This window comes from Nocardia sp. NPDC051832, from assembly GCF_040681285.1.
Taxonomy (GTDB): Bacteria; Actinomycetota; Actinomycetes; order Mycobacteriales; family Mycobacteriaceae; genus Nocardia.
This window is the reverse complement of record NZ_JBFAYL010000001.1, coordinates 863,425-918,581: the sequence shown is the minus strand read 5'-3', so window position 1 is coordinate 918,581 and position 55,157 is coordinate 863,425. Positions and strand designations below refer to the sequence as shown.

At 68.0% G+C, this 55,157-nt stretch carries 61 protein-coding genes and 1 riboswitch (1 of these 62 running past the window's edge); of the genes, 39 read left to right on the top strand and 22 right to left on the bottom strand.

Annotation, left to right across the window (positions count from 1 at the left end):
- Nucleotides 1-107 precede the first annotated feature (107 nt).
- Entirely contained in the window at nt 108-908 is an 801-nt protein-coding gene (locus AB0M14_RS03960; RefSeq protein WP_364988506.1) for a DUF1266 domain-containing protein, read from the top strand.
- A gap of 64 nt (nt 909-972) precedes the next feature.
- On the opposite strand, the gene AB0M14_RS03955 is transcribed toward AB0M14_RS03960, so the two are convergent.
- A complete protein-coding gene (locus AB0M14_RS03955; protein ID WP_364988503.1) occupies nt 973-1,827 on the bottom strand; it encodes a hypothetical protein in 855 nt (284 codons plus the stop codon).
- 422 nt (nt 1,828-2,249) lie between these two features.
- Here AB0M14_RS03955 and ftsH point away from each other — a divergent pair, with 422 nt between their 5' ends.
- The 19 genes from ftsH to AB0M14_RS03860 all read left to right on the top strand — a co-directional run bounded on the left by ftsH (nt 2,250) and on the right by AB0M14_RS03860 (nt 20,978).
- Nucleotides 2,250-4,595, top strand: coding sequence for an ATP-dependent zinc metalloprotease FtsH (ftsH, locus tag AB0M14_RS03950; RefSeq protein ID WP_364988501.1), 2,346 nt, complete (start codon nt 2,250-2,252; stop codon nt 4,593-4,595).
- A 249-nt stretch (nt 4,596-4,844) separates the two neighbouring features.
- Nucleotides 4,845-5,453, top strand: a complete 609-nt coding sequence (folE, locus tag AB0M14_RS03945) for a GTP cyclohydrolase I FolE (RefSeq protein ID WP_364991277.1) — start codon at nt 4,845-4,847, stop codon at nt 5,451-5,453.
- Nucleotides 5,454-5,624: 171 nt separating this feature from the next.
- Entirely contained in the window at nt 5,625-6,560 is a 936-nt protein-coding gene (folP, locus tag AB0M14_RS03940; protein ID WP_364988499.1) for a dihydropteroate synthase, read from the top strand.
- Entirely contained in the window at nt 6,557-6,922 is a 366-nt protein-coding gene (folB, locus tag AB0M14_RS03935) for a dihydroneopterin aldolase (protein WP_364988497.1), read from the top strand. The genes folP and folB overlap by 4 nt, the downstream gene beginning before the upstream one ends.
- The gene (folK, locus tag AB0M14_RS03930; RefSeq protein WP_364988494.1) at nt 6,919-7,464 is read left to right on the top strand and encodes a 2-amino-4-hydroxy-6-hydroxymethyldihydropteridine diphosphokinase; all 546 of its coding nucleotides are present in this window, start codon (nt 6,919-6,921) and stop codon (nt 7,462-7,464) included. The genes folB and folK overlap by 4 nt, the downstream gene beginning before the upstream one ends.
- Complete coding sequence (locus tag AB0M14_RS03925; protein ID WP_364991275.1) at nt 7,461-7,931, top strand: DUF3180 domain-containing protein; 471 nt, start codon at nt 7,461-7,463, stop codon at nt 7,929-7,931. Before folK ends, AB0M14_RS03925 begins: the two co-directional genes overlap by 4 nt.
- A 70-nt stretch (nt 7,932-8,001) precedes the next feature.
- Complete coding sequence (locus AB0M14_RS03920; protein WP_364988492.1) at nt 8,002-9,012, top strand: DUF6779 domain-containing protein; 1,011 nt, start codon at nt 8,002-8,004, stop codon at nt 9,010-9,012.
- Nucleotides 9,013-9,148: 136 nt separating this feature from the next.
- A complete protein-coding gene (locus tag AB0M14_RS03915) occupies nt 9,149-10,084 on the top strand; it encodes a DUF2520 domain-containing protein (RefSeq protein WP_364988490.1) in 936 nt (311 codons plus the stop codon).
- A 12-nt stretch (nt 10,085-10,096) separates the two neighbouring features.
- Nucleotides 10,097-11,026 carry a pantoate--beta-alanine ligase gene (panC, locus tag AB0M14_RS03910; protein WP_364991272.1) on the top strand — a complete coding sequence of 310 codons (930 nt, stop codon included), beginning with the start codon at nt 10,097-10,099 and terminating at the stop codon, nt 11,024-11,026.
- Between the two features lie 11 nt (nt 11,027-11,037).
- Nucleotides 11,038-11,457: an aspartate 1-decarboxylase gene (gene panD, locus AB0M14_RS03905; protein WP_364988488.1), complete on the top strand. Its 420-nt coding sequence runs from the start codon at nt 11,038-11,040 to the stop codon at nt 11,455-11,457.
- A 31-nt stretch (nt 11,458-11,488) separates the two neighbouring features.
- Entirely contained in the window at nt 11,489-12,283 is a 795-nt protein-coding gene (locus tag AB0M14_RS03900; RefSeq protein WP_364988485.1) for a type III pantothenate kinase, read from the top strand.
- 130 nt (nt 12,284-12,413) lie between these two features.
- Entirely contained in the window at nt 12,414-12,977 is a 564-nt protein-coding gene (locus AB0M14_RS03895; protein WP_364988483.1) for a cysteine dioxygenase family protein, read from the top strand.
- Complete coding sequence (locus AB0M14_RS03890; protein ID WP_364988481.1) at nt 12,974-13,405, top strand: rhodanese-like domain-containing protein; 432 nt, start codon at nt 12,974-12,976, stop codon at nt 13,403-13,405. The genes AB0M14_RS03895 and AB0M14_RS03890 overlap by 4 nt, the downstream gene beginning before the upstream one ends.
- A 200-nt stretch (nt 13,406-13,605) precedes the next feature.
- The gene (gene lysS / locus AB0M14_RS03885; RefSeq protein ID WP_364988478.1) at nt 13,606-15,072 is read left to right on the top strand and encodes a lysine--tRNA ligase; all 1,467 of its coding nucleotides are present in this window, start codon (nt 13,606-13,608) and stop codon (nt 15,070-15,072) included.
- Between the two features lie 151 nt (nt 15,073-15,223).
- A complete protein-coding gene (locus tag AB0M14_RS03880; protein WP_364988476.1) occupies nt 15,224-15,583 on the top strand; it encodes an Lsr2 family protein in 360 nt (119 codons plus the stop codon).
- A gap of 223 nt (nt 15,584-15,806) precedes the next feature.
- On the top strand, nt 15,807-16,397 hold the full coding sequence (locus AB0M14_RS03875; protein ID WP_364988474.1) for an FHA domain-containing protein: 591 nt from the start codon (nt 15,807-15,809) through the stop codon (nt 16,395-16,397).
- Between the two features lie 141 nt (nt 16,398-16,538).
- Nucleotides 16,539-17,195: an anthrone oxygenase family protein gene (locus AB0M14_RS03870; protein ID WP_364988471.1), complete on the top strand. Its 657-nt coding sequence runs from the start codon at nt 16,539-16,541 to the stop codon at nt 17,193-17,195.
- Between the two features lie 347 nt (nt 17,196-17,542).
- Nucleotides 17,543-20,101: an ATP-dependent Clp protease ATP-binding subunit gene (locus AB0M14_RS03865; protein WP_364988469.1), complete on the top strand. Its 2,559-nt coding sequence runs from the start codon at nt 17,543-17,545 to the stop codon at nt 20,099-20,101.
- Between the two features lie 205 nt (nt 20,102-20,306).
- Nucleotides 20,307-20,978, top strand: a complete 672-nt coding sequence (locus AB0M14_RS03860) for a hypothetical protein (RefSeq protein WP_364988467.1) — start codon at nt 20,307-20,309, stop codon at nt 20,976-20,978.
- Nucleotides 20,979-21,044: 66 nt separating this feature from the next.
- On the opposite strand, the gene AB0M14_RS03855 is transcribed toward AB0M14_RS03860, so the two are convergent.
- From AB0M14_RS03855 to AB0M14_RS03845, 3 genes are all read right to left on the bottom strand, one after another.
- Nucleotides 21,045-21,863 (bottom strand): LLM class flavin-dependent oxidoreductase, encoded by an 819-nt coding sequence (locus AB0M14_RS03855; protein ID WP_364988464.1) that lies wholly within the window; start codon nt 21,861-21,863, stop codon nt 21,045-21,047.
- A gap of 77 nt (nt 21,864-21,940) precedes the next feature.
- A complete protein-coding gene (locus tag AB0M14_RS03850) occupies nt 21,941-22,603 on the bottom strand; it encodes a response regulator transcription factor (RefSeq protein ID WP_364988461.1) in 663 nt (220 codons plus the stop codon).
- A gap of 18 nt (nt 22,604-22,621) precedes the next feature.
- Complete coding sequence (locus AB0M14_RS03845; protein WP_364988459.1) at nt 22,622-23,998, bottom strand: histidine kinase; 1,377 nt, start codon at nt 23,996-23,998, stop codon at nt 22,622-22,624.
- Between the two features lie 108 nt (nt 23,999-24,106).
- Here AB0M14_RS03845 and AB0M14_RS03840 point away from each other — a divergent pair, with 108 nt between their 5' ends.
- A complete protein-coding gene (locus AB0M14_RS03840) occupies nt 24,107-25,006 on the top strand; it encodes an ABC transporter ATP-binding protein (RefSeq protein ID WP_364988457.1) in 900 nt (299 codons plus the stop codon).
- Nucleotides 25,003-25,851 (top strand): ABC transporter permease, encoded by an 849-nt coding sequence (locus AB0M14_RS03835; protein ID WP_364988454.1) that lies wholly within the window; start codon nt 25,003-25,005, stop codon nt 25,849-25,851. The genes AB0M14_RS03840 and AB0M14_RS03835 overlap by 4 nt, the downstream gene beginning before the upstream one ends.
- Before the next feature lie 31 nt (nt 25,852-25,882).
- Here the strand turns inward: AB0M14_RS03835 and AB0M14_RS03830 are convergent, their stop codons facing one another.
- Nucleotides 25,883-26,491: a helix-turn-helix domain-containing protein gene (locus AB0M14_RS03830; protein ID WP_364988452.1), complete on the bottom strand. Its 609-nt coding sequence runs from the start codon at nt 26,489-26,491 to the stop codon at nt 25,883-25,885.
- Nucleotides 26,492-26,588: 97 nt separating this feature from the next.
- Between AB0M14_RS03830 and AB0M14_RS03825 the strand changes: the two genes are divergently transcribed.
- From AB0M14_RS03825 to AB0M14_RS03810, 4 genes are read left to right on the top strand one after another with little or no spacing between them, the layout of a single operon-like run.
- Complete coding sequence (locus AB0M14_RS03825) at nt 26,589-27,236, top strand: NAD(P)H-dependent oxidoreductase (protein ID WP_364988449.1); 648 nt, start codon at nt 26,589-26,591, stop codon at nt 27,234-27,236.
- Between the two features lies 1 nt (nt 27,237).
- Nucleotides 27,238-27,558 carry a multidrug efflux SMR transporter gene (locus AB0M14_RS03820; RefSeq protein WP_364988447.1) on the top strand — a complete coding sequence of 107 codons (321 nt, stop codon included), beginning with the start codon at nt 27,238-27,240 and terminating at the stop codon, nt 27,556-27,558.
- Between the two features lie 17 nt (nt 27,559-27,575).
- The gene (locus tag AB0M14_RS03815) at nt 27,576-28,022 is read left to right on the top strand and encodes an SRPBCC domain-containing protein (RefSeq protein ID WP_364988445.1); all 447 of its coding nucleotides are present in this window, start codon (nt 27,576-27,578) and stop codon (nt 28,020-28,022) included.
- 57 nt (nt 28,023-28,079) lie between these two features.
- Nucleotides 28,080-28,520: an OsmC family peroxiredoxin gene (locus AB0M14_RS03810; protein ID WP_364988443.1), complete on the top strand. Its 441-nt coding sequence runs from the start codon at nt 28,080-28,082 to the stop codon at nt 28,518-28,520.
- Between the two features lie 66 nt (nt 28,521-28,586).
- Here AB0M14_RS03810 and AB0M14_RS03805 read toward each other — a convergent pair whose 3' ends face one another.
- From AB0M14_RS03805 to AB0M14_RS03790, 4 genes are all read right to left on the bottom strand, one after another.
- A complete protein-coding gene (locus tag AB0M14_RS03805) occupies nt 28,587-29,084 on the bottom strand; it encodes a hypothetical protein (protein ID WP_364988441.1) in 498 nt (165 codons plus the stop codon).
- Between the two features lie 35 nt (nt 29,085-29,119).
- Nucleotides 29,120-29,896, bottom strand: coding sequence for a CbtA family protein (locus AB0M14_RS03800; protein ID WP_364988439.1), 777 nt, complete (start codon nt 29,894-29,896; stop codon nt 29,120-29,122).
- Entirely contained in the window at nt 29,887-30,081 is a 195-nt protein-coding gene (locus AB0M14_RS03795; protein WP_364988437.1) for a CbtB-domain containing protein, read from the bottom strand. The genes AB0M14_RS03800 and AB0M14_RS03795 overlap by 10 nt, the downstream gene beginning before the upstream one ends.
- A 33-nt stretch (nt 30,082-30,114) precedes the next feature.
- Nucleotides 30,115-30,272: riboswitch (cobalamin riboswitch) on the bottom strand.
- A 31-nt stretch (nt 30,273-30,303) separates the two neighbouring features.
- A complete protein-coding gene (locus AB0M14_RS03790; RefSeq protein WP_364988435.1) occupies nt 30,304-30,615 on the bottom strand; it encodes an antibiotic biosynthesis monooxygenase in 312 nt (103 codons plus the stop codon).
- 110 nt (nt 30,616-30,725) lie between these two features.
- Here AB0M14_RS03790 and AB0M14_RS03785 point away from each other — a divergent pair, with 110 nt between their 5' ends.
- On the top strand, nt 30,726-31,466 hold the full coding sequence (locus AB0M14_RS03785; protein WP_364988433.1) for an alpha/beta hydrolase: 741 nt from the start codon (nt 30,726-30,728) through the stop codon (nt 31,464-31,466).
- A gap of 28 nt (nt 31,467-31,494) precedes the next feature.
- Here the strand turns inward: AB0M14_RS03785 and AB0M14_RS03780 are convergent, their stop codons facing one another.
- Entirely contained in the window at nt 31,495-32,373 is an 879-nt protein-coding gene (locus AB0M14_RS03780; RefSeq protein WP_364988431.1) for an A/G-specific adenine glycosylase, read from the bottom strand.
- 96 nt (nt 32,374-32,469) lie between these two features.
- On the opposite strand from AB0M14_RS03780, the gene AB0M14_RS03775 reads away from it, so the two are divergent.
- Nucleotides 32,470-33,093, top strand: a complete 624-nt coding sequence (locus AB0M14_RS03775; protein WP_364988429.1) for a carbonic anhydrase — start codon at nt 32,470-32,472, stop codon at nt 33,091-33,093.
- 115 nt (nt 33,094-33,208) lie between these two features.
- Complete coding sequence (locus tag AB0M14_RS03770; RefSeq protein WP_364988427.1) at nt 33,209-33,883, top strand: hypothetical protein; 675 nt, start codon at nt 33,209-33,211, stop codon at nt 33,881-33,883.
- A 4-nt stretch (nt 33,884-33,887) separates the two neighbouring features.
- Here AB0M14_RS03770 and radA read toward each other — a convergent pair whose 3' ends face one another.
- Both radA and AB0M14_RS03760 read right to left on the bottom strand, forming a co-directional pair.
- Nucleotides 33,888-35,375: a DNA repair protein RadA gene (gene radA, locus AB0M14_RS03765; protein WP_364988424.1), complete on the bottom strand. Its 1,488-nt coding sequence runs from the start codon at nt 35,373-35,375 to the stop codon at nt 33,888-33,890.
- 89 nt (nt 35,376-35,464) lie between these two features.
- Nucleotides 35,465-36,139 carry a hypothetical protein gene (locus AB0M14_RS03760; protein WP_364988423.1) on the bottom strand — a complete coding sequence of 225 codons (675 nt, stop codon included), beginning with the start codon at nt 36,137-36,139 and terminating at the stop codon, nt 35,465-35,467.
- 388 nt (nt 36,140-36,527) lie between these two features.
- Between AB0M14_RS03760 and carD the strand changes: the two genes are divergently transcribed.
- The 6 genes from carD to AB0M14_RS03730 all read left to right on the top strand — a co-directional run bounded on the left by carD (nt 36,528) and on the right by AB0M14_RS03730 (nt 41,039).
- Nucleotides 36,528-37,016: an RNA polymerase-binding transcription factor CarD gene (carD, locus tag AB0M14_RS03755; RefSeq protein ID WP_040686206.1), complete on the top strand. Its 489-nt coding sequence runs from the start codon at nt 36,528-36,530 to the stop codon at nt 37,014-37,016.
- Between the two features lie 5 nt (nt 37,017-37,021).
- Nucleotides 37,022-37,786, top strand: a complete 765-nt coding sequence (ispD, locus tag AB0M14_RS03750) for a 2-C-methyl-D-erythritol 4-phosphate cytidylyltransferase (RefSeq protein WP_364988422.1) — start codon at nt 37,022-37,024, stop codon at nt 37,784-37,786.
- Between the two features lie 2 nt (nt 37,787-37,788).
- Complete coding sequence (gene ispF / locus AB0M14_RS03745) at nt 37,789-38,253, top strand: 2-C-methyl-D-erythritol 2,4-cyclodiphosphate synthase (protein WP_364988420.1); 465 nt, start codon at nt 37,789-37,791, stop codon at nt 38,251-38,253.
- Between the two features lie 66 nt (nt 38,254-38,319).
- Nucleotides 38,320-39,720 carry a cysteine--tRNA ligase gene (gene cysS, locus AB0M14_RS03740; protein WP_364988418.1) on the top strand — a complete coding sequence of 467 codons (1,401 nt, stop codon included), beginning with the start codon at nt 38,320-38,322 and terminating at the stop codon, nt 39,718-39,720.
- Nucleotides 39,721-40,701: a 23S rRNA (guanosine(2251)-2'-O)-methyltransferase RlmB gene (gene rlmB / locus AB0M14_RS03735; protein ID WP_364988415.1), complete on the top strand. Its 981-nt coding sequence runs from the start codon at nt 39,721-39,723 to the stop codon at nt 40,699-40,701.
- A 59-nt stretch (nt 40,702-40,760) separates the two neighbouring features.
- Nucleotides 40,761-41,039 carry a DUF4190 domain-containing protein gene (locus AB0M14_RS03730; RefSeq protein WP_364988413.1) on the top strand — a complete coding sequence of 93 codons (279 nt, stop codon included), beginning with the start codon at nt 40,761-40,763 and terminating at the stop codon, nt 41,037-41,039.
- Nucleotides 41,040-41,042: 3 nt separating this feature from the next.
- On the opposite strand, the gene AB0M14_RS03725 is transcribed toward AB0M14_RS03730, so the two are convergent.
- Entirely contained in the window at nt 41,043-41,852 is an 810-nt protein-coding gene (locus AB0M14_RS03725) for an enoyl-CoA hydratase-related protein (protein ID WP_364988411.1), read from the bottom strand.
- Between the two features lie 56 nt (nt 41,853-41,908).
- Complete coding sequence (locus AB0M14_RS03720) at nt 41,909-43,078, bottom strand: acyl-CoA dehydrogenase family protein (protein ID WP_364988408.1); 1,170 nt, start codon at nt 43,076-43,078, stop codon at nt 41,909-41,911.
- A 235-nt stretch (nt 43,079-43,313) separates the two neighbouring features.
- Between AB0M14_RS03720 and AB0M14_RS03715 the strand changes: the two genes are divergently transcribed.
- Nucleotides 43,314-43,835, top strand: a complete 522-nt coding sequence (locus AB0M14_RS03715) for a hypothetical protein (RefSeq protein WP_364988406.1) — start codon at nt 43,314-43,316, stop codon at nt 43,833-43,835.
- 54 nt (nt 43,836-43,889) lie between these two features.
- Here AB0M14_RS03715 and AB0M14_RS03710 read toward each other — a convergent pair whose 3' ends face one another.
- Nucleotides 43,890-44,297 carry a hypothetical protein gene (locus AB0M14_RS03710; RefSeq protein WP_364988404.1) on the bottom strand — a complete coding sequence of 136 codons (408 nt, stop codon included), beginning with the start codon at nt 44,295-44,297 and terminating at the stop codon, nt 43,890-43,892.
- Between the two features lie 45 nt (nt 44,298-44,342).
- Entirely contained in the window at nt 44,343-44,651 is a 309-nt protein-coding gene (locus AB0M14_RS03705; RefSeq protein ID WP_364988402.1) for a hypothetical protein, read from the bottom strand.
- 180 nt (nt 44,652-44,831) lie between these two features.
- Between AB0M14_RS03705 and AB0M14_RS03700 the strand changes: the two genes are divergently transcribed.
- Entirely contained in the window at nt 44,832-47,990 is a 3,159-nt protein-coding gene (locus tag AB0M14_RS03700) for a BTAD domain-containing putative transcriptional regulator (protein ID WP_364988400.1), read from the top strand.
- A gap of 9 nt (nt 47,991-47,999) precedes the next feature.
- Here the strand turns inward: AB0M14_RS03700 and AB0M14_RS03695 are convergent, their stop codons facing one another.
- Nucleotides 48,000-48,380 carry a hypothetical protein gene (locus AB0M14_RS03695; RefSeq protein ID WP_364988398.1) on the bottom strand — a complete coding sequence of 127 codons (381 nt, stop codon included), beginning with the start codon at nt 48,378-48,380 and terminating at the stop codon, nt 48,000-48,002.
- 14 nt (nt 48,381-48,394) lie between these two features.
- A complete protein-coding gene (locus AB0M14_RS03690; protein ID WP_364988396.1) occupies nt 48,395-48,604 on the bottom strand; it encodes a hypothetical protein in 210 nt (69 codons plus the stop codon).
- Between the two features lie 247 nt (nt 48,605-48,851).
- On the opposite strand from AB0M14_RS03690, the gene AB0M14_RS03685 reads away from it, so the two are divergent.
- Nucleotides 48,852-49,589 (top strand): GNAT family N-acetyltransferase, encoded by a 738-nt coding sequence (locus AB0M14_RS03685; protein ID WP_364988393.1) that lies wholly within the window; start codon nt 48,852-48,854, stop codon nt 49,587-49,589.
- A complete protein-coding gene (infA, locus tag AB0M14_RS03680; protein ID WP_364988391.1) occupies nt 49,586-49,804 on the top strand; it encodes a translation initiation factor IF-1 in 219 nt (72 codons plus the stop codon). Before AB0M14_RS03685 ends, infA begins: the two co-directional genes overlap by 4 nt.
- A 39-nt stretch (nt 49,805-49,843) precedes the next feature.
- Here infA and AB0M14_RS03675 read toward each other — a convergent pair whose 3' ends face one another.
- The 4 genes from AB0M14_RS03675 to otsB form a co-directional block, all read right to left on the bottom strand.
- Nucleotides 49,844-50,710: a metal ABC transporter permease gene (locus tag AB0M14_RS03675; RefSeq protein ID WP_364988388.1), complete on the bottom strand. Its 867-nt coding sequence runs from the start codon at nt 50,708-50,710 to the stop codon at nt 49,844-49,846.
- On the bottom strand, nt 50,710-51,597 hold the full coding sequence (locus AB0M14_RS03670) for a metal ABC transporter ATP-binding protein (protein ID WP_364988387.1): 888 nt from the start codon (nt 51,595-51,597) through the stop codon (nt 50,710-50,712). Before AB0M14_RS03670 ends, AB0M14_RS03675 begins: the two co-directional genes overlap by 1 nt.
- 5 nt (nt 51,598-51,602) lie before the next feature.
- Nucleotides 51,603-52,469, bottom strand: coding sequence for a zinc ABC transporter substrate-binding protein (locus AB0M14_RS03665; protein ID WP_364991267.1), 867 nt, complete (start codon nt 52,467-52,469; stop codon nt 51,603-51,605).
- A 215-nt stretch (nt 52,470-52,684) separates the two neighbouring features.
- Nucleotides 52,685-55,157, bottom strand: the 3' portion of a protein-coding gene (gene otsB, locus AB0M14_RS03660; protein WP_364988384.1) for a trehalose-phosphatase. It continues 98 nt past the right edge of the window; the window shows 2,473 of its 2,571 coding nt (coding positions 99-2,571); its start codon lies off the right edge, out of view — the gene reads right to left on this strand; the stop codon is at nt 52,685-52,687.

Below are 55,157 nucleotides of genomic sequence, written 5' to 3'. Positions count from 1 at the left end.
GGGCCGGGATTGCCCGGCAAACACGCGCAACGCGTTCGCGATAAGACGAGCTCTGACGGCGATCTTCGGGAACAATCGGAGACATGCCTGCCCGCGGGATACCAACCTTGACAACCTTCCCCTACGAAGAGCTCGACAAGCGGGAAGAAGACCATTGGTCCGGGGCCGCAGTATCGGATGACGAACTGCGCGCCCTCGCCCTCGGCGGCTTCTACTCGGCTCGCTGGGATGCCTTCCACGATGCGCTGCTGCTGGGCCCGGAGCGCGAGCATCCGCTCGGCGACCGCCGCGAGCTGGCCATCGATACCCTCACCGGCGCCTGGGGCATCACCGACGGCACCGAGGCGCAGGCCTCGATGGAGCAGTTGCTCGACGGCATGCACGGCCCGCTCTACGCGCTGGTGCATCCGCTGGTGATGGCCTCGATCAACGCCAGCGAGCGGGATCGCTTCGGCGAGCGCGCCGATCGGCACCGGGCCTTCCTGCGGCAGGTCGGATCGTTCCGCGGCATGGACAATCCCGAGGCGCTGGTGCGCGATTACGACATCTGGTCCCAGGCCATCAAGATCGGCTTCACCGACCACCTGTCCAAGCCGCTGCCCACCGATATCCACGCCTGGGATCTGGCGCGCGTGGTGGCGGTGGCCCGGATGGCGTTCACCGCCGGTTATCTGGAAGCCGATGTGGCGTGGGCCTATCTGATGCGCGCGCTGCCCATCGCACAACGCAAATACAAGAACTGGCGCCAGTTCGGCGATGCCTACCTGACCGGCTGGACCTACTGGCAGGCCTGTGAGGATCTGGCCGAGCTCAAGAACGGCGGCGTCGATCGCCGAATGGAGCTGCTACGCCTGTGGACTCGTTCGACCAGCCCGTGGCGCCGCGTTCAGCTCAACGACCCGGCCTGACCCGGAACCCGGCATAAGAAACGCCGCGCGGAAATCCGCGCGGCGGTTCTGTCGGCAGTCTTTGTCAGAGTCCGTCCGGCAGCGAGCGCAGGATGCCGCGGCCGTAGCGCTGGAACTGGGTATCGTCGACCATGCCCAGTGAGTGCCGCTCGACCAGCAGCTCCCACTCCGAATACAGCTGCGACACACTGGGATCCGCCGGACCCATCGCGCCGTCGGTGGCGGCGCGGCGGACCGCGAAATTCAGGGCCAGGCTGACCCGCTCGGTGTCGGCGCGATCGGTGCCGGTGAACCGCAGCGTCAGCTTGCCGTCGTTGACCTCGAGCGCGGGTTCGTGCCGGGTGGTGCCGATTTCGCCGGGGGAGGCCTTGGTGCCGTCGGTGCTGTGCGCCCACAGGACGGCCGCGATCGGCAGCTCGTGCGCGTAGCGGGCGCCGCCGCCGATCGAGATGAACAGCAGGCGTTCGGTGGTGGCGGCCAGCAAACCGGGGCCGTTGCCGGCCGGCGGATGTGCCACGGCCACCGCGGTTTCCAGCACGTATTCCTCGGGAGTGACGAAGCGATGCAGCGCTGCCACGGCGGATTTGGCTTCGCGCTTGGCGGCCATGCGGTGCACGGCGCGGTCCACGTCGGCGCGGATGGGGCCGCTCTTGTCCCAGGTGGGGTCCGGCGGATGCAGATCGGGGGCGGCGACATCGATGCGCTGAGTCGCCAGGATCTGCGCGTTGATCTTGTCTACGATCTCGCTCGCCTGCGGCACATCGTGCTCGGCGATCAGAACGGGTAGTGGGGTGCGGTCCGCGGGCACGCCGGTGAGGACCGGAGTCGGGTAGCGCAGGTAGATCTCGATGACGACCGCGTCGTCGGCTCGCCGGTTCAGCCGGACCTTCAGTAGATCGGTGACCGGAACGTCCAGCACGCGTTCGCCATCGCTACCGGGTCTCAGGACGATCAAACGTCCGCGGCCGTGGCGCACAATCGCTGTGGGTGTCCGTAGCTCGACTATGTCCATACCCCCTGCGTTCGGTTCGGCATGATCGGGGCCCTCCACGGTTACACCTACGCCTTCTCCGGGCCGGACCTCTCATGTCGTGCTCTTGTTGTGTCGTCGCCCACGATAGGCCGAACATGCCATGATTGTGAGCACTTGAGTTAACCCGGACCGGTGAGATCGGGAACCGACGAGGTCCTCCGGCCGTTTAACCCTCGAACTGCACCAAGTGCCGAGCTGCGCGATGTATCGAGTAGAACCGTACGCGGTAACGTGGCATGTCCGCATCCGAACCCCGCCCGAGCGGGGCCGGAGACCACGGAAAGGACTGGCCGACCGGCCGACGCTCTATGAACCGCAAGACAGTGTTTCGCACCCTGGCCATAATCGCGGGCATCTTGCTCGTGGTCTATGCGTTCAGCTATTTCGGCAACGACACGCGCGGGTGGAAGAACGTCGACACCTCCGTGGCGCTGCAACAGCTGAACGACAAGGCCAACGTCAAGAACGTTCAGATCGATGACCGTGAGCAGCAGCTCCGGATCGAGCTGAACAACGGCAACGACGCCACCAAAGGCTCGAACAAGATCATCGCGAAGTATCCGAGCGGGAGCGAAACCTCCAATCAGATCTTCGACGCGGTGCAGAAGACCGGCGCCGAATACAACACGGTGGTCAAACAGGAGAGCTGGCTCACCCAGATCCTGCTGTTCGTGCTGCCGATGATCATCCTGCTGGGCCTGTTCGTCTTCGTGATGGGACGCATGCAGGGCGGCGGCCGCGGCGGCATGATGGGCTTCGGTAAGTCCAAGGCCAAGCAGCTGTCCAAGGACATGCCCAAGACCACCTTCGCGGACGTGGCCGGCGCCGACGAGGCCGTCGAAGAGCTCTACGAAATCAAGGACTTCCTGCAGAACCCGGTGCGCTACCAGGCGCTGGGCGCGAAGATCCCGAAGGGCGTGCTGCTCTACGGCCCGCCCGGCACCGGTAAGACGCTGCTGGCGCGCGCCGTCGCCGGCGAGGCCGGGGTCCCGTTCTTCACCATCTCCGGTTCCGACTTCGTCGAAATGTTCGTCGGCGTCGGCGCCTCCCGGGTGCGCGACCTGTTCGATCAGGCCAAGCAGAACAGCCCCTGCATCATCTTCGTCGACGAGATCGACGCGGTCGGCCGCCAGCGCGGCGCCGGCCTCGGCGGCGGTCACGACGAGCGCGAGCAGACGCTGAACCAGTTGCTCGTCGAGATGGACGGCTTCGGCGACCGCACCGGCGTCATCCTGATCGCCGCGACCAACCGGCCCGACATCCTGGACCCGGCGCTGCTGCGCCCGGGCCGCTTCGACCGCCAGATCCCGGTCAGCAACCCGGATCTGGCCGGCCGCCGCGCCATCCTGCGGGTGCACTCCTCCGGCAAGCCGATCTCGCCCGACGCCGACCTCGAGGGTCTGGCCAAGCGCACGGTCGGCATGTCCGGCGCCGACCTGGCCAACGTCATCAACGAGGCCGCGCTGCTCACCGCCCGCGAGAACGGCTCGGTCATCACCGGCGCCAACCTCGAGGAATCGGTGGACCGCGTGATCGGCGGCCCACGCCGCAAGAGCCGCATCATCAGCGAGCACGAGAAGAAGATCACCGCTTACCACGAGGGCGGCCACACGCTGGCGGCCTGGGCGATGCCCGATATCGAGCCCGTTTACAAGGTCACCATCCTGGCCCGCGGCCGCACCGGCGGCCATGCCATGACGGTGCCCGAGGACGACAAGGGCCTGATGACCCGCTCGGAGATGATCGCCCGCCTGGTCATGGCCATGGGCGGTCGCGCGGCCGAGGAACTGGTGTTCCACGAGCCGACCACCGGCGCGTCCTCCGACATCGACCAGGCCACCAAGATCGCCCGCGCGATGGTCACCGAATACGGCATGAGCGCCCGCCTGGGCGCGGTGCGCTACGGCCAGGAGGGCGGGGATCCGTTCCTCGGCCGCTCGATGGGCCAGCATTCGGACTACTCGCACGAGGTCGCCGGCGCCATCGACGAGGAGGTGCGCAACCTGATCGAGGCCGCGCACACCGAGGCCTGGGCCATCCTGAACGAGTACCGCGATGTGCTGGACGTGCTGGCCACCGCGCTGCTGGAGAAGGAAACCCTGCACCGCCGCGAGCTCGAGGAACTGCTCGCCACGGTCGAAAAGCGTCCGCGCATCACGGCTTTCAACGATTTCGGGGATCGCCTGCCCTCGGACAAGCCGCCGGTGAAGACGCCGCGCGAACTGGCCACCGAACGCGGTGAGCCGTGGCCGCCCGCCGAGTCGTTGCCCGCCCCGGCGGCCGCCCAGCGCGAGCCCGCCCCGGCCAACGGATATCCGCCGGAGGGGTACACGGGTCAGCCGCAGTACGGCTACCCGCCCGCGGCGGACCCGGCCTACCGTCCGCAGCCGACCCAGGGCTTCCCGCGGCCCAGCGGTGGACCCACCCACGGTTCGCGCCCGGATTACGGCGCTCCGGCAGGTTGGTCCGCGCCGGGCTGGCCGCCGCGCGAGGAACCGCAGCAGCAGTCCGGTCAGCCCTACAAGCCGTGGCCGAACCCTCAGCCAGGGCAAGGTCAAGGGCAGGATCGTGGCTATGAACGCGGCGGTTACGACGACCCGTCGTCCGGTGCGGGCGAGAACCGCGATTGGGATGGCCCGAACAGCCGGCACTGAGCGGATCGAAGCGGAGCCCGGACCCGTTGTGATCAGCGGGATCGGGCGCCATTTACGCTCGTACCCCGGGATGGTGAGCAGGCGGAGCCTGCGCAGCCGGCGGGGTGGGTAGATACAGGGTGCCGAGAGATTGCCGGTGCCTGAGAGTTGGAGGTGTCTCGATTGTCGGCAAACCAGAACGGTGACAGCCACACGCTCGGCGTCGCGAACGGTGCTGTCGACCAGGCGCCCGGCAACGGATCCAACGGTGTGGCGCCGGTGGCGGAACTGGTCGCACTCGAGACCGGGCGCACCTTCGATCAGCCGCGCGCCGAGGCCGCGATCCGTGAGTTGCTGCTCGCGGTGGGGGAGAACCCGGATCGTCCCGGTCTGGTCGATACCCCGGCCCGCGTCGCGCGCGCCTACCGCGAAATGTTCGCCGGGCTCTATCAGGAGCCGGACGCGGTGCTCAACACCACCTTCGACGAAGGGCACCAGGAATTGGTGCTGGTCCGCGACATCCCGATGTACTCGACCTGCGAACACCACTTGGTGTCCTTCCACGGTGTCGCGCACGTCGGCTACATCCCCGGCACGCACGGCCGGGTGACGGGTCTGTCCAAGCTGGCCCGGCTGGTCGACCTGTACTCCAAGCGCCCGCAGGTGCAGGAGCGGCTGACCAGCCAGATCGCCGACGCCGTCATGCGCAAGCTGGATCCGCGCGGCGCCATCGTGGTGGTCGAGGCCGAGCACCTGTGCATGGCCATGCGCGGCATTCGCAAGCCCGGCGCGAGCACCACCACCTCGGCGGTGCGCGGCATGCTGCAGTCCAACGCCGCCTCGCGTGCCGAGGCGCTGGACCTCATCCTCCGGAAATAACGTGACCGTGATCGCCATGCAGCAGCTGGAGGTGGCTGTGGAAGCGGCGGGGATACCGCGCTTTGCGGATGGCGCGCGGGTCGGGCTGTGTGTGGCTGGGCTGGGGAGGCCGAGCTGCCCTGGTGGCGCGCGGGCCAGGGTGTGTGTTGCGCGGCTGGTTGGGGCTTTGTGATGTCGGGGATGGTGGCTCCGCGTGGGGGGCGGTCGTGTCTGGTGATGGGTGTTGTCAATGTCACCAGCGATTCGTTTTCCGACGGGGGGCGCTATCTGGATCCTGATGTGGCTGTGGCGCATGGGATTTCGCTGTATCAGCTGGGGGCCGACATCGTGGATGTCGGGGGTGAGTCCACCCGGCCCGGCGCGGCTCGAATCGATGCGGAGACCGAGGCTGCGCGGGTGGTTCCGGTGATTCGCGGGCTCGCGGCGGCTGGCGTGCCGACCAGCGTGGACACCATGCGAGCGGTGGTGGCCGCGGCCGCGATCGAGGCCGGCGTCGCCATGGTGAACGATGTATCCGGCGGTCGGGCCGACACTGAGATGGTGAAAGTCGTTGCTGCGGCAAAGGTTCCGTGGATTCTTATGCACTGGCGCGCCGACGCGAACTATCAGCACACCGGTCCTGCCGAACACTACGACGACGTGGTCGCCGAGGTGTCGCGGGAACTGCGCCAGCAGATCGAGGTGGCGGTGGCGGGCGGCGTCGACTACGACAAGCTGATCCTGGATCCCGGCATCGGATTCGCCAAGAACGCCGACCACAACTGGGAGTTGCTGGGCGCGCTGGCGGCCGGGTCCGAGCTGACCGACATGGGGCTGCCGATCCTGATCGGGGCTTCACGGAAACGCTTCCTCGGTTCGCTGCTGGCCGACGCCGGCGGGCCGCGCCCGCCGGACGGCCGCGAGATCGCGACCGCCACCATTTCCGCGCTGGCCGCCGAACACGGTGCATGGGGTGTACGTGTGCACGACGTGCGCGCCTCCCTGGACGCCATCGCGGTCACCGATGCCTGTACCCGGGCCGCCGCCCGGGTACGCGAAAAGCACCGGCGCGAGCGCGAATCCGCGCTCGGCCCAGGTCAGTGGCCCCGGAGGGAAGTACGGCATTGAGCACCGACCGCATCGAATTGCGCGGCCTGCGCGTCTTCGCCCATCACGGAGTTTTCGATTTCGAGCGCCGCGACGGGCAGGAATTCATCGTCGATCTGACGCTGTGGACCGATTTCGCGGCCGCCGCGAAGTCCGACGACATCGCCGACACCGTGCATTACGGCGAACTGGCCGAGCGGGCGGTGCGGATCGTGCAGGGCACGCCGCGCAATCTGATCGAGACGGTGGCCGCCGAACTCGCCGACGAGGTCATGACCGATCCGCGTGTGCAGGCCTGTGAGGTGGTGCTGCACAAGCCGTCCGCGCCGATCCCGCACACCTTCGCCGACGTGCGCGTCGTCACCAAGCGAGCGCGCGAGTGACCCGCGCGGTGTTGTCGATCGGCTCCAACCTGGGGGATCGGCTCGCGCACCTGCGCAGCGTCGTGGACGGGCTGGGGGAGTATCGGGTACGCGCGGTGTCCCCGGTGTACCGGACCGCGCCCTGGGGTGGGGTCGATCAGGCGGACTTCCTCAATGCCATTGTCCTGGTCGAGGATCCGGAGTTCGACTGTATGGACTGGCTGCGCGCAGGCCAGCGGCTGGAGCAGGCGGCCGAACGGGTGCGCACGGTGCGCTGGGGCGCGCGCACTCTGGATGTCGATGTGGTCTGGTGTGCCGAGGGCGATCGACCTGTCCGCAGCGCCGACCCGGAATTGACGCTGCCGCATCCGCAGGCGCACAACCGGGCTTTCGTGCTGGTGCCGTGGCTGGAGGTGGATCCGGCCGCCGAACTCGAGGTGGGCGGCGTCCTGCGGCCGGTGCGCGAGCTGCTGGAGCAGCTGGAACCGGCCGAGCGCGACGGTGTGCACCGGACCGATCACATCCTGGCCGTCACGACCAGCAAGGGTGAGCCGTGCAGCTGAAGCCGACCCGAATTCTGGATCTCGTCGCGAATCTGCTGATCGCGGCGGTGGTCGCCTGGGCCGCCACCCGGATGGCGTACGCCAATTTCCCGTCGATCTCGATCTTCGCCGGGGCCTCGCTGTTTCCGGTGGCGGTGATCGAGGCGGTGCTGGCGTTCATGATCCGGGCCAAGGTCGGCAACGACGAGATCGGGGACGGCAGCCACCGGCTGCATCCGATCACGGCGGCCCGTGCTGTGGCATTGGCCAAGGCGTCGGTGCACGTCGGCTCGATCGCGGCGGGCGTCTGGCTGGGCTTCCTGTGCTGGGTCTTCCCGCAGCGCGGGACGCTGCGCGCGGCCGCCGCCGACTCGCCCGGCGCCATCGTCGGCTTGCTCGCGGGCTTGGCCCTGGTGGCGGCGGCATTGTGGCTCGAGTATTGCTGCCGGGCGCCGGACGACCCCTCCGACGACGCCGCAACTACCTAGCAAGCAGGGCGGTCGGAATAATTCCGATAGTCCCTGTGCCTGCCGCGTCATCCGAGCTACCCTGGCGGGCATGGTTTCACCCTCCCGTACCAGCACTTCCCGGTCACGACGGGACCAAGCGGGAAAATTGTTCATCGGTTCGCTGATTCTGCTCGGTCTGGTTGCCAGCGTTTTCCTGGTCTTCAGCAACAGCTTGCAATTTGTCAGAATCGGCTTGGTCGCGGCGCTCTGGGCGGCCGTGATCGGCGCATTGGCCGCGACCCGGTACCGCAAGGAAGCCACGATCGATAAGGCCAAGGCACGTGACCTGCAGAAGGTCTACGAGTTGCAGCTGGAGCGCGAGGTGACCGCGCGGCGCGAATACGAGCTCGGCCTGGAGGCGCGGGTGCGCCAGGAGGTCGGCGCCGACGCCGCCGAAATGGCCGCTCTCCGAGCCGAACTCAGTGTGCTGCGGCACAGTCTGCAACGACTCTTCGACGGCGAGCTACCCGTGGAGCGGCCCGCGCTGCGCGCCGACGCCACCAGAATCCAGGAATTGCCGGGCGGTTCGGCCAACCCGGCGAACAATAGCTCCGCGAATGCCGACCCGTGGGTCATGGGCCTACCGGGCCCCGGCAGCGAGCAAATGCGCAGCAGTGTGACCCCCGTCTTCTCCCCGGATCATCCGGAGGCCCCGCAGTTCGCGAGTCCGTTCGACGAGCCGGTGACCGCCGAAACCCAGGCCGTCCCACGCGAATACGACAACATCGAAGACGCCGAGATCACCGACGAGCGCCGCTATCCCGATCCGGCCGCTGCGACGTGGGCCGACGCCTTCACCGAAGCCAAGGCCACCGAGCCCAGGGCCGCCGAGCCCAAGCCGGCGCCGCTGCGCCTGCCCCCGCCGGAGCAGCAGCCCGAGCCGCGTCCGGCCCCGCGTCCGCGCCCCACCACCACGGCCGCGCCCGCCCCGCACGTCGGCACGCCCTCCTCGCGCCGGCGCCGCCGGGTCGACGCGGACGCCGAATCCGGCAGTGCGCGCAAGCTCTCGGTCGCCGAGATCATGGCCAACCTCCAATCCGAGGAGAACGGCCGCGGCTAGAACGCCGTGAGTATCCCCACATCGAATCGGCCGAGACGCGGAGCGGCGGGCCAGCTATTCTCGTGACGTAACGTCTGGTACCCGCACGCCGGGACTGGAACGACATCTCGAGAGGACAATGTTGACCTCTAGAAGCATGACTTCTGACGGTGCTGGAGCCGACAGCTTCGACCCCGCGCCCGCACGCCTGACGGTGGGAATCGTCTCGGCGGGACGCGTCGGCTCGGCGCTCGGCGTCGCCCTGGAACGTGCCGGGCACGTGGTGTTCGGCGTCTCCGCCATTTCCGACGCGTCCGTGCACCGGGCCCGCACCCGGCTGCCCGATTCGGAGATCCTCCCGGTCGAGGACGTGGTGGCGCGCAGCGAACTGCTGCTGCTAGCCGTTCCCGACGCCGAGCTGGCCGGGCTGGTCCGCGGCATGGCCGCCGCCGGGGTGCTGCGCCCGGGCACGATCGTCGCGCACACCTCCGGCGCCAATGGCGTCGGCGTGCTCGCCCCGCTCGCGGCCCTCGGCGCGCTGCCGCTGGCCATCCACCCCGCCATGACCTTCACCGGTCACGACGAGGACGTGGCCCGGCTCGGCAACGCCTGCTTCGGCATCACCGCCGCCGACGACATCGGCTATGCCATCGCGCAGTCGCTGGTGATCGAGATGGGCGGCGAGCCGGTCCGCGTCGCGGAGGAGAACCGCACGCTGTACCACGCCGCGCTCGCGCACGGCAGCAATCACCTGGTCACCGTGATCGTGGATGCGGTGGCCGCGCTGCGTCAGGCCCTGGCCGGTCCCGGCCTGCTCGGTCAGCAGCTCGTCGACGAGCAGCCCAACGGGCTGGCCGAACGCCTGCTGGCGCCGCTCGCCTCGGCCGCGCTGGACAACGCGCTGCGCCGTGGCCAGGCCGCATTGACCGGTCCCGTGGCCCGCGGCGATACCGAGGCAGTCGCCGCGCACCTGCACGCGCTGCAAGCCGTCGACAGCCGGCTGGCCGCGGGCTACCGCGCCATGTCGCTGCGTACGGCCGAGCGGGCGCGGACCAATCCCGCTTTGATCGAGTTGCTGGAAGGACGTCCCTAGATGGATCCGAAATTGCGTGGCGCTTACCGTCCCGGCGAGCTGACCGTGCACCACGATCCCGCTGTGGTGTCCGCGATCAGCAAGGCCCTGCGCACCGTCGGCCGCACGGTCGGCTTCGTGCCCACCATGGGCGCGTTGCACGAGGGCCACCTCGCCATCGTGCGGGAGGCCAAGCGCCGCAACCGCGTCGTCATCGTCTCGATCTTCGTCAATCCGCTGCAGTTCGGCGCCGGTGAGGACCTCGACAAATACCCGCGCACCCTGGACGCCGACGTCGAGCTGCTGCGCGCCGAGGGTGTGGACGTGGTCTTCGCGCCGAGCGCCCTCGACATGTACCCCGACGGTCCGCGCACCACCGTGCAGCCCGGCCCCGTCGGCGCCGAACTGGAGGGCGCGAGCCGCCCCACGCATTTCGCGGGCATGCTGACCGTGGTCGCGAAGCTGCTGCAGATCGTGCGCCCGACCGAGGCGTTCTTCGGCGAGAAGGACTACCAGCAGCTCACCCTGATCCGGCAGCTGGTTCGGGACCTGAACTTCGACGCGACGATCGTGCCGGTGCCGACCGTGCGCGAGGCCGACGGGCTGGCGATGTCCTCGCGCAACCGCTTTCTCGATGCGGCGCAACGCGAATCGGCGCTGGCGCTGTCCGCGGCGCTGCTCGCGGGCAAGCTGGCCGGCGGGCTCGGGGCGGACGGCGTGCTGGCGGCTGCCCGTCAGGTGCTCGACGCCGCATCCGGCGTCGAGGTCGACTACCTGGAGCTGCGGTCCACCACCCTCGAACCCGCCCCGGTCACCGGCAACGCCCGTCTCCTGGTCGCGGCCCGGGTGGGCGCCACCCGCCTGATCGACAACGTCCCCGTTGTGCTCACGCCGACCAGCGCCGCTCTCGAAGCCGTTGCCGGCCAACCGAACTCGAATTCCCAGCCTGCCCAGGCGTCCTGAAAGGCATACCGATGCTGCGCACCATGATGAAGTCCAAGATCCACCGGGCCACCGTCACCCACGCCGACCTGCACTACGTCGGTTCGGTGACCGTCGACCAGGACCTGCTCGACGCCGCCGACCTGCTCGAGGGTGAACAGGTCGCCATCGTCGACATCACCAACGGCGCCCGCCTGGAGACCTACGTGATCGCCGGCGAGCGCGGCTCCGGCGTCATCGGGATCAACGGCGCCGCAGCGCATCTCGTGCACCCGGGCGACCTGGTCATCCTGATCGCCTACGCCCAGATGGACGAGCGCGAAGTCCGCGAGTACGACCCGAAGGTGGTCTTCGTCGACGACCGCAACCGCCAGGTCGAGCTGGGTTCGGACCCGGCGCACGCTCCGGAGGGCTCGGATCTGATCTCCCCGCGCGCACTGAGCTTCAACTGACAGAATTCCAATACTCGGGATCGGGTGAGCAATGCTGCTGACCATCGACGTCCGGAACACCCACGTCGAATTGGGATTGTTCTCGGGCTCCGGTAACCACGCGAAACTGGTGCGGCACTGGCGGTTACACACCAATCCGCTGCTGACCGCCGACGAATTCGCCATGCAGGTGCGCGGGCTGGTCGGCGAGCAGGTGGACCAGGTGATGGGCGTGGCCGCACTGTCCACCGTGCCGCCGGTGCTGCGCGAGATCCGGCTCATGCTGGAGCGGTACTGGCACCATGTGCCCAACATCGTGGTGGAACCCGGTGTGCGCACCGGCATTCCGCTACTGGTCGACAATCCGAAAGAAATCGGCGCCGACCGCATCGTGAATACCCTTGCGGCACATCATCAATTCGGCACGGCCGCCATTGTCGTCGATTTCGGAACCGCGACCACCGTGGATCTGGTCTCGGCCAAAGGCGAATTCCTGGGCGGGGTGATCGCGCCCGGCGTGGAGATCTCCAGCGAGGCGCTGATCGAGCGGGCCGCGCTGCGCCGGGTGGAGCTGGCCCGGCCGCGATCGGTGGTCGGCAAGAACACCGTCGAGGCCATCCAGTCGGGCGCGATCTACGGTTTCGCCGGCCTGGTGGACGGATTGATCGACCGGATCCGCGACGAATTCGACGCCTTCTCCGGTGACGACGTCGCGGTGGTCGCGACCGGCATCAGCGCGCCGCTCATCGTCCCGGAATCGGAGACCATCGAGCACCACGAGCCGCACCTGACCTCCGCCGGCCTGCGCCTGGTCTACGAGCGCAACCAGCAGCGTCGCAAGGTTTGACCAGCCCTGCTATAGTGCTGGCATGTCTTTCCGCGTGCGCACCCAGGAGTGTTGTCGAGGCTGATCCAGCCTCGACCGATCGAGGCTGACTTCAAGTCCCTCGACCGATCAAACTCCTGGAGATTCGCTCATGCGTTCTTCTGTTCTTTCCCTACCTGTCGCTGGCCGAACGTCCCCGGCGCCCGCGCTGGCCACCCGGCTGCGCCCGGCCGATCTGCTCCGGCTGACCGACGAAGGCGCCAACGACGTGCTCGCGGGGAAGTTCGACCAGCTGCTGCCCGCCGATGGTGTCTGGCCGGTCGAGGAGCGCTGGGCCACCCGCCTGGCCGCCGATGACGAGGTCGATATCTGGCTGATCAGCTGGACCCCCGGTAAGTCCACCGAATTGCACGACCACGCCGGCTCGCTCGGCGCACTCACCGTATTGAGCGGCGCGCTCGCGGAATTCCGCTGGGATGGCACGCAATTGCGGCGGCGCGTCTTGTCCGCCGGTGATCAGGCCGCTTTCCCGATCGGCTGGGTGCACGACGTCGAGCACACCCCCGATCCCGCGGGACTGGGCGACCCGACGCTGAGCGTGCACGCCTATTCCCCGCCGTTGACCGCCATGTCCTATTACGAGGTGACCGATCACGGCACTTTGCGGCGCACCCACACCGTCCTCACCGACCAGCCCGAAGGCGATATCCGATGACGCATTCGACCATTGACCAGATGCTCGACAAGGCCCGCACCCGGCTGCGCCGGCGCTACGTATTCGAATTGCCCGAGGCCCTGGGTCGCGGCGCGATTCTGGTCGACATCCGGCCGCAGGCGCAGCGTGATCGCGAGGGCACGCTGCCCGGCGCCCTGGTGATCGAACGGAATGTCCTGGAATGGCGCCTCGATCCCACCAGTTCCGCCCGGCTCGCCCTGGCCGCAGACCACGACGTGGAATGGATCATCGTCTGCTCGGAGGGCTATACCTCCAGCCTGGCCGCGGCCTCGCTGCAAGAACTCGGCCTGCACCGTGCTACCGACTTGATCGGCGGCTATCAGGCGCTCAAAGCCGCCGGGCTGATCAGCATCGCCGTGACCGCGCCGCACTTCGCCCGTGAGGTCCAGTCGCTGGCCTCGTTGTAATCCGATGGCGGCACAACGGGTTTCGTTAAGAGACGGCTAATTCTGGCAAACTGCCCGGGCACCTTAAAAACGATTTCCGGTGCCCGCTAGTGTTAGCGGACGTGAGCACCGAGAACCCGCCTTCGTCCGGTCGCTCCGCAGGTAAGGGTCCTGCGGGGCAATCCAGTCGTCCCGCTCCGGAAGCAGATGTTCCGGAGCAGATGCGGATTCGCCAGGACAAGCGCGCGCGCCTGCTCGCCGCGGGTACCGAGGCTTATCCGGTGGTGGTCGCGCGCACGCATACCCTCGCCGAAATCCGGGCCGCCCATCCGGAACTGGAGCCGGGCGCCGAGACCGGTGTGCAGGTCGGCGTCGTCGGCCGCGTCATTTTCGTGCGCAATACCGGAAAGCTATGTTTCGCGACGCTGCAGGAAGGTGACGGCACCAAGCTGCAGGCGATGATCAGCTTGAACGGTGTCGGTGCGGAAGCGCTCGCGGCCTGGAAGTCCGATGTCGATCTCGGCGACTTCGTGTTCGTGCACGGTGAGGTCATCTCCTCGCGAACCGGCGAATTGAGCGTCATGGCCGATTCCTGGTCCATGTCCGCCAAGTCGCTGCGGCCGCTGCCGGTGGCGCACAAGGAGCTGAACGAGGAGTCGCGGGTCCGGCAGCGCTATGTCGACCTGATCGTCCGCCCCGAGGCCCGGGAAATGGCCCGGACCAGGGTCGCTGTCGTGCGGGCGCTGCGTACCGCGCTGGAGCGGCGGGGCTTCCTCGAGGTCGAGACGCCGATGCTGCAGACGCTGCACGGCGGCGCCGCGGCCCGGCCGTTCGTCACCCATTCCAATGCCCTGGATATGGATCTGTTCCTGCGTATCGCCCCCGAGCTGTTCCTCAAGCGCTGTGTCGTCGGCGGCCTGGAGAAGGTCTTCGAGATCAACCGGAACTTCCGTAACGAGGGCGCCGACTCCACGCATTCGCCGGAGTTCGCGATGCTGGAAACCTACGAGGCGTACGGCACGTACGACACCTCCGCGGTGATGATCCGGGAATTGGTCCAGGAAGTCGCTCAGGAGGCGTTCGGCACCCAGGTCCTGACCCTCGCCGACGGCACCGAATACGATCTCAGCGGCGAGTGGGCAACCGTCGAGATGTACCCCTCGCTGTCCGATTCGATCGGTGTTTCGGTCACTCCGGAAACAACTGTCGAGGAATTACTGAAGCTCGCCGATCGAGTCGGCTTGGAAATTCCGGAAGGCAAAGGCTACGGTCACGGCAAACTTGTCGAGGAACTGTGGGAACACGTCTACGGCGACAAACTGTATGCGCCGACTTTCGTGCGTGACTTCCCGGTCGAGACCTCGCCGCTCACTCGTCAGCACCGCAGCAAACCTGGAGTTACCGAAAAATGGGACCTCTATGTACGCGGCTTCGAGTTGGCAACGGGCTATTCGGAGTTGGTGGATCCGGTCATCCAGCGCGAGCGGTTCGTGGACCAGGCCAGGCTCGCCGCACAGGGTGACGACGAAGCCATGGTCCTCGACGAAGACTTCCTTGCCGCGATGGAGTACGGTATGCCACCGACGACGGGAACCGGTATGGGAATCGATCGCTTGTTGATGGCACTGACGGGATTGGGAATCCGCGAAACGATACTGTTCCCAATTGTGCGTCCGGTCACCCGCTGAGCACGCTGTAGCGACTGCTTGTCAGGTCGCTCGAAAAGGTCGGATTCAAAAGTTCAGATCCCGTCTTGGAATTTTCCGAATTCGAGGTATTCTTGCCTCGGGTAATCGGCCTAGTATGCGGGTCGCACGATTTCGAGAGGACGTTCATCTCATGGCAAAGAAGGTCACCGTTAGCCTGATCGACGATGTCGATGGTGAGTCCATCGCGGACGAGACCATCGAGTTCGCGATCGACGGTGTGTCGTACGAGATCGATCTGTCGACGGCAAATGCGGCGAAGCTGCGCGACGGACTGGATCAGTGGGTTTCCAGTGCTCGCCGGGTGAGCGGGCGTCGCCGGGTGAAGGCTGCCGCGGGCGCTACCGCCGCCCCGAAGAGCCGGGTTTCCATCGATCGTGAACAAAGCGCGGCAATTCGCGAGTGGGCGCGCCGGAATGGACACAAGGTGTCCGCGCGCGGCCGCATCTCAGCCGACATCACCGATGCTTACAACAAGGCATCGAAGGGCTGAAGTTCTTTTCTTCAACTGCCGCCCAGGCAAATCGTGCGACGCCGGGGCGGCAGTGTTGTATCTATAGGCCGCCGGCATGGCCGCCGGATCCGGGTTCGCTGCGATCTTGCTAGTGGGTACCTCTAGGCGGCACCATGGGTACTGTGTCGTGGTCACTGATCGTATGGAGAGTTGAGGTACCTGCGCAGTGACGGGTTCTTTCGTCGGGTCTTTGCTCCGCTTCATGGATGAGACGGGTGCGTGGCAGGAGTTCATGCTCGCCCCCGAGCAGCAGCGGATCACCATCGGCCGTTCCGTCCATGCCGACCTGTCCATGCCCTGGGACGCCGAGGTGTCCCGATTGCACGCTGCCGTGGAATACCTGGGCGCGCACTGGACCATCGTCGACGACGGCCTCTCCCGCAACGGCACCTTCGTCAACGGTGACCGGCTGGCCGGCCGGCGCCGGCTGATGGCCGGCGACAAGATTCGCGTCGGCAGTTCCATGGTGGAATTCCGGCACTACGGCGCCGTCGCCGACGATCCCACCCGCACCGCCACCGCGACAATGCCGACCCTGCGCTCGCTCACCGATACCCAGCGCTCGGTGCTGGTCGCGCTGTGTCGTCCGTACAAGAACGGCGCCGGTTTCGCGACGCCCGCCTCCAATCAGCAGATCGCCGAGGAATTGTTTCTCAGCGTCGACGCGATCAAGACCCATCTGCGGGTGCTGTTCGCCAAGTTCGGGGTGGAGAACCTGCCGCAGAACCAGAAGCGGGTGCGCCTGGCGGCGTTGGCGATGCAGAGCGGCCTCATCTCTGATAGAGATCTCTGAGCCACGCCACCCCGCGTGGACGATGACGTAAGTAGCCGAGCGCCTGAACCATGGCTGCTCCCGCCGGAAAACGGTTGACTTATCTCATCGCCGGACCGAACGAAACGGCCAGGTCCGGGCTTCTCAGGCAGGAGATTTTCTATGAACGCGCTTCGTATCGCCGCGCTCGTTGCGGCCGCGCTGGCTTCGGGCTTGATCGGTGGTGTCTTCTACGCCTACGCGATCTCGGTGATGCCCGCGCTGAACCAGAGCGACGACCGCACCATCGTCGGGGTCATGCAGAAGATCAACGTGGTGATCATCAACCCGTGGTTCATGATCGGCTTCATGGGCACCGTCGGCTTCAGCATTCTCGCGGCGGCGCTGCACCTGGGTAAGGACCACCGCGCCACGCTGGTTTGGATCGGAATCGCGTTGCTGCTCAACGTGATCGCCTTCGCGGTCACCGCCGGCCTGAACGTGCCGCTCAACGAGCAGCTGGCCGCCGCCGGCGATGTCGGCCAGATCCAGAATCTGGCCCAGGTCCGCGCCGATTTCGAATCGTCTTGGGTGCGTTGGAATATCGTCCGCGCGGTGCTGCACACGCTGGCGTTCCTGGTGCTGTGCGGCGCGCTGTTCGCCGCGGGCATCCAGCACGGCAAGAACGCCGCCGCGGCGGCCCCGGCCGCGGGTGCGGTGCCCGGTCAGTTCTCGGCGCCGTCGAACCCGCCGACCCGTCCGTTCAGCGCTCAGCAGAACACCGCGCAGTACGGCGGCGGGCAGTACCAGGCGGCGCACCCGGTCCAGGGCCGGATCTAGCCGGAAAACTATCCCCTCCGATTGCTCCCCGCGCTGTGGACGGCGCGGGGAGCTCGGTGTATGCAGGATATGTCCGGGTCGGCTCCGTGCTGCGGGATCCCCAGGTCGATGTTCGCTGTCGGCAAAACCTGGTCGGAAACGAAACTCGCAACGCTCACGTTATGAGTGAATGACCGTGCTGTCGCTGGTCACCAATAGGGTGGACTGGAGGCGGCCTGTACCCCTGCCAACTAGAGTGGGAGGCAGGGGCCGCAACCCCCGGGCTTCATGGCAGGCTGACGACCACAGGTTGAATGCACTGAAGCGTCGGACGCCAGTGAAGGCTTGAGCAGGAGAGTGAGGGAGCGATGTTCGAGAGGTTCACCGACCGCGCGAGGCGTGTCGTTGTCCTGGCCCAAGAAGAGGCCCGGATGCTCAACCACAACTACATCGGCACCGAGCACATCCTGCTTGGGTTGATTCACGAGGGCGAGGGCGTCGCGGCGAAGTCGCTGGAATCGCTCGGCATTTCGCTCGAGGGTGTACGTAGCCAGGTGGAAGAGATCATCGGCCAGGGCCAGCAGGCCCCGTCCGGGCACATTCCGTTCACCCCGCGGGCGAAGAAGGTCCTCGAGCTGTCGCTGCGGGAAGCGCTGCAGCTCGGCCACAACTACATCGGCACCGAGCACATCCTGCTCGGCCTCATCCGCGAGGGTGAGGGCGTGGCGGCGCAGGTGCTGGTCAAGCTGGGCGCCGACCTGAATCGCGTGCGCCAGCAGGTTATTCAGCTGCTGTCCGGGTACCAGGGCAAGGAGCCGGTCGAGTCCGGCCCGCGCGGTGAGACGGGTACGCCGTCCACCTCGCTGGTGCTCGATCAGTTCGGCCGCAATCTGACCCAGGCCGCGCTGGAAGGCAAGCTCGACCCGGTCATCGGCCGCTCGAAGGAAATCGAGCGGGTCATGCAGGTGTTGAGCCGTCGTACCAAGAACAACCCCGTCCTGATCGGCGAGCCCGGTGTCGGTAAGACCGCGGTCGTCGAGGGCCTGGCCCAGGCTATCGTCAACGGCGAGGTCCCGGAGACCCTGAAGGACAAGCAGCTCTACACCCTCGACCTGGGTTCCCTGGTCGCGGGCAGCCGCTACCGCGGTGACTTCGAAGAGCGCCTGAAGAAGGTGCTCAAGGAGATCAACACCCGCGGCGACATCATCCTGTTCATCGACGAGCTGCACACGCTCGTCGGCGCGGGTGCCGCCGAAGGCGCCATCGACGCGGCCTCGATCCTGAAGCCGAAGCTGGCCCGTGGCGAGCTGCAGACCATCGGCGCGACCACCCTCGACGAGTACCGCAAGTACATCGAGAAGGACGCCGCCCTGGAACGCCGCTTCCAGCCGGTGCAGGTCGGCGAGCCGACCGTCGAGCACACCATCAACATCCTGAAGGGCCTGCGCGACCGCTACGAGGCCCACCACCGGGTTTCCATCACCGATGGCGCGCTGGTGGCCGCGGCGACCTTGGCCGACCGCTACATCAACGACCGGTTCCTCCCGGACAAGGCGATCGACCTGATCGACGAGGCGGGCGCGCGCATGCGCATCCGCCGGATGACCGCTCCGCCGGACCTGCGCGAATTCGACGACAAGATCGCCGATGCGCGCCGGGAGAAGGAAAGCGCCATCGACGCGCAGGACTTCGAGAAGGCCGCGCGGCTGCGCGACAAGGAGAAACAGCTCGTCGCCAAGCGGGCCGAGCGCGAAAAGCAGTGGCGCTCCGGTGATCTGGACGTCGTGGCCGAGGTCGACGACGAGCAGATCGCGGAGGTGCTGGCCAACTGGACCGGCATCCCCGTCTTCAAGCTCACCGAGGAGGAGACCACCCGTCTGCTCCGCATGGAGGACGAGCTGCACAAGCGGATCATCGGCCAGGAAGACGCCGTCAAGGCCGTCTCCAAGGCGATCCGCCGCACGCGCGCCGGTCTGAAGGATCCCAAGCGCCCCTCGGGCTCGTTCATCTTCGCCGGTCCGTCCGGTGTCGGTAAGACCGAGCTGTCCAAGGCGCTGGCGAACTTCCTGTTCGGCGACGACGACGCGCTCATCCAGATCGACATGGGCGAGTTCCACGACCGCTTCACCGCGTCGCGGCTCTTCGGTGCCCCTCCGGGCTACGTGGGTTACGAAGAGGGCGGCCAGCTCACCGAGAAGGTGCGCCGCAAGCCGTTCTCCGTCGTGCTGTTCGACGAGATCGAAAAGGCGCATCAGGAGATCTACAACACCCTGTTGCAGGTCCTCGAGGACGGTCGCCTCACCGACGGCCAGGGTCGCACGGTCGACTTCAAGAACACCGTGCTGATCTTCACCTCGAACCTGGGCACCTCGGACATCTCCAAGGCGGTCGGCCTGGGCTTCACTCAGTCCAATGCCGAGGGCTCGAACTACGAGCGGATGAAGCTCAAGGTCAACGACGAGCTGAAGAAGCACTTCCGCCCCGAGTTCCTCAACCGCATCGACGACGTCATCGTCTTCCACCAGCTGACTCAGGATCAGATCATCCAGATGGTGGACCTGATGATCAGCCGCGTCGAGAAGCAGCTGAAGAACAAGGACATGGCGCTGGAGCTGTCCGCACAGGGCAAGGCCCTGCTGGCCAAGCGTGGCTTCGACCCCGTGCTCGGTGCCCGGCCGCTGCGCCGCACCATCCAGCGCGAGATCGAGGATCAGCTGTCGGAGAAGATCCTCTTCGGCGAGATCGGCCCCGGCCAGACCGTCATGGTCGACGTCGAGGGCTGGGACGGCGAAGGCACCGGTGACAAGGCGAAGTTCACCTTCACCTCCAAGCCGAAGCTGACCAAGGCCACCATCGAGGACAAAGCGTCGGATCTGGTTGTCCTGACCGGCGCCGGCGAAGGTGAGGCCGCCGCCGCGGGCGAGTAAGCACAGCTGAAAGGGCCCGCCCGCACTGGATTCCAGTGCGGGCGGGCCTTTTTTGGGCACTGTGCATTGTGTCGCCCATCACATTGTTGTCGATTCAAGACCGTTCTCGGCTATGAATATCCGTGTCGATCTAGTTATGAACAACTTCGATTCGACTGGGGCACAAAGCAATCCAGGGGGATCGTTGTCGGGAGGGAAATTCATCATGTTCCGTGAAACAGTCATGCGCGCAGGCCGTAAGGTCCTCACCGGCGTGCTGCCATTTGCCGTGGTGGCCACTTTCGCCGGTGCGGGCACCGCGTCCGCGACCGACTACGCCGCGCAGCAGGCGCGGTGGGCGGAAAACCTGGTGGCGTCGGGGATCGCCGACGGCATCGATTTCAAGACCACGGTTGCTCCGGACCTGAGCACCATTTCCACTGCGCTGACCAACGGCACGTTCAAGCTGACCGCCGACTCGTCGGCCGTGAACGTCGAGTCCACCACGGGCGCCAAGGTCACCGAGTTCCCGCTGTCGCTGAAGACGGTCGCCGGTAACACCATTCCGCTGACCCCGCAGATTTCGGCGGACGGCAAGACGCTGGCGGTTACCCCGCAGGTGTCTCCGGAATTCGCCGCGGAGCTGAAGGCCGCTGATCTGAAGAGCATCGCGACCAACCCGGGGGCGGGCAACTCGGATCCGGTGGCGAACGGCGCCGCCGCCGGCGCGGTGGTCGGTCTCGTCATCGGCGGCATCTTCTGCGTGCCCATGGTCCTGACCATCGTCGGTATCCCGCTGTGCGCGGTCAGCCTGATCGGCAACGCGTTCTGGGCCGCGGTGATCGGCGCGGTCGTGGGCGCGGTCGCTCCCCAGGTGATCCCGCAGATCCTACCCTGATGATCGGCGGCTGAGACCGGTTGAAACGGCCCGCTCCCCTTGGTTTCCAAGGGGAGCGGGCCTTTTTCATGCCGATTTCGCGAAAGCCGCGAGCGTCGGCTCGAAGGCCCGAGCTATTTCGCCGGGCACGATCAGCTCGTCGATGCCGTATTTCTCGCGCCGATAGTCGAGAACTTCGACCGCGGTGGCCGGATCCAGCAGACCCGCCGCCCCCGAGCCGCGCAAACCTTCGGCGGTGAGCCCGAGGTGCGCTCCGAGGTAGTGCGGCAACCGATCCCCGAAGCCGACGAGCTGATGGGTGAAGCGGATATCGCGATCGGTGTTGTCCCGGACGATTCGCACCATCTCGGCCAGCTCCGATTCGGTGGCCTGTGGTTGTGCGGCGAGCAGGATCCGGTCCGCGATTCCCGCCGCGTCGGCGAGCATCCGCGAACCATTCGCGGCCACAATGATTTCCGGTGACGGATCGATTTGGGTGCGGACCATGGCAGCGATCTCCAGCAGTTGGTTTCGCCGCCGTCCGGCCGAATCCCAAGGCATACCCAGTTTTTCGGCCTCGGCCGCCGCGTCGGGCCGCCCGACGCCGATGCCCAGCTCGAATCGGCCAGCCGAAAGCAATTGCAGCGCGGCGACTTCTCGCATCAGTGCACCCGGGTGGCGCAGCGGCACCGCCAGTACATTGGGCCGCAGCCGCACGGTACTGGTCACCGCGGCAGCGGCAGCCAAGGCGGGAAATGGTGACGGCGTGTACAGCGTGTCGGGCAGCAGAATGGTTCGATATCCCTTCCGTTCCGCGTCTTGTGTCGCGCGTACCCATTCGTGCCCGGAGCGGGGCACCAGGATGATGCCGAATTTCATGGTCTCGGGTCGAGTCTGAATGTCCATGGCTCAACCATCCTCAGGATGCGGAGCTCGAACATCGGTCGTGAGACGACACCTGCGCTACGTATTCGCGCGTATGGCTATTGCCAGCCGGGGCGGACCATGCCGGACTCGTAGGCCATGACTACGAGCTGGGTGCGGTCGCGGGCGCCGAGTTTCATCAGGATGCGGCTGACGTGGGTGCGGGCGGTGGCGGGGCTCATGAACAGGCGTTCGCCGATTTCGGCGTTGGTGAGGCCCTCGGCGACCAGGGCCATCACTTCGCGTTCGCGGTCGGTCAGCTCGGCGAACTCGGCGGGCGGGGGTTGTTTCGCGTGGGCGGAGAATTCGGCGATCAGGCGGCGGGTGACGCCGGGGGAGAGCAGGGCGTCCCCGGCGGCTACGACGCGGACGGCCCGGACCAGGTCGGCGGGTTCGGTGTGTTTGACCAGAAAGCCCGTCGCGCCGGAACGCATGGCCTCGAAGACGTATTCGTCGAGCTCGAAGGTGGTCAGGACGACGACTTTCACCTCGGCGAGTTGGGGGTCCTCGGCGATCATCCGGGTGGCGGCGAGGCCGTCGAGGATGGGCATCCGGATGTCCATCAGAACCACGTCGGGGGCCAGCGTGCGGGTCATGCGAACGGCTTGTTCACCGTTGTCGGCTTCTCCGATCACCTCGATGCCGTCCTGCGCGTTGAGCAGCGCGACGAAACCGCCGCGGACCAGCGCCTGATCGTCGGCGACCAATACCCGTATGTTCACGATGCCCTCCCGGTTCCGCTAATCCTGCGCCGACGACCCGCCGGATGTCGCCGATTCCGCGCGGTCGCGGGTGTGGATCGGCAGCCGGGCCGCGACCCGGAAGCCGCCGCTGGGGCGCGGGCCGGCGGTCAGCGCGCCGCCGAGGGCGTGCGCGCGTTCCCGCATGCCGACGATGCCGTTCCCGCCGGAGGCGGCGCGGGGCTGGTTGCCGAGGGGGCGGGTGTTGTCGATGGTGATGTCGACCGATTCCGCCGTGTAGCGGACGGTGACGGCGGCGTCGGCGCCGGGCGCGTGCCGGGCGACGTTGGTCAGCGATTCCTGGATGATGCGGGCCGCGGCGACATCGATGACGCTCGGCAGCTTCTGCGGTTCGCCGATGATCCGGGTGGTGATCGGCAGGCCGGCCGTGCGGCTGCGCTGCAGCAGCGCGTCCAGGTCTTCGATACTGGGGGCCGGGGCGCGCGGCGCGGGGCGGGGTTCGGCGGGGCGGGGTTCGGTGGGGCGCTCCTGGGCGGCCGCCCTGGCCATGCGGCGCTGACTGAACTCGTCGACCCGCGAATCCGGTTCTTCGGCAACGGGTTCGGTCACACCGCCGGTGCGAATGGTTTGCAGCAGCGTATGCACCTCGGCGAGCGCTTCTTTGCTGGCGGTCTTGATCGCCGCGAGCGCGGAGGCGGCCTGCTCGGGCTTGCGGTCGAACAGTTCCAGCGCCACCGAGGACTGCACATTGATCAGCGAAAGACTGTGTGCCAGAACATCATGCAGTTCGCGGGCGATGGCGAGGCGTTCCTCCCCGGCCCGGCGTTCCCGCTGTGCTTCCTCGTCTCTGCGGGCCGCCAGGGCCCGCTGTCTGCGCGCGTCCAGCACGGCGCGGCGCTGCCGGATGCCCTCGGCGACGCAGACCAGCACCGTCATCCAGGCCATCAGGCCGAACACCTGCCAGCCGTTGGTGTCGTGCCCGAACCAGCCGGGCACCGGCCAGACCAGCAGCAGATACCCCGCCGGCACCAGGGGATAGGTCCACCAGCGGGATCCGACCACCGCGGCGGTCAGGAACGCGACGATCAGCGAGAAGAAGATCGGCCCGTAGCCGTAGCCGAGGGCCAGGTAGAGCACGCAGGCGAGGAACGCGATGGGCAGCACCGCCATCGGGAAACGACGGCGGAACAGCAGCGCGACCGGTCCGGCGAGCAGCAGAAGGTAACCGAGCCAGTCCAGCGACTGTGCCCCGGCCTGCCCGATATTGGCGCCACGGCCCCCCACGACCTGTACGACCGCAAGGACCAGTACGAGAACCAACGCCCACCCGTCGCCCGACCACCGCCCCTCGTGGAATCGCTTCGCGATGCTGGGCTTAACGACCCAGCCACGTTTCGAAATGTCCGGCGCCTTCACGCTCTCAGCCTATGCGGATCGGGCTCGTTCGGCGTGCGCCGCAGTACGTATGTCGAACGTCGCCGCGCGGCGGATGTGGCGGCGCGCCCGGGGCCGGATTCTCGACCTATGACAGATTCCATCGTGGTCACCGCAGGGCTGACCAAACGCTACGGCACCATTACCGCCGTCGACGGCGTCGCCATGCGCGTCGAAGCCGGCGAGATCTACGGCTTCCTCGGCCCGAACGGGGCGGGGAAGACGACCACGTTGCGCATGCTGGTCGGCCTGATCCGCCCGAGCGCGGGCTCCGCGACGGTACTCGGACGGGCGCCGGGCGATCCGGATGTGCTGCGGCGCATCGGCGTACTCATCGAAGGCCCCGGCTTCTATCCGTATCTCTCCGGCCGCGACAACCTGCGCGTGCTGGCGAAATACCGCGGTCTCGGCCGCGCCGACGTCGAGGACGCGCTCGACCGGGTCGGCCTGGCCGCCCGCGCCGACGACAAATTCCGCACCTACTCGCTCGGAATGAAGCAGCGCCTCGGCGTCGGCGCGGCCCTGCTCGGTCATCCCGACCTGCTGATCCTGGACGAACCGACCAACGGCCTGGACCCGGCGGGCATGGCCGAGATGCGCGAGCTCATCACCGCGCTCGCCGGCGACGGCCACACCGTGCTGCTGTCCAGTCACATGCTCAGCGAGGTACAGGAGATCTGCGACCGGGTCGGGGTGATCTCCGGCGGCACGTTGCGCACCGAAGCCACGGTGTCCGAATTGCGTGGCGCGGCTTCGGTTCTGGTGCGTGCGGAGCCGCTGGAACTGGCCTTCCCCGCGGTGCGGGACGCCCTGGGCGGCAACGCGCTGCTGACCTCCGGCGGAATTCGCGTGGACGCGGGTCCGGACACGGCGCCCGAGGTGGCGCGTGCGGTCGTCGCGGCCGGCGCGGACCTGCTGGAACTGCGGGTCGACGAGAAATCCCTGGAAGAAGTCTTTTTCGAGCTGACCGAATTGGAGACGGTGAAATGAGAGATCTCCTGGCGAGCACCAGAGCGGAAATGCTGCGGCTGCGGAAATGGCCGGCGTTCTGGATCATTCTCGGCACCTGGATTCTGCTGAATCTGACCTTCAGCTATCTGTTCAACTATCTGGCCTACACCGGCGGCGAGCAGAGCGCGATGTCGGACAATCTCCCGAAAGACGTTCTGCTGCAACAGATGTTGCCCGCGGCGGTGCCGGAGGTGTTCACCCAGGGCATGGCGATGTTCGGCGGTGCGCTGATGCTGATTCTCGGGGCGCTGGTACTGGGCAGCGGCTACGGGTGGGGTACCTGGAAAACGGTGCTGACCCAGGGGCCGTCGCGGAGCGCCGCGATCGGCGGGGTGGTGGCGAGCCTGGCCGCGGTGGTTGTGTCGCTGGTGCTTGTGGCCTTCCTGGCCGACCTGGCGGTGGCCGCGCTCATCGCGGTGTCGCAGTCGCAGTCGCTCGCGCTGCCGGCGCTGACCGCGTCGCTGCACGGAATTCTCACCGGCGTGCTGATTCTCGGAATGTGGACGCTCGCGGGAGCGTTGATCGGCACCGTCGCCCGCGGACCCGCGCTGGCGGTCGGCTTGGGCCTGGTGTGGGTGCTGGTGGTGGAGAACCTGCTGCGGGGCGTCTCGGGTCTCTTCGGACCGCTGGAGACGGTGACCGATCATCTGCCCGGTTCCGCCGCGGGTTCGCTGGCGGGGGCGATGCGCACCGTGGACGGGCCGGCGACCCCGGGGGTGCTCGACCTGCTTTCCCGTAGTGAATCACTGGTTGTGCTGAGCGTCTACCTCATGGTGTTCACGGTGGGGACCATGTGGCTGGTCCGGCGCCGGGACCTCGTCTGAGCGCATCCGAAAACCGCTGGCGGCCAGGCTGTCAGCGGTTTTCGCCGAGTACCCGATGGGCAAGCCGCTGGAGCCCGGCGATGATCTCCGCGTTGCCGAGACCGCGTTCGCGCTGGTTCAGATAGACCTCGGCGGCCAACGGCGCGAGCAAGGGCTCGACCAGCGAATCCGCCTCCGGCACACCGGCTTCGCGCAGCAGCGCGAGCACGTGCACCCGCCAGAACTGGTAGGCCCCGGTGCCGAATCGGGCGCTGCCGATTTCGGCGCCGAGCACGAGATGCGCGTGGCCGTCCAGTAATTCGACCATCGCGGCGTAGAACGCGGCGAGCCGTCCGGCGGGCGGTGCGCCCGGTCCGAGCGGCGGGTCGCCACGCAGCAGCCGTTCCTGGAGGACGCGCTCGTGCTCGTCCAGCAGCGGCACCGCGATCGCCCCGATGTTCGGGAACCGCCGGTACAGCGTGCCCCGGCCGACGCCGGCGGCCTTGGCGATGTCGTCCATGGTCACCGTGCGGGGATCGCGCGCGGCGAACAGCTCCGCCGCCGCGGCGAGGATCTTGCCCCGGTTGCGGGCCGCGTCCGCCCGCTCGATCGGCGCGGAGTCGCCAGTCGAGGCGAGCATGTTGCGATCCGCTGGGTGCATAGCGTTCACCGTAACCTCCGGAATAAGTGGACACAATGTCCGGTTCTGCTCTAGCGTAAGCATCAAACGGACACAGTGTCCACTTATGGAGGATCTTATGACCGCCCTGTTGCACCTCGACGCCAGCGCCCGCCGCAACTCCCTCAGCCGCGAACTCGGTGCCGCCTTCGTCGCGGCCTGGCGGGCCGAGCACCCGGACGGCCAGTACCGTTACCGCGACCTCGCGGCCGATCCGGTTCCGTTCATCGACGAGGCCTGGACCGAACTCTGCGATCGCGTATTGGCCAACGGCGCAACAGATCTGGATCGGCTGGCGGAGCTGGCCGAGACCCCGGCCCAGCGCGCCGCCTGGGCGATCGTCGAGCCGCTGCTCGCCGAGGTACGCGCCGCCGATGTCGTTCTCATCGGAACCCCGATGTACAACTACTCGATCCCCGCGAGCCTCAAAGCTTGGCTGGACCAGATCACGTTCCCGCGAATGTCGTTGGCCCCCACTCGTTTCGTGGTCGCCGGCGCCCGCGGCGGCGCCTACGCGCCGGGCGCTCCGAAGGAACGCTTCGACTATCAAGAGCGCTACCTGCGCGACTTCTTCGCGGGGCACTTCGCCGTCGAGGACGCCGTTTTCCTCAACGCCGAACTGGCCAACTCGCGCCAGGATCCGCTGCTCGCGCACCTGCGCGTGCAGCACGACGATTCCTACCGGACCGCGCTGGCGACGGCCCAGCGGCTGGGCAAGGAGTATTGAGATGAGCTGGATCGTCCTCGGTCTCGCCGGACTGGTGGAGATCATCTGGTCGCAGAGCATCAAACCGACCGAGAACTTCACCCGGCCGCTGCCCACGCTGGTCTGCTTCGTGCTCGGCGCGTTCGCGGTGTACCTGCTCTCGCGAGCCATGCAGACCCTGCCCGTCGGCACCGCCTACGCGGTCTTCACCGGCATCGGCGCGCTCGGCGCGATCGGGCTCGGCGTGCTGGTGCACCGGGATCCGCTCAGTGCGGGCCGAATGCTTTCCCTGGCACTGATTCTCGGCGGCATCGTGCTGGCCCGGGTCACCAATCCCGAGTGATGAGTAGGGTCGGTCGAATGGATCAGCCAGTTCGGATACCGGATCTGTCCGACCGACCGCACCAGCTCACCGTCGAACGGGTGATGGCGGCGTCCCCGGGCCTGCTCTACGCGGCCCTGACGCAAGGCTTCGACATCTGGTTCGCCGCGCCCGGCTCGGTGCTGATGAAGCCCGAGGTGAACGTGCCGTTCTTCTTCGAAACCGAGGTCGAGGGTAAACGCAGCCCGCATTACGGCCGCTTCCTACGGTTACAACCGGAACGCCTCGTCGAATTGACCTGGGTCACCGGGGCGGGCGGTACCGAGGGCGCCGAAACCGTGGTCAGCATCGAGTTCGTGCACCAGCCGCGCGGTATCCGGCTTCGCTTGCGGCACTCCGGATTTCCGAACGAGGCGGCGCGCGATCGGCACCTGACGGCGTGGCCGCTGGTGCTGGAACAGCTCGACCGCCGTACCGCTCCGTGAGCTCAGCGCCCGGAGTAGGTTCGTTGCCGACAGATCGAATCATCTGAAAGGACCGTGATGCCAACACGTACCGCGCGCACCGCTTGGACCGGCGGACTGCAGGACGGCTCGGGGCAGGTCGACCTGGCCAGCTCCGGCGTCGGCAAGTTCGACGTGTCGTTCCCGAAGCGTTCGGCGGACAACGCCGACGGCACGACCAGCCCGGAAGAGCTCATCGCCGCCGCGCACTCGTCGTGCTTCGCGATGGCGCTCTCGGCGCAGATCGCCAACGCGGGCGGGACGCCGGAGAGCCTGGACGTGACCGCCGATGTCACCCTGGGCCCGGACCCGGCCGGCGGCTTCCGGATCACCGCCATCAAGCTGACGGTGCGCGGCCGGGTGTCGGGTCTGGACGCCGACGGGTTCGCCGCCGCCGCTGCCGCCGCCAAGGCCGGCTGCCCGGTGAGCAAGGCCCTGGCGGGCGTGGACACCATCTCGCTCGACGCGGCCCTCGCGTAAACCACACCGCCGCTTGGTTCTTCGCGTCCCGGCCCGATCCGGTACGCGAGGAGCCATGCGGCCGGTTCAGGCGCGGAAGTAGGGGCGGGCGGTGCGGTGGTACATCGCGGGGATCGCGATGAGGACCGCCGCCACGTGGATGGCGCGGAGGATCGCGATACCGACGCCGCTGGCGGTGATCCCGTCGAACAGGTCGGCGAAGTCGTCGGCGGACAGCACGGCGCGAATCGGCTCGATCAGCAGCGAGGCGAGGCCGAGGACGCCGATGCCGAAGGTCAGCGCGATACGGGCCCAGCGGTCGCCGTGCGTCATCCGGATGGCCACGGCCAGCACCACCAGGTAGATCGTGGCGCGCAGGGCGAGGCCGGTCGCGAGCCCGCCCAGATCGGTGTCCGAGCGCTCCAGCAGCAGCGCGGCTTGTGCGAGCGCTTCGGCGACGCCGGCGAGCAGCGCGGCGACGAGCGCCCCGAACGCCAGCGAGACCGCGCGGGGCGCCCGCGCGGGTTCCCGGATCGGTGCGAGCGAAAGGTTTTCGGGCCAAACGGAAAAGGCAGTGCCGGTCATGAGACCGACACTGCCCGTGGTGTTCTGGTTCCGGATCAGCCTGCGGTAGCGGCCGGTTCCCGTACCTGGGTATTACCGCGCGCCGCGAATTCGGTCAGTGCGGCGAAGCCGAGGCCGAGCGCTGCCCACAGGGTCGCGGTCTGGGTCAGCGAAGCCACCCGGAATTGCCACAGCAGACTCGGCGGGAAGTCCGCTTTCACCTCGTCCACACCGGGCAGCAGCACGTAGCCGAGCGTGGTGAGCAGCACGAACGCCGCGACACCGGCGATCAGGCGCAGGGTGTCGGGCTGGGCCGAAAGGAGCTTGTACACATAGGTACCGGCCCCGACCGCCGCCAATCCGAGCAGCACCGCGGCCACCCAGAGCAGGGTGCGGTTGTTGATCGTGTCCGGGTCACCCACCGCCGGCGGGTTCGCGGGGTACTTGAAGAACGGCACCGCGACGATGGCCAGCCAACCGCCGACCGCCAGCGCGAGCGCCAGCCGGGGACCGGTCGTCGAGCTGTAGCGCCGTGCGACATTCGCGACACTCGCGAAAATGGCGCCGAGCGCGAGCCCGGCGAGGCCGAGCGCCAGGAACTGGCCGCCCTTCTGACCATCGCGGCTGACCAGGGGTTCTTCCTCGTCACCGTGTGAATGGCCACCGGCCTCGCCCGGCGCCTCGGCGGCAGCGGCGGCTTCCTCGATAGCGATCGCGGCGTCGATCTTGGGTTCGCCGACGAAGTAGCCCACCGTGGCGGCCAGCAGACCGGCGATCAAACCGGCCAGCAGGCCACGAAGCAGCAGGGTTTTGAAGTTCTCGCTCAGTGGCACGGAAGCCCCAGCAGATGACGTCCGTCGTGCATCAGCTCATGCATGAACATCCCGCTGCGCGAGATGGCTCCCTGATCGAAACCGACCAGGTAGAGCGTGAGCAGTGCGAGCAGGACGACACCCACCGTGACGAGCACGGTTGCCAGCGAATCGGTTGCCCGGCTGGGGGTATGCGCGATAGCCATACGAGTTCCTCCTAGGGATACGCGTCCCCATCGAGTGTTCCGTGCGATGGGTGCCGGCGTCTGGCTTTCCGGCACCTCGGAGAACTCGGTGCGTGGATCACAGTGGCGCGACCGCTCCGGTTTCACACCGGAATTACCGCATCACCCTCGCGTCTGTCCCTCGAACTGTGACAGCCCGAGGCAGGTGCCGTCAACCGGCGTATCCGACATCTGGGAACGCGCTCAGGATTTGGGGGAAACGTCCATGACCACCTCGAACTCCAGCAGCGCGGCGCCGGTCGACACCGGCTTCTTGTCGCCGCTGCCCGCATGCGCGGCGCGCGCCGGGCCGTCCCGCCAGGCCGCGAAGGACTCCTCGGAATCCCACTGGGTGACAACGAAATACCGGTTGTCCCCGGAGACGGGACGCAGCAGCTGGAAGCCGAGGAACCCGGGCGACCCCTCCACCGCGTGCGCGCGATGGGCGAACCGCTTCTCCAATTCGGGGCCCGCGCCCTCCGGAACCTCGATCGCGTTGATCTTCACGACAGCCATGGCCCGAGTCTAAGCCCGGTCGGCGTCAGGACGCCGCCACGCGCAAATGCGGCAGAATGCGGGGTCGGCGTCAGGACGCCTCCAAGGGTTTATGCGGCAGAATGCGGCTGGTGTTGTATGACGAGGGCGGGGCCGGGGTGCCGATTCTGCTGCTGCATGGGTTGATGGGTAGTGCGCGGACGTGGGGGGACCATCTGGATTGGTTGCGCGGGTATGGGCACGTTTACACCTTCGACGCGGCTGGGCACGGTCGGCCGACGCCGGCGGAGCTGACTACCGAAGCTTTCGTAACCGATCTGACGGCGGCGACGGCGAGCATTGCCGAGCCGATGGTGGTAGTCGGGCATTCGATGGGCGGGCTGCACGGGTGGGTGTTCGCCGCGCAACATCCCGAGCGGGTGCGCGCGCTGGTGGTCGAGGACATCGCTCCCGATTTCCAGGGCCGTACCGCGGCGGATTGGGCCGCCATGATCGAGGCTTGGCCGCAGCCGTTCCCGGATGCCGACGCCATGCTCGACTTCTTCGGGCCGGTCGCGGGCCGGTATTTCTTGAACTCCTTCGAGCACGGGCCCGACGGCTACCGATTACACGGCTCGGTCAGCACTTTCCGCGATATCTCCGAAGAGTGGGGCACTCGGGACTTCTGGACCGAATGGCGCTCGGTACGGGCTCCGGTGCTGCTGCTGGAAGGTGAATTCACCATCACTCCGCCAGGACAGATGCGCGAAATGGCGGACACCAATCCGAACGCCAGCTACACCTTGGTCCCGGACGCCGGGCACCTGGTCCACGACGACCAGCCCGAGGTCTACCGCGCCGAAGTCGAGGCATTCCTCAACCGCGTCCTCTGACCTCGGCGTTCGGCCGGGACCAGGCGGATCAGGAAACCGGGCCGCCTTCCCCGGCCAGCGCGAACAACCCATCCTCGGTCTGCTCGATCAGACCATCGACCAGCAGCGAATCCAGCGCCCGATCGCGCTGGCCCGGGTCCCGCGTCCACGCCAGATCCAGCCGCACCCGCTCCACCGGCCCGCTGGAATCCCGCAGCACATCCAGCAGCCGCCCACGGGCCTGCCGGTCGGTGCCCTCGTACTTCTGCACCCGGCGCACCACCTGCGACGCGGGCCGCCCGGCCTCGACCCAGGCGCAGCGCGGCAGCGGGCACCCTGAGCATTCCGGGCTGCGCGCTGTGCACACCGTCGCCCCGAGCTCCATCAGCGCGGCGGAGAACTTCGCGGCCCGGTCGATCTCGATCGGCAGCAGCGCCTCGGTCTCGGGCAGATCGCGGGACGCGGGATTCCCGGCCTCGGCGCGCCCGTGTACCGCCCGCGCCACCACGCGACGAACGTTGGTGTCCACCACCGGCACTCGCTGTCCGTAGGCGAAGCAGGCCACCGCGCGGGCGGTGTAAGCCCCGATGCCCGGCAGTCCGAGCAGCACGTCCACCTCGGCGGGCACCTCGTCGCCGTGCTCGGCGGCGAGCACGCGCGCGCACTCGTGCAGTCGCAGGGCCCGGCGCGGATAGCCCAGCTTGCCCCAGGCGCGCAGCACTTCGGCCTGTGAGGAGGCCGCCATCGCCGACGGCACCGGCCATCGGGCGACCCACTCCAGCCAGATCGGCTGCACGCGTACCACCGGCGTCTGCTGCAGCATGATCTCGCTCATCAAGATCTGCCAGGCGGTGACGCCGGGGCGGCGCCACGGCAGGTCGCGGGCGGTCTCGGCGTACCAGTCCAGCAACACCTCGGCGTCGATCACTTCACCATCCCTGCCGCACCGCGGCGAGTCGATATTTGCCGTGCCGTAACGCAGCGGACTGGTTGGTAATCCATTGCCTTGTGCACAATGGACGCTATGCCTGATTCCAATCCGATCAGCGCCTGGAAGTCTCTGCGCGAAGGCAACGAGCGTTTCGTAGGCGGAACGCTGTTGCATCCTAGCCAAGGGGCTGCCGACCGGGCCAAGCTCGTCGAAGGACAACATCCCTCCGCCATTCTGTTCGGCTGCGGCGATTCCCGCGTGGCCGCCGAGCTGATCTTCGACCAGGGCCTCGGCGACATGTTCGTCGTGCGCACCGCGGGTCATGTGGTGGACAGCTCGGTGCTCGGCTCGATCGAATACGGCGTCGCGGTGCTGAACGTGCCGCTGATCGTGGTGCTCGGCCACGACAGCTGCGGCGCGGTGAAGGCGACCATCGACGCGCTCGACGGCGGCGCGGTGCCCGGCGGCTTCATCCGCAGCATCGTCGAGAAGGTCTCGCCGTCCATCCTGCTCGGCCGCCGGGAAGGGCTCAGCACGGTCGACGAGCTGGAGGCCCGGCACGTGGTCGAGACCAGCCGGCTGCTGGCCGAGCGCTCGGCGATCATCGCCGACCGGGTCGAGAAGGGCGAACTCGCCATCGCCTGCGTCACCTACAAGCTGGCCGAGGGCAAGGCCAAGCTGCACCAGGTGGTCGGCAATATCGGCGAATCGGCCTGACGCTCCCGGTTTCCGGAGGTAGTCGCCGGATCTTCGCTGACGCGGCAACCGTTCTCGACTCGACACGCCGAGGTCGGAGAGACCGGTTGCCCAGCGCTGCCCTTACCTTTGAGTAGTGCTGGAACCGACTGGACCGCTGCCTCCGGAGATCTACTGGCGTCGTCGCGTTTTCGCTATCGGGATACTGGTCGTCGCGATCGCGGTGGTGATCTGGCTCGCGGTGATGATCGCGCGTGGTGGCGGCGGCGCCGGCGATCCGAAAGCCGCCGCGGCCAGTGCCACCACGTCGGCGAAGCAGGCGGGCGAGAACAAGCCGTCCTACACCACCGACGCCGGCGCCGCCAGCGCCGCCCCGACCTCGTCGGCGCCGGCCAGCGGGTCGCCGGTGGCCGCTCAGGGGCAGTGCTCGGATCAGTCGCTTGCGGTCAAGGTGACGGTGGAGCAGCCCACCTACAAGTCCGGCGAGCAGCCGGTCTTCGGCATCGTGATCACCAATATCTCCGCGACCGCGTGCTCGCGGGATGTGGGTTCGGGCTTGCAGCAGATCTCGGTCTACTCCCTGGACGGCCAGAAACGGCTGTGGTCGAGCACCGACTGCTATCCGGACGGGCAGCCGGACGTGCGCACCCTGAACCGGGGCGAGCAAGCCGCGTTCCAGGTGACCTGGTCCGGATCCACCTCCCAGCCCAGTTGCGCGGGCGCCCGGGTCCCGGTGCAGTCGGGCGCGTATTCGGTTGTGGCGCAGCTCGGTTCGGTGCGCAGCGCGGCCGAGCCGTTCAATATCGCGTGAGGCGCTAGAACGGCGGCTGCTCGTCGAAGGCGTCGTCCGGCACGGCGGCGAGCCGCGGGCGTTCCTCCACCTTCGGCGCCGCCTGCTGCTTCGGGCGCTCGTCCTTTTTCGCCGCCTTGCGCTTGCCTCGCGGGAGGCCGGTGACCCGGATGGCCGCGCTGAGGTCGGCCACCTCGTGGATCTTGATCTTGGAACCCTTCATCCGCTCGGTGCCCGGCGGCACCACCGCGTCGGTGAACCCGAGCCGCTCGGCCTCGGCCAGGCGGCGGCCGATGCCCGTCACCTTGCGCACCTCACCCGCCAGGCCGACCTCCCCGAGGATCACCCAGCCGGCCGGCAGCGCCTCCTCCGACACCGCGCTCGCCAAGGCCAGCGCGATGGCCAGATCGGCGGTGGGCTCCACCAGCCGCATGCCGCCGACGGTGGCCGCGTACACGTCGTGCTTGCCGACGAAAACCTTGGCGCGGCTCTGCAATACGGCCAGCACCATCGCGACCCGGTTGTAGTCGAGCCCGCTGACCGCACGGCGGGGCTGCGGCTGCTCGGTTTCCACGGTCAGGCCCTGCACCTCGGCCACCAGCGGGCGCTTGCCGTCCATCGCCACCGTGACCGCGGTGCCGGACACCGAGTCGGTCTTGTGGTGCAGGAACAACCCGGACGGGTCGTCGACGCAGGAGATGCCGTCCTCGTGCAGCTCGAAGCAGCCCACCTCGTCGGCGCTGCCGAAACGGTTCTTGATGCCGCGCAGCATGCGCAGCGTCGAATTCCGGTCGCCCTCGAATTGCAGCACCACGTCGACGAGGTGCTCCAGCGTGCGCGGGCCCGCCACATTGCCGTCCTTGGTGACGTGCCCGACCAGCAGCACCGCGATACCGCTCGCCTTGGCCAGCGAGGTGAGCGCGGAGGTCACCGCGCGCACCTGGGTGACGCCGCCGATCACGCCGTCCACCTCCGGCGCGAGCATGGTCTGCACCGAGTCGACGACGAGCAGCGTGGGCCGCACCTGCTCGACATGCCCGAGCAGGATCGACAGATCGGATTCCGCGGCCAGGTACACCCGCTCGTGCACCGCGTTGGTCCGGTCCGCGCGCAGGCGCACCTGGCCCGCCGATTCCTCCGCGGTGACGTACAAGGCCGTCTCGTCGCGCTGACTGGCCCAGCGATAGGCCACCTCGAGCAGCAGGGTGGACTTGCCGACGCCCGGCTCGCCGGACAGCAGCACCACCGAGCCGGCGACGACGCCGCCGCCGAGCACCCGGTCCAGTTCGCTGACTCCGCTCGAACGCGCCTGGGTGACTTTGGAATTGATCTGTGAGATCGGCGCGGCCGCGGTGCTGGGCAGCATGGCGCGCCGCGCGGGACTCGCCGCGGCGGCGGAGACCACCACTTCGTCGACGCTGCCCCAGGCGCCGCAGTCCGGGCATTTGCCCACCCACTTGGCTACCTCGTGGGAACACGCGGAACACCGGAAGATCGGCTTGGTCTTGGCCACAAGCGCACCTTACGGAGGCCTACCGACAAAGCGAAGGCTGCCGCACCCGGTGGGGTGCGGCAGCCTTCGCGCGTTCGGTGCGGGGGAGCTCAGTGCCCGCCGCCGCCGTGGCCTTCTTCGGCCGGGCCGGACTTGTCGGTCACCTTGCGCTCGGTGTCGGCCGCGTCGACCGGCACGTCGACGACCACGGTGCCGTTGTTCTTGAAGTTGAACCGGACCTTGTAGGTCAGGCCCGGGGTGATGTCCTTGGTCAGGCCGGTGATCTCGATCAGCGCCGGGTTGGCGGCGGGATCGTCGGTCGCGGGCTTGGCCGTGGTGGTCGGGGCGCCGTGCGAGTCGCCGTGCGAATCCGCGCCGTGCGAGTCGGCCGCGGCCGCGCCCGCCGGGGCGGTGGCCGTGACGACGTTTTGCTGCGGCTTCAGGGCGAAGGCGGACTGGCCGGCGGGCGGGGTGATCTTCACCGGGCCCAGGTCGGTGTCGACGCTGGTCAGCTCGTCGGCGACGGTCTCGCTGAGGTTGACGATGGACAGCGCGATCAGCGCCTTCTCGCCCTTGACGTTGGTGTAGCCGTTGCCGGGGAAGACGATGTGCACATTGCGCAGCGCGATCTTCTCGACGTCGGCGCTGTTGCCGTTGACCGCGGCGACCTGATCGGCGGTCTGCGAGATCTGCCCCGCACTACAGCCGGTCAGCGTCAGCGCCGCGCTCGCGGCGAGTGCGGCAACCGCGACCATGCGACGGTTCACAGCATTCAGGGCAGTCACGGTTGTGTCCTCCATGTCCGAGCTCGGCTCACTCCGCTACAGAGAGTAGTAGGCCCGAAGCGTAATAGCCGTCTCCGAGTCCCTGAATGTCGGGTTGCATTGCCGCCGATGGCGTCCGTCACCATCCGTTTGCCGCGCCCGGCTGCGGGCATCCTTTGGATAACGGTTCGCCACCGTCTGTTCCGGTTGCCGAGAGGCTGCCAGAAGGGTTCAGGGGGCTGGGCGGGGAATGTGCGCGCGGATATCTTGTTGTGGCACAACGTAATGCACACCATGCCCGTTCTGTCAACCCCCGCGATATGCTCGTTGTGGCCCTGACCTGCACAGTTGATCGCGCCGTTACCGAGTCGCATGTTAAACTGTGAACATCGAAAGGGGCACGGGACACATGATTTTTAAGGTCGGAGACACCGTCGTTTACCCCCACCACGGAGCGGCGCTGATCGAAGCAATCGAGACTCGCACCATCAAGGGTGTGCAGAAAGAGTATCTGGTCCTAAAGGTCGCACAAGGCGATCTGACTGTTCGGGTTCCTGCGGAGAACGCCGAATACGTCGGTGTGCGCGATGTCGTCGGCCAGGAGGGTCTCGATCGAGTCTTCCAGGTGCTGCGGGCGCCGCACACCGAAGAGCCGACCAACTGGTCGCGGCGCTACAAGGCCAACCTGGAGAAGCTGGCCTCCGGCGATGTGAACAAGGTGGCCGAGGTCGTTCGCGATCTATGGCGTCGTGAGCAGGATCGCGGCCTGTCGGCCGGCGAGAAGCGCATGCTGGCCAAGGCGCGTCAGATCCTGGTCGGTGAGCTCGCGCTCGCCGAAGGCACCGACGACGGCAAGGCCGAGACGCTGCTCGATGAGGTTCTCGCAGCGGCTTCCTAATTGGAATGAGCAATAACTCTGACAACGGCGATGCCGTCGTTGCCTTGGTTCCTGCCGCCGGTCGCGGCGTGCGTCTGGGTGAAGCGACACCCAAGGCGTTCGTCGCGGTCGGCGGCACACCTATGGTCCGGCTCGCTGTCGACGGTCTGATCGCCTCCGGGACGGTCGACCGGATCATCGTCATGGTCCCCGCCGAGCTGGTCGAGGCCGCAGTCGCCCTGCTGCCGGCCTTCGATCCCGCCGGGGGTGCCAGAGGCGCGTCCGGATCGGGCGCCGGTTGCGGGGGATTTCTCCCGCGCAGCCGAGTGCAGGTCGTCGTGGGCGGCGCCGAACGCACCGATTCGGTGCGCGCCGGTATCGCCGCCGCACCCGATGCCGCCTATTTCCTGGTGCACGATGCCGCCCGCGCGCTCACCCCGCCCGAGCTGATCGCCCGGGTCACCGCCGAGCTGCGCGCCGGGCACCCCGCCGTCGTGCCCGCGCTGCCCGTGGTCGACACCATCAAGTCCGTCGACGCGACCGGCATCGTGACCGGTACCCCCGATCGCTCCGAGCTGCGCGCCATCCAGACGCCACAGGGCTTCTCCGCCGAACTGCTGCGCGCGGCCTACGCGCTGGACGTGCACACCACCGACGACGCGGGCCTGGTCGAAATGCTGGGCGCCAAAGTGCGCACCATTCCCGGTGACCCGATGGCCTTCAAGATCACCACTCCGCTGGATCTGCTGCTGGCCGAGCAGCTGCGGTCGAGAGGTGTGCGATCGTCGTGAACATGCGAGTGGGTATCGGCAGCGACGTACATCCGATCGAACCGGGCCGTCCGTGCTGGATGGCCGGGTTGTTGTTCGACGGTGACGACGGCTGCGCCGGGCACTCCGACGGCGATGTCGCGGCGCACGCGCTGTGCGACGCGCTGCTGTCGGCCGCCGGGCTCGGCGATGTCGGGGCGGTATTCGGCACCGGCCGCCCGGAATGGGCGAATGTCTCCGGGGCTGCCATGCTGAAGGAAGTCCGCCGAATTCTGGACGAAGCCGGATTCGATGTTGTCAATGCGGCTGTACAGATAATCGGCAACCGGCCCAAGATCGGTCCGCGCCGCGCCGAGGCGCAAGAAGTGCTCGGCGAGCTGCTCGGTGCGCCGATTTCGGTGTCCGGCACCACCACCGACGGGCTCGGGTTGACCGGCCGCGGCGAGGGCGTCGCGGCAATTGCCACGGCGTTGCTCTGTAGCCGCTGACGCCCACCGCCCGCTCATCCGAGCCGGGCCACGAACGCCCTGTTCCACCGACTAGGATCGAATGCCGTGACTCTGCGCCTTTTTGACACCGCCACGAGGACCAAGCGCGACTTCGCGCCCCTGGTCCCTGGACGCGCGTCGGTGTACCTGTGTGGCGCCACCGTGCAGGGTGAGCCGCACATCGGACATGTGCGCAGCGGAGTCGCCTTCGACGTGCTGCGGCGCTGGCTGCAAGCGCACGACTTCGACGTGCTGTTCGTCCGCAATGTCACCGATATCGAAGACAAGATCCTGCACAAGGCCGCCGAGGCGGGCCGACCCTGGTGGGAGTGGGCCGCCACCTATGAGCGCGCGTTCCAGGAGGCCTACCGGCTGCTCGGCGTGCAGGCGCCGTCCATCGAGCCCAGAGCCACCGGGCACATCACCCAGATGGTCGAGCTGATGCAGCGCCTGATCGACCGCGGGCACGCGTACGCCTCGGAAGGCAACGTCTACTTCGACGTGGTCAGCTACCCGGCCTACGGCGAGTTGTCCGGCCACAAGCTGGAGGACGTGCACCAGGGCGAGAGCGCCGGGATGGGCAAGCGCGATCCGCGCGACTTCACGCTGTGGAAGGCCGCCAAGCCCGGCGAGCCGCATTGGCCCTCGCCGTGGGGGCCCGGCCGCCCCGGCTGGCACCTGGAGTGCTCCGCCATGGCCGGGGCCTATCTCGGTCCGGAGTTCGATATCCATTGCGGCGGAATGGATCTGGTCTTCCCGCACCACGAGAACGAGATCGCCCAGTCCAAGGCGGCCGGGGACGGGTTCGCCCAGTACTGGCTGCACAACGGCTGGGTGACCATGGGCGGGGAGAAGATGTCCAAGTCGCTGGGCAACGTGCTCTCCGTGCCCAACGTGCTCAAACGTGTTCGCGCCGTTGAACTTCGGTACTACCTGGGCGGGGTCTACTACGGCTCCATGCTGGAGTACTCGGACAAGGCGCTCAACGACGCCGCGCTGGAGTACCAGCGCATCGAAGCTTTCGTGCACCGGGTGATCGAGCGCGCCGGCGCGGTTCCGGTCGGCAAGTGGACCCCGGAGTTCGCCGAGGCCATGGACGACGACCTCGCCGTGCCGCGCGCCCGCGCCGAAATGCACCGCGTGATGACCGAGGGCAACAAGGCGCTGGACACGGGCGATCTGGACGGCGCCCGTGAGCTGTGCGGCCAGGTGCGGGCCATGCTGAACATTCTCGGCGTGTGCCCGCTCGACCCGCACTGGCACACCGAAGCGGATTCCTCCGCGGCCTTGGACGCCCTCGACGTGCTGGTGCGCGCCGAATTGGAGCGCCGGCAGCAGGCCCGCGCGAGCAAGGATTGGCCGAGCGCGGACGCGGCCCGGGACCGGTTGATCTCCGCCGGTATCGAAGTGACCGATACACCCAACGGTCCGGAATGGTCTCTGGGCATACCTGGAAAGGCCGATTAAATGGCAGGCAATTCGCAGCGCAAGGGGGCAGTTCGCAAGGACGGCACCAAAAAGGGGCAGGTAGCGGGTTCGGGCGGCAAGCACCGTCGTGGGCTGGCCGGCCGTGGCGCGACCCCGCCCGCGGAGGCACGCACCAAGCACCCCGCGGCGAAACGCGCTGCCCTCCAGGCGAAGGCCGCGGCCAAGGCCAAGGCCGCGACTCGCACCGGGGCCGGCCGCCCGAGCACCCGCAAGGGCGATGACGGTCCCGAGTTGGTGCTCGGCCGCAACCCGGTCGTCGAGTGCCTGCGCGCGGGCGTGCCCGCGACCGCGCTGTACGTGGCGGTCGGCACCGAGAACGACGACCGGCTCACCGAGAGCGTGAAAATGGCCGCCGACGCCGGGATTTCGATCCTGGAGGTGCCGCGCACCGACCTGGACCGGCTCAGCGCGAACGGCATGCACCAGGGCGTCGCCTTGCAGGTCCCGCCCTACCGCTACGCCCACCCGGACGACCTGGTGGAGCGGGTGCGCGCGGCCGGCGAACCGGCCCTGCTGGTAGCGCTGGACAACATCTCCGACCCGCGCAACCTCGGCGCCGTCGTCCGCTCGGTGGCGGCCTTCGGCGGCCAGGGCGTGCTGATCCCGTCCCGCCGCAGCGCGAGCATCACCGCCGTCGCCTGGCGTACCAGCGCCGGCGCCGCGGCTCGCCTGCCGGTCGCGCGCGCCACCAATCTGACTCGCACACTGAAGGATTGGGCCTCGAAGGGCTATCAGATCATCGGTCTCGACGCGGGCGGCGACACCACCCTGGACACCTTCGACGGCAGCATGGACACCGTCATCGTGGTCGGCTCCGAGGGCAAGGGCCTCTCGCGTCTGGTCCGCGAAACCTGCGACTCCATCCTGAGCATTCCGATGGCCGGACCGGTGGAATCGCTGAACGCGTCGGTGGCCGCGGGCGTGGTGCTCTCGGAGGTCGCGCGCCAGCGCCGCAGCTGATCGCGAATCGGGTTACGGCGTTAGGCAGCAAATCGGCGGCGCCACCGTAGAATTCGAGTGTGGTCATACCCGAGGTGCCTATTGGTCAGCCGATTGAGCATCCCCATGCCAACACGGTGCTGTTTCTCGGCGCGGCAAGCATCTTCTGCTGCGGCGCGCTCGGGCCGGTGGCGTGGGCGCTGGGTAAACGCGCGCTCGATCAGATCGAGGCGTCCGGTGGCGCCTACGGTGGCCGCGCGCAGGCGATGATCGGGTACATGCTCGGCATCGTCGGCACCATTCTCATGGTGATCATGGCGATCCTGTTCATCATGATCGCCCTGAGCGGCAACGCCTGACGGCTAGTCCAGGACGGGACGTTCGGTTCCGGACTTGGTGTCCCAGGCCGGCCATTCCGCGCTGACGCTGCCGGTCCAGTTGGGCTGGCGGCGATCGCGGAAGGCCGCCATCGCCTCGCCGCCGTCGATGCTCTTGCCGACGTGCTGGTTCAGGTCGGTCTCCAGCTGACCCACCATGGTCGGGCTCATGCCGAGCCCCTCCCACATCAGCCGCTTGGTCAGCGCCACCGGCAGCGGCGCGGACCCGCTGACCAGGTCGTGCGCCACCGCGAGCGCGGTGGGCAGCACCTCGCCCGCGTCCAGGCAGCTGTTGGCCAGGCCCATCGCCTTGGCTTCCTCGCCGTCGAAGGTGCGCCCGGTGAGCATGATGTCGGCGGCGTTGGCCATGCCGACCAGCCGGGGCAGCGTCCAGTGCGCGTAGCCGTCGGCGAGCACGCCGCGTCGCACCTGGTTCAGGCCGTAGACCGCGTCGCGGGCCATGTACCGCAGGTCGCACTGCAACGCCAGCGCCAGCCCGATGCCGACCGCGTGCCCGTTCACCGCCGCGATGACGGGTTTACGGACCTGCCACGGCGGCGGATCGATGGTGGCGCTGACCTCGCCGGTCCGGTTGGACAGGTCCGCGCCCGCGCAGAACGCGGGCGGGGTCCCGGTGATGACCACCGCGCGGATCGCGTCCTCCGCGTCGCAGCGATGTAGCGCGGCGCTCAGTTCGGCGGCCATCGCCGGGGTGACGGCGTTCTGCTGGGCGGGCCGGTTGAGCGTGAGCACGGCGATGCCCGCGGAGACATCGACGAGCAGTTCCGAACTCATGACACAGCATGGTAGCCGGGCCGGACCGGGCGCGACTATCCCTCAGCTGGATCTTCTCAGCGCAAGACCTGGCGGCCGATAGCGTACTTGTGCACTTCGGTGGGGCCGTCGTACAGGCGGAAGGCGCGCATATCGCGGAAGATCATCTCGACGACGGTCTCGTCGCTGATGCCGATGCCGCCGAGGACCTGCACGCAGCGGTCGGTCACCTTGAACAGCTCCTCGGAGACAAAGGCTTTCGCGATCGAGCTCTCGTGCCGGGCCTTCTCCCCCTGGTCCATCAGCCAGCAGGCGTGCCAGATGGTCAGGCGGCACTGGTGCAGCGCGATCTCGTTGTCCGCCAGCATGAACGACACGCCCTCGTGCTCGCCGATCGGCTTGCCGAAGGCGGTGCGGGTCTTGGCGTAGTCCACGGCGATGCTCTGCGCGCGTTCGGCCGCGCCCAGCCAGCGCATGCAGTGCGTGAGCCGGGCCGGGGCCAGCCGCAGCTGGGCGTAGCGCAGGGCCTGGCCGGTCTCGCCGAGCAGCGCTTCCTTGGGCAGGGTCAGGTTCTCGAACCGGACCACGCCGTGGCCGCCGACGTAGTTGCGGTCCATGGTGTTCATGGTGCGCTCGATGATGATGCCGGGCTGGTCGCCGTCGGTGAGGAACAGCGTGGGGCCCTCGGGCACATGCGGATTCGGGGCGACGCGGGCCATGATGATCCAGCTCTTCGCGCCGTTCGCGCCGGTGATCAGCCACTTGCGGCCGTTGATGACGAAGTTCTCGCCGTCGAAGACGGCCGTGGTGGCCAGCTGGTTCGGGTCCGAGCCCGCGCCGTCGGGTTCGGTCATCGCGAATACCGTGCGCTGTAGACCGTTGATGGCCGGCATCAGGTGCCGTTCGATCTGTTCCGGGTTGGCGATCTTGCCGAGCAGGTACATGTTGCCCTCGTCGGGGGCGGCGCAGTTCATCGCGACCGGGCCGAGGGTGGACCAGCCCGCTGCCTCGTAGATCACGGCCTGCTGCACGTGGGTGAGGCCGTGGCCGCCGAACTCGACCGGCGCCTGCACGGTCAGCAGCTTCTCCGCGCGCGCGAGTTCGACCAGCTCCTGGCGCAATTCATCGGTCGGGCCGTGCGAGGTCAGGCGCGGATCCTGCTCGAACGGGACGATCTTGTCGATGACGAACTGCCGCACGCGGTCGCGTTCGGCGGCGAGGTCGGCGGGGAGCGTGAAGTCGATCATCGGTGGTCACCATTCGTTAGGCGGCGTTTGAGGTCGAGCATACGAAACCCGGCATGCCTGACTGAAGGCGGCTGCCATCACTGAGGGTGCAACCAGCCTGAACTGCGCAAACAGGAGCTGTCAGCAGTTGTCAGCGAACTGTCGGCGCGCTGTCGGCGGGCCTCGGCATCGTTGGGTTCAGCAAGAGCGAGGGTCCCAGCGGCCCTGCCGAGAACCACCCGATGAGGAGACCGAAATGTTCACCGCCGCCGCAATCGCCCAGATCCTGATCGCCCTCGCGTTCGTCAGCATCCCCCTGGTGCGCCACCGCTACGGCGCCGGCGCCCAGGTCGCCGCCGAGCGGGAACTCACCCGCCAAGGTGTTCGCCCGGAAGTGCTGCGGGAGAACGGTCTTCGCTTCGACGCCAGCGGCCACGAAACCTGGGCCCCGGTGAGCTTTGCCGCGCTGATGATCGTGGCGGCCGTCCTCAACCTGGCCGCGGCGAGCTGGGCCGAACCGATCTCCTGGGTCTTCCAGAGCGTGATCCTGCTGGCCAACATCCTGATCGTCTACAGCAACCTGACCGCCGTCTCCAGCGTCACCGCCGCCTTCGCCAAGAAGGGCGACCCCGAACTGGCCCGGGTCGACGTCAAGGCCTTCCTGGTGGCCGCCGACCACGGCTTCCCGCGCTGGGTGATGAAGCACCTCACCTACGCCCGCCACACCATCGTCTTCGGCGGCTCCCTGCTGGTCCTGCTCGCCCTGATCACCGCCTGACCCGAATCCGGAAGGCCCGGCACTCCACCCGAGTGCCGGGCCTTCCGCACGTCCTCAGTCGACGATCGCGATCACCCGCACCAGCCGCCCCTCGTTGAGCATCGGATTGACGACCGTGAACCCGAACATCCCCTCCGGCGTCGCGGCCGCCGCCCGCACCACCTCCGGCAGCGAATCCTCCGGCAGCCGCAGCGTGGGCTGCTGCTCGCCGTTCTCGTCCAGATCCGCGTCCAGCAGCGCGACCCGCGCCCCGGACATATACATCTCGTTCAGCTGCTTCGGCACCTGACTGTGACTCAGCGCGACGGTCTCGTCGTGATTGAGGATCAACCCGAAGAAGAGCCCGTACTTCGGATCAGCGAAGGGCACCGCCGCCCCGGCCGTTCCAGCTTGAACAGTGCCCGCGAGGGCGGTACCGAGCACAGCGAGCCCGACCAGGCCGAAAGCACGTCGCATACCCATGCCCAGATCCTGCCGGGTCGCGCTGATCCGCCCGGACAGCGACGATCACTCGCGTGTCGCGGCTACTTTGAGCGGCCGGCCCATGTTCTGAGCGGGATGGTCGAGCTGGGGCGACCCACCGCTCTCGGCAGCGGCAGCGCCGTGGAACACCTGGGGCAGGTTCACTCCCACGTCCGCCGGAAGGCCCGCGACCACCGGCCGGTCATTCCGGTATGGCGGCGCGATGTCGATCAGGACGACACTGGCGCTGGACATGAAGAGCCCGTTCAACATCGCGGGCAACGGACTGTTGCGCACGGCGACTGTTTCAGCGTGATCGAGCCCGACGAGGTAGAGCCCGGCCTCCGGGTCCAAGATCACCTCGGCGGCCTCGGCGGCCTCGGCGGCCTCGGCAGTCCGCTTTGCCGCACTCCGGCAACAGCTGCCCCGGCCGCGAGCAGCCCTGCGAAATGCGCCGCCCAGTTGCCGCGTCGAGGCAGCGGCTCAACATAACCCCGGGACTCTTGGATCGCGGAGTTCTGGGAGGCTGGGCAGGTGCGGATTGGGTTGCTCGGCGCTGTGTCGGTGTATGGCGATGACGGGGTGGGCGTCGAGGTCGGTGGGGTTCGGGTGCGGATGCTGCTGGCGCGGTTGGCGTTGGAGGCGGGGCGGCCGGTATCGGTGGACGCGCTGGTCGACGGGTTGTGGGGTGAGGAGCCGCCTGCCGAGGCCGCCGGAGCCTTGCAGGCGTTGGTGTCTCGGCTGCGGAAAGCGTTGCGCGGGGTAGGGACCGTTGAACTCGCGGCCGGGGGATATCGGTTGCCGGTGCGGGCCGAGGATGTGGACGCGCATCGGTTCGAGGAATCGGCGGCACAGGGCCGGCGGGAGTTGGCGGCGGGGCGGGTCGAGGCGGCGGCGTCGGTGTTGCGGAGTGCGCTGGAGTTGTGGCGGGGGGCGGCGTTGGCGGATGTGCGGGAGGCGCCGTTCGCGGAGTTGGCGGCAAGTCGGTTGGAGGACTTGCGGGGGAGTGCGGCGGCGGACCGATTCGACGCGGAGTTGCAGTCGGGAGGGTATGCGGAGGTGCTGGCGGATCTCGAAACCGCCGGGGCCGAAAAGCCTTTGAGTGAGCGGCTAGCCGGACTGCGGATGCGGGCGCTGGCTGCGGCGGGACGGCAGTCGGATGCGCTCGCGGTGTACGAGCAGGTGCGGGAGCGGCTCGGGGACGAGCTCGGGGTGGACCCTTCGGCGGAGTTGCGGGAGATTCATCTCGCGTTGTTGCGGGGCGAGCTGGACCGGCCGGCCGGAGCCCGGACCGTCGTCGCGACGGAGGCGGTAGCCAGTCGAATTCCGGTGCAGCGCACCAGTTTTGTCGGCCGTGAGGTGGAATTGGAGCGGGTGGGCGCGCTGCTCGCCGAAGCTCGGCTGCTGACGCTGATCGGTCCCGGCGGTGCGGGGAAGACCCGGCTGGCGGCGGAAGCGGTGTCGCGGCATCGCGCCGCCCAGCGTGGGCGGGCATGGTTCGTGCCGCTGGCCGGGGTGCGGGACGCCGGTGAGCTGGCCGATGCGGTGGTCGGGGCGATCGGTGCGCGAGATCAGCGCGCCTCCGACGCCGCGGCGACGGGCATCGATCGGGTCACCGGCCTGCTCGATGTCGGCGCGGCCGTGCTGGTGCTGGACAACTGCGAGCATCTCATCGAGCCGGTGGCGGATCTCGCCGATCAGCTGCTCGAGGAACTGCCGGAGCTGCGAATTCTCGCGACCAGCCGGGAGCCGCTGGCCATCACCGGCGAATCGCTGCTCCCACTGAGTCCGTTGCAGATACCCAGTGGAACAGTGGATTTGGCCGATGCGGCGAAATCGCCCGCGGTCCGCCTGTTCGTGGACCGCGCCGTCGCGGTCCGCCCCGATTTCGGGCTGGACGCAGGCACCGTGCATCCGGTGCTGGAGATCTGCCGACGCCTCGACGGCATTCCGCTGGCCCTGGAACTCGCGGCGGCCAAGCTCCGTTCGATGAGCGTCGACCAGATCGCCCAGCGTCTGGACGACCGATTCCGGTTGCTCACCACCGGCAGCCGGACCGCGCTGCCCCGCCAGCGCACCCTGCTCGCGCTCGTCGAATGGAGCTGGGATCTGCTCGACGAGCCGGAACGCGTACTGGCGCGACGGCTTTCGCGGTTTCCCGGCGGCGCGACGTTGGAGGCGTTGGAGGCGGTGTGCGCCGACGGCGCACTGCCCGCCGCCGACGTGGTGTACGTGATCGGCGCGCTCGTGGAGAAATCGGTGGTCGAGATCGCGGGCGCGGACCGATATCGCATGCTGGAGACCATCCGCGCTTTCGCTGCCACCCAATTCGCCAGTGCCAGAGACGACCTCGAGCTGCGATTCGCCGAGCACTATCTCGCGGTCGCCGAGTCGAACGAGCCGTTGCTGCGCACCCGGGACCAGCTCCGCGCCCTCGCCGTCTTCGACGCCGAGCACGAAAACCTCGTCGCCGCACTGCGATCCACCCTGGCCCGCGCAGACCCGGAACTGTCGGCCCGGTTCGTCACCGCACTGTTCTGGTATTGGGGAATTCGCGGTATGAGCAGCCAATTCGAGACCTTCCTCGAACAGGTGCTGCGTTTCGAGGACCGGTTCCCGGAGCGCACCCGGGCGGCATTCCAGCTGATCCGGTTACTGGCGGGTGCGCCGCTCACCGAATCCGATCCGATCCTCGATCTCATCGACGACTGCGAATCGGCGGGCGCACTGGACTTCCACCCGACGCTGCTGATGTTCGCCGCCCAACTCGCTTATCCCGCAGGCGATGCCGAGTTGGGCGATCGACTGCTGGAGCGTGCCGGGCAGGCCGCGGACCCCTGGGTGCGGGCCAGTGCGCTGTGGATGCGCGATTACGTCCATACCGAGCAGGGCGATCTCGCCACCGGCGCGCAGGCCCGCCTGACCGCCCTGCGCGATTTCGAGCAGGTCGGCGACCGGTGGGGCCTGGGGATGTCCCTGCTGGCTGTCGGACGCGGCCACGCGCTGCGCGGCGAATACGCGGAGGCCATCAAGCTTTTCGAGCGTGGCGTCGCGGTGAGCGCCGAACTGGGCGGCGAAGCGGACATTTTCCAGAACCGCACGCAGCTGATCGCCGAGCGCATGCGCAGCGGCGACCTGCCCGGTGCGCGCCGCGATATCGAAGCCATCCAGCGCCAGGCCAAGGAGCGGGGATATCGCCGCCTCGCCGCCGAGATCCTGTTCAGCGTGGCCGAATTATGCCGCCGTTCCGGTGAACTCGACGCTGCGCATGCAGCGGTCGACGAACTCGAGACCCTCGCCGATCGCCTGCAACTCCCCGGTGACATGGCCGCTGACCTGATCGCGGGCGCTCGCATGGCGAACCTGCTGGCCGCCGGCCAGGCCCTCGGCGCCCGCGAATTGTGGCCGCCGACCCTGGCCGGGCTCTCCGCCTGGGGCATTTCCGCCGGAGTTGCCCACTCCGCCGAGTTGCTCGCCGACTTGCTGCTCCTGGAAGACGATCCGGAAGCGGCCGCCACCGCGCTCGGTCTGAGCGAGTCGATCCGCGGCGTCTTCGACGACGGCGAACCCCAACTGGCCGTGCTGATTTCCGAACTGACCAAGCGGCTCGGCGAGGACGCTTACCAGCGTGCTTATCGGGCCGGAGCGGAGCTGCCCCGGGACCGCGCGCTGGAGTGCCTCGCCGAGCTCTAACGGGCCACGCTAGATCACCAGGCAGGAACTTCCGCCGTTGATCCCGGTGCCTACGGTCAGGACGATGGTCTTGCTGTCCTGGCCCTGGGTGACCAGCAGGGTGTGCGTGCCGGGCGTCGCGGGCGTCCACTTGATCGTGTGCGTCTTCGGGCTGGGGCTGCCCTCGGAGGCCCCGATCCAGACGCCGTTGTCGGTGACGTCGATGCGTGCGGTGGAGTTGCTGTTCGCGACCACGTTGTAGGTGCAGCCCGTGCCATAGCCGTTGCTCAATCCGCCGCCGGCGATGATGACGGAGGTGCCGATCTCGGCCGAGGCCTGCGGAGCGGCCAAAGCCAGGCCGGTGGCGGCGATCGCGATCGCGAAGGACGCGGTATTGCGTAGCTTGCTCATCAAGTACTCCCTCTCTAGACCAACTCGACTTCGTCGAATCCGACCGTCATGCTGTGCCGCTGTTCGCGTAGCACGCCCCCTTCACGATGGGCGAGGCCCTCGCCGAATTCGATGCGCAGCTCGGCGCTCCGGGAGTGGACTTCCCGCACCACTCCGCAGACGCCGCTGAACGGCCCCTGCGGGAAATAGATGACGTCGCCGGCCGCGAATTCTGTAAAGCCCACGCCGCCACAGTAATCCACATGTCGATCTTGGGTCCGTGACGGCCATCGACCGCGGCCGATGGACGCGGCGGAAAATGGATTGGCGCGACGGCGCCGCGCTGCTAGCCTCGGCGGAGTCCGACCTGACTATATGAGGGGGTGAGTCCCATTACCACGACATTCCATGGGCGCTCCCTGTTCTCACGCTCGGGCGATTGACGCTGTTGTCATCGGGAGTGCGCGCAAGCCATCCCGAAAGGCAATACAGATGGACTCTTTCGCAACAACGATTACCCGCGTCGCGCCGCGGCACTGGCAGGCGCTGGACAGCGACCGAGAAGCCGGTCGCACCGAGGCCTCGCCCCGCCCCGACGGCCGCCTGTTCCTGAGCATCGACTCCTGGCACGCGGAGGTCTTCGACCGGCTGGCCGCCACCGTCCTGGCCGACCTGCCCGTTCCGCTGTACACCGTGGTCGACGAGGCCGACCACGATCTGATCTCGAGCTGGAAGCGGGCGGGCTTCACGATCTCCCGGCGCGACTGGGACTACCACCTGCCCACTGATCCGGCGGTCACCGGACTCGATCCGACGACGCCACCGACGGGTGTCGTCATCCTGGATCACGGTGCGGCCGAGGCGGATCCGCTCGCCGAACTGGACCGTGCGCTGCGCGCCGAATCCGGCACGGCGCTGCCGGTCGAGGTGCTGTGCCCGCCGTTGGACCCGTCGACCCATGTGGTGGCGGCACACCCCGCGGGTTACGTCGGCCTGTGCCGGGTGCAACGGATCCGAGTGCCCCGGATCGGACTGGTCGCGGTCCGGGCAGGCGCGCGTCGCCGGGGCATCGCCCGCGCCCTGCTCGCGCAGGCTCTGGGCGCGCTGCACGGCTCCGGCATCGAGTTCGCCTACGTCGAGGTGAGCGAAGCCAACACGGCGGCTACGGCGCTGTTCAGGGGCCTCGGCGCCCGCCCGCTGAGCAGCTGCGTGGAAATGGTGCGCCGATGAGGAACGGAGCTATCGAGGTCGAGGGCCGCGTCGTGGAATGCCTGCGCAATGCCACCTTCACGGTGGTGCTGACCAACGGGCACCAGGTACTCGCGCATCTCAGCGGAAAGGTGCGAATGAACTACATCAAGATCATGCCGGAGGACCGGGTGCTGGTGGAGCTGAGCCCGTACGACCTGACCCGCGGCCGGATCAAGTTCCGGTACCGGAACTAGCGGCATGCCGCGCCGGTCGCCGGATCCGGCGGCCGGCGCTCAGCGCACCCGGGCGAGTTTGCGCTGCCGCGTCCCGATGACCCGGCAGATCAGGTAGATCAGGAATGAGATGGTGGTGACGAAAGTCGACACCGGGACGCCCGGAGCGAGCGAGAGCAGCATTCCGCCGACCGCGGCCAGCTCGGCGAAGACAATGGTGAGGACGGTGGCGCGCATCGGATTCGCGGTCAGCTGCGCGGCCGCCGCGGCCGGCGTGATGAGGAGCGAGAGCACCAGCAGCGCGCCCACGAGTTGGACGCCGAAAGCCGCCGTGACGCCGACCATCACCGCGAAGATCACCGACAGCGCCCGCACCGGGACGCCGCGTGCCACCGCCACTTCCGGGTCGGTGCTGGCGAACAGCAGCGGCCGGTAGACGACCGCGAGCACCGCGAGAACGGCGGCGCTACAGGTGATCAGCAGGGCCAGACCGTTGTAGCCCACGCTGACGACCTGGCCGGTCAGCAGCGAGAACTTCGATCCCGCCCGTTCCGGTCCGAGCCAGAGGAACAGCACCGACAGGCCCAGGCCGAAGGACATGATGACCGCGATCGAGGAATCCCGTTCGCGCGCTTTGGTGCCCAGCAGGCCGAACAGGACGGCCGCGACGACCGAGCCGAGGATGGCTCCGACCCCGACCCCGATGCCCGCCAACAGCGCCGCGGCGGCGCCGGTCAGGGACAGCTCACTGGTGCCGTGTACGGCGAAGGACATCTGCCGGCTGACGATCAGCGGTCCGATCGCTCCGGCGAGCAGCCCGAGCAGCGCCGCCGCCAGCAGCGCTTGCAGCACGAACGGGTAGGTCAGCAGATGCGCGGTGGTGGAGAAGTCGAACATCTTCGCCATGACGCCGGAGAGTTTTTCCATCAGGCGCGCACCTCGTCGGCTTTGCAGTGCTGAGCTCCCGCCGCGCCGAGCGCGTCCAGGGTGTCACCGGTGCCGACGACGACCAGCCGGTCCCGCACGCGCAAAACGTCGACCTGGGTCTGGTACAGCTCGGAGAGCACCTCGGAGGTCATCACCTCGTCCGGCTTGCCGATCCGGAACTTGCCGTCGACCAGGTACAGCACCCGATCCACCAGCGGCAGAATCGGATTGATCTCGTGCGTCACGAAAAGTACTGCCGTGCCGTGGGTCCGGCGGCGCTTGTCGATCAGTTCCGACACCAGGCGCTGATTGGCCAGATCCAGCGACAGCAGCGGTTCGTCGCAGAGCAGTACTTTCGGATCGCCGACCAAGGCCTGAGCCACCCGCAACCGCTGCTGCTCGCCGCCGGACATGGTCTCCAGCGGCGCGTCGGCGAACAGTTCCGCACCGACGTCGGCGATCGCCGCCGCCACCTTGCGTCTTCGCTCGGCGCGCCCGCGCCAGCCGAGCCCCCAGCGGTGCCCGTCGACGCCGAGCCCGACCAGGTCCACCCCGCGCAACTGCACGCCCGCATCGATCGTCTTCTGCTGCGGGATGTAGCCGATGGCCGGATTGCCCACGCGCGCGGGCGAACCCGCGATCGACGCGGCGCCGGAACTGAGCGCGAGTTGCCCGAGCAGCACTCGCATCAGCGAGGTCTTCCCGGAACCGTTCGGCCCGAGGACCGCGATGAACTCACCGGGTTCGACGTCGAGATCCAAACCGTCCCACAGGGTGCGTTCCCCGAAAGCCAGTGTGGCGCCGTCGAGCCGGACCGCGGCCGCGCTGTCGAGCGAAACCTGGTCTACCGGCTCGGTGTGCTCTGACAGCGCGATTCCCTTGGTCATGACGGCTACTTGAGGACGGAGGCGAGGGCCTCGGCGTTCTTGGTCTGCCACTGAATGTAATCGGTGCCGTCGGGCAGGGTTTCGGTCACCTCGACGACCGGGGTGCCGCCCGAGCCGGCCAGGCCGCGCAGGTCCTTGGTGATCTTGTCCTCGGTCTGGATGTTGTAGATCAGGGCGCGTACTTGCTTGGCGGTGAGCAGGTCCCGGGTCTGGGCGACGGCGGCGGGGGACGGGTCGGTCTCCTGCTCGATCGCTTCCTGGAAGTCGTGCGGGGTCAGATCCTTGGCGCCGGCGTCGAGCAGCAGGTAGTGCGCGAGCGGCTCGGTCTGTAGCACGGGGGTGTTCGGGTGCTGGGCGGCGATCTGGCCGGTGATGGCGGAGATCGCGCTCAGTTTGGCCTTGAATGCGGCGGCGCGGTCGGCGTAGCCCTGCTTGTTCGCGGCGTCGACGTCGCCGAGGGCGGCGGCGATCTGGTCGGCGACCGCGCTCACGGTGTCCACGTCGTACCAGACGTGCTCGTTCTCGTCGGTCTTGTCGATCCGCGCGGCGAAGGCGTCGACGGTCTTCTTGTCCTTGCCCGCGATAGCCTTGTCCATGAACTCGTCGTAGCCGCCGCCGTTGTAGACGACCAGGTCGGCGTCGCTGATCTTGGCGGATTCGACGGCCGAGGTCTCGTGCGAGTGCGGGTCGGCGGCCGGGTCGGTGATGATCGATTCCACCTCGGCGTCGGAGCCGGCGATCTGGGCCGCGATGGACCCCCAGACATTGGTGGAGGCCACCACGCTCGGCTTGCCCGAAGCGTCCTCGGCGCCACCGCAGGCGGTCAGGGTCAGTGCGGTCGCGACCCCCGCGGCGACGCCGGTGAGCTTCATGGCAAAACGGGTGTTCACGTGGGGGTGCTCCTGCAATTACGGGATCTACGGAGTGGCTTAGATCATAATGGAAACCGTTACCATTTAACTTTACCAGGGCCCCGCAAATCGATAACCGCCAAGCCGCCGCCCTAGCACTGCCCCAGCAATGCCGAACGCCACGTCCGGCCGCTGGCAGAGCGGCCGGACGTGGCGTTCGGCGATTAGGTTCCCGGTCAGACGAGAACGTCGGCGGGCTGGCCCAGCAACTGGGCGCAGCGCAGCAGGCCGAGGTGGCTGTAGGCCTGCGGATGGTTACCGAGGGAACGCTCGGCAACCGGGTCGTACTCCTCGCTGAGCAGGCCCGTCGGACCCGCCACATCCACCAGCTGTGCGAACAGCGCCTCGGCGTCGGAGCGTTTGCCGATCAGTAGATAGGCCTCGACCAACCAGGCCGCGCAGAGGTGGAAACCGCCCTCGCCGCCGGGCAGTCCGTCGTCGTGGTGGTACCGGTAGACGGTCGAGCCGCTGCGCAGCTCCGCCTCGGTAGCCACGACGGTCGCGGCGAAGCGCGGATCGGACGGATCGATCAGCCCGCTCAGGCCGATGTGCAGGGTGGCCGCGTCCAGGTCGGTGCCGTCGTAGGCCGCCGTGTAGGACTGCACCTCGTCGTTCCAGCCCTTGGTCTTCACCTCGTCGGCGATGATGTCGCGCAGCTCGACCCAGGCCGGGTCCACGGTCCGGTCGAACTTCTGCGCGAGAGTGATGGCCCGGTCCACGGTGAGCCAGCCCATCACCTTCGAGTACACGTGGTGCCGCGGGTTGCCGCGGATCTCCCAGATGCCGTGGTCGGGTTCGGTCCAGCGCCGCTGCACCGCCGAGCACATGGCGTGCACCAGCTCCCAGTCGGCGTCCGGCAGCGCCTTGGCCGGATCCGTGATGCCCTGGCGCTCGCGGGCGTGCGCCAGCGAGGCGATCAGATCCACGATCGGGCCGAAGACGTCCAGCTGCACCTGCATGTTCGCGGCGTTGCCGACGCGCACCGGCCGCGAACCGGCATAGCCGGGCAGCTGGTCGATAACGGCTTCGGGCGGCAGCGTCTCGCCGTAGATCGTGTACAGCGGGTGCAGCCGCTCGGGGCCGGGCAGCGTCTCCAGGACCCGATGTACCCAGCCGAGGAAATCCTCTGCCTCGGTGCGGGATCCGAGCGAGACGAGCGCCTGCGCGGTCAGCGCGGCATCCCGCAGCCAGCAGTAGCGGTAGTCCCAGTTACGCACGCCGCCAAGGTCTTCCGGCAGCGACGTGGTGGCCGCGGCGAGGATGGACCCGGAGGGGGCGTGCACCAGGCCGCGCAGCGTCAGCGCGGAGCGCTTCATCAGATCCGGCTTGAGCGAGGGCAGGTCGAGGCCGGTCGCCCACTGCGACCAGTACTGCTCGGCCTGCTGCCTGCGCTGCGGCTCCGGAGTCATGGCGGGCGCGAGATCCTGTGTACCGCACCGCAGTTCCAGGACAATCGGGCCGCGCGCGGGATCCACGATCGCGGTCGCGACATCGTGGGTGCCGTCGCTGTCGATCCGCCATTCCACGCCGGGGGAGCGCAGCACCATCGGATCGTTGGTGCCGAGCACGCGCAAGCCGGTGGGCTCGCACTGGATGCTCACCGGAACCTGGCCGAATTCCGGCCGGGGCGCGAAGGTTACGACGGCCTTCGCGTCACCGGTGATGACCCGGGTCAGGTCGGTGCGGTCCTGGTTCACGTCGTGCGGCAGGTAGTCGATGACTCCCAAACTCGCCCAACGGGTTTCGACGGTCATGGTGCCGTCGATGTAGCGCTGGGACAGCGGCAGCCCGGTGCGCTCGGGTGCGATGCTGAAGTGGCCGGCCTGCGGCCCGCCGAGCAGGTGCGCGAACACCGCGGCCGAATCCGGTTCCGGATGGCAGAACCAGGTCACGGTGGCGTCGGGGGTGAGCAGTGCGACCGACCGCGGGCTGGCCAGCATGGTCAGTCGCTCGATTCGGGGGGCGCTGGCACCGGCCAACCAGGTGCGGCGTTCCTCGAGCAGGAAAGCCAGTGCCTTGGAGACCATTTCGGTGCTGTCGACCCGGTATCGGGCCAGACTCTCGCCGTCGCCGACCTTGATGCCGACGTCCGGTCCGGACAGCACCCGGAAGGCCTTCTCGTCGGTGACGTCGTCGCCGAAGAACACCGCCGCGGTCGCGCCCTCCTGATGCCGGATGGTGTCCAGCGCGGTGCCCTTGTCGGTCGGGATCACGGCTAGTTCGATGACCTGTTTGCCTTCGGTGGTCTGCACGCCGACCCAGCAGGCCGGGCCCTGGCGCACGGAATTCAGTGCGCGACGGCCGATTTCGGGGCCGGCATTGCGGACGTGCAGGGCCACGCTGGCCGGTTTCACTTCGACCGAGGCGCCGGGGTTGTTGTCGGCGATCTGGGTCAGCGACGTCTGTACTTCTTGCAGTAGCTGTTTGGCGTCGTTGTCGATCGCGTGCACGAAGCCGACATCGAATTCCGAACCGTGACTACCGATCAGCTGGACCTCGACCGGAAGCCGGGACAGGGCAGCGAGATCGCGCAGCGCACGACCGGAGATGACGGCGGCGGTGGTCCCGGTCAGGCCGGCGAGAGCGCGTAGCGCGCTCACCGATTCCCGGTGGGGATACGCTTTTGCCGGGTCGGAGACGATGGGCGCG

Excerpts from the sequence above, each read along its gene's own strand:
- ftsH (WP_364988501.1), top strand. The coding sequence starts at position 2,250 with ATGAACCGCAAGACAGTGTTTCGCACCCTGGCCATAATCGCGGGCATC.
- folP (WP_364988499.1), top strand. The coding sequence starts at position 5,625 with ATGTCGGGGATGGTGGCTCCGCGTGGGGGGCGGTCGTGTCTGGTGATG.
- AB0M14_RS03920 (WP_364988492.1), top strand. The coding sequence starts at position 8,002 with ATGGTTTCACCCTCCCGTACCAGCACTTCCCGGTCACGACGGGACCAA.
- AB0M14_RS03915 (WP_364988490.1), top strand. The coding sequence starts at position 9,149 with ATGACTTCTGACGGTGCTGGAGCCGACAGCTTCGACCCCGCGCCCGCA.
- panD (WP_364988488.1), top strand. The coding sequence starts at position 11,038 with ATGCTGCGCACCATGATGAAGTCCAAGATCCACCGGGCCACCGTCACC.
- AB0M14_RS03900 (WP_364988485.1), top strand. The coding sequence starts at position 11,489 with ATGCTGCTGACCATCGACGTCCGGAACACCCACGTCGAATTGGGATTG.
- AB0M14_RS03895 (WP_364988483.1), top strand. The coding sequence starts at position 12,414 with ATGCGTTCTTCTGTTCTTTCCCTACCTGTCGCTGGCCGAACGTCCCCG.
- AB0M14_RS03890 (WP_364988481.1), top strand. The coding sequence starts at position 12,974 with ATGACGCATTCGACCATTGACCAGATGCTCGACAAGGCCCGCACCCGG.
- lysS (WP_364988478.1), top strand. The coding sequence starts at position 13,606 with ATGCGGATTCGCCAGGACAAGCGCGCGCGCCTGCTCGCCGCGGGTACC.
- AB0M14_RS03880 (WP_364988476.1), top strand. The coding sequence starts at position 15,224 with ATGGCAAAGAAGGTCACCGTTAGCCTGATCGACGATGTCGATGGTGAG.
- AB0M14_RS03875 (WP_364988474.1), top strand. The coding sequence starts at position 15,807 with ATGGATGAGACGGGTGCGTGGCAGGAGTTCATGCTCGCCCCCGAGCAG.
- AB0M14_RS03870 (WP_364988471.1), top strand. The coding sequence starts at position 16,539 with ATGAACGCGCTTCGTATCGCCGCGCTCGTTGCGGCCGCGCTGGCTTCG.
- AB0M14_RS03865 (WP_364988469.1), top strand. The coding sequence starts at position 17,543 with ATGTTCGAGAGGTTCACCGACCGCGCGAGGCGTGTCGTTGTCCTGGCC.
- AB0M14_RS03860 (WP_364988467.1), top strand. The coding sequence starts at position 20,307 with ATGTTCCGTGAAACAGTCATGCGCGCAGGCCGTAAGGTCCTCACCGGC.
- AB0M14_RS03855 (WP_364988464.1), bottom strand. The coding sequence starts at position 21,863 with ATGGACATTCAGACTCGACCCGAGACCATGAAATTCGGCATCATCCTG.
- AB0M14_RS03840 (WP_364988457.1), top strand. The coding sequence starts at position 24,107 with ATGACAGATTCCATCGTGGTCACCGCAGGGCTGACCAAACGCTACGGC.
- AB0M14_RS03835 (WP_364988454.1), top strand. The coding sequence starts at position 25,003 with ATGAGAGATCTCCTGGCGAGCACCAGAGCGGAAATGCTGCGGCTGCGG.
- AB0M14_RS03830 (WP_364988452.1), bottom strand. The coding sequence starts at position 26,491 with ATGCACCCAGCGGATCGCAACATGCTCGCCTCGACTGGCGACTCCGCG.
- AB0M14_RS03825 (WP_364988449.1), top strand. The coding sequence starts at position 26,589 with ATGACCGCCCTGTTGCACCTCGACGCCAGCGCCCGCCGCAACTCCCTC.
- AB0M14_RS03820 (WP_364988447.1), top strand. The coding sequence starts at position 27,238 with ATGAGCTGGATCGTCCTCGGTCTCGCCGGACTGGTGGAGATCATCTGG.
- AB0M14_RS03815 (WP_364988445.1), top strand. The coding sequence starts at position 27,576 with ATGGATCAGCCAGTTCGGATACCGGATCTGTCCGACCGACCGCACCAG.
- AB0M14_RS03810 (WP_364988443.1), top strand. The coding sequence starts at position 28,080 with ATGCCAACACGTACCGCGCGCACCGCTTGGACCGGCGGACTGCAGGAC.
- AB0M14_RS03805 (WP_364988441.1), bottom strand. The coding sequence starts at position 29,084 with ATGACCGGCACTGCCTTTTCCGTTTGGCCCGAAAACCTTTCGCTCGCA.
- AB0M14_RS03795 (WP_364988437.1), bottom strand. The coding sequence starts at position 30,081 with ATGGCTATCGCGCATACCCCCAGCCGGGCAACCGATTCGCTGGCAACC.
- AB0M14_RS03790 (WP_364988435.1), bottom strand. The coding sequence starts at position 30,615 with ATGGCTGTCGTGAAGATCAACGCGATCGAGGTTCCGGAGGGCGCGGGC.
- AB0M14_RS03775 (WP_364988429.1), top strand. The coding sequence starts at position 32,470 with ATGCCTGATTCCAATCCGATCAGCGCCTGGAAGTCTCTGCGCGAAGGC.
- carD (WP_040686206.1), top strand. The coding sequence starts at position 36,528 with ATGATTTTTAAGGTCGGAGACACCGTCGTTTACCCCCACCACGGAGCG.
- ispD (WP_364988422.1), top strand. The coding sequence starts at position 37,022 with ATGAGCAATAACTCTGACAACGGCGATGCCGTCGTTGCCTTGGTTCCT.
- ispF (WP_364988420.1), top strand. The coding sequence starts at position 37,789 with ATGCGAGTGGGTATCGGCAGCGACGTACATCCGATCGAACCGGGCCGT.
- rlmB (WP_364988415.1), top strand. The coding sequence starts at position 39,721 with ATGGCAGGCAATTCGCAGCGCAAGGGGGCAGTTCGCAAGGACGGCACC.
- AB0M14_RS03725 (WP_364988411.1), bottom strand. The coding sequence starts at position 41,852 with ATGAGTTCGGAACTGCTCGTCGATGTCTCCGCGGGCATCGCCGTGCTC.
- AB0M14_RS03720 (WP_364988408.1), bottom strand. The coding sequence starts at position 43,078 with ATGATCGACTTCACGCTCCCCGCCGACCTCGCCGCCGAACGCGACCGC.
- AB0M14_RS03715 (WP_364988406.1), top strand. The coding sequence starts at position 43,314 with ATGTTCACCGCCGCCGCAATCGCCCAGATCCTGATCGCCCTCGCGTTC.
- AB0M14_RS03710 (WP_364988404.1), bottom strand. The coding sequence starts at position 44,297 with ATGGGTATGCGACGTGCTTTCGGCCTGGTCGGGCTCGCTGTGCTCGGT.
- AB0M14_RS03695 (WP_364988398.1), bottom strand. The coding sequence starts at position 48,380 with ATGAGCAAGCTACGCAATACCGCGTCCTTCGCGATCGCGATCGCCGCC.
- AB0M14_RS03685 (WP_364988393.1), top strand. The coding sequence starts at position 48,852 with ATGGACTCTTTCGCAACAACGATTACCCGCGTCGCGCCGCGGCACTGG.
- infA (WP_364988391.1), top strand. The coding sequence starts at position 49,586 with ATGAGGAACGGAGCTATCGAGGTCGAGGGCCGCGTCGTGGAATGCCTG.
- AB0M14_RS03675 (WP_364988388.1), bottom strand. The coding sequence starts at position 50,710 with ATGGAAAAACTCTCCGGCGTCATGGCGAAGATGTTCGACTTCTCCACC.
- AB0M14_RS03670 (WP_364988387.1), bottom strand. The coding sequence starts at position 51,597 with ATGACCAAGGGAATCGCGCTGTCAGAGCACACCGAGCCGGTAGACCAG.
- AB0M14_RS03665 (WP_364991267.1), bottom strand. The coding sequence starts at position 52,469 with ATGAAGCTCACCGGCGTCGCCGCGGGGGTCGCGACCGCACTGACCCTG.